Source organism: Mesorhizobium sp. P2_C5_2 (assembly GCF_056404535.1).
The window spans coordinates 1,350,319-1,404,075 of the sequence record NZ_JBFUDV010000001.1; the positions used below are offsets into that span (position 1 = coordinate 1,350,319).

60 protein-coding genes, 1 other RNA gene and 1 pseudogene (2 of these 62 cut by a window edge) are annotated in these 53,757 nt (G+C 62.6%); 35 read left to right on the top strand and 27 right to left on the bottom strand.

Features of this window, described 5'->3' with window-relative positions; all coding sequences use genetic code 11:
- The 7 genes and pseudogenes from AC1D1B_RS06460 to AC1D1B_RS06490 all read left to right on the top strand — a co-directional run.
- A pseudogene (locus tag AC1D1B_RS06460) lies at positions 1-710 on the top strand (ABC transporter ATP-binding protein); its annotated part reaches 370 nt to the left of the window's first position; the annotation flags it as partial.
- A 17-nt stretch (positions 711-727) separates the two neighbouring features.
- Positions 728-1,456, top strand: coding sequence for an ABC transporter ATP-binding protein (locus AC1D1B_RS06465; RefSeq protein WP_142869801.1), 729 nt, complete (start codon positions 728-730; stop codon positions 1,454-1,456).
- 112 nt (positions 1,457-1,568) lie between these two features.
- Entirely contained in the window at positions 1,569-1,916 is a 348-nt protein-coding gene (locus tag AC1D1B_RS06470) for a DUF6867 family protein (RefSeq protein WP_477330368.1), read from the top strand.
- Between the two features lie 137 nt (positions 1,917-2,053).
- Positions 2,054-3,175, top strand: coding sequence for a branched-chain amino acid ABC transporter substrate-binding protein (locus AC1D1B_RS06475; protein WP_181057728.1), 1,122 nt, complete (start codon positions 2,054-2,056; stop codon positions 3,173-3,175).
- A gap of 300 nt (positions 3,176-3,475) precedes the next feature.
- Entirely contained in the window at positions 3,476-6,934 is a 3,459-nt protein-coding gene (gene pyc, locus AC1D1B_RS06480; protein ID WP_477330371.1) for a pyruvate carboxylase, read from the top strand.
- Between the two features lie 152 nt (positions 6,935-7,086).
- The gene (locus AC1D1B_RS06485; RefSeq protein WP_112393546.1) at positions 7,087-7,347 is read left to right on the top strand and encodes a DUF2312 domain-containing protein; all 261 of its coding nucleotides are present in this window, start codon (positions 7,087-7,089) and stop codon (positions 7,345-7,347) included.
- A gap of 93 nt (positions 7,348-7,440) precedes the next feature.
- Entirely contained in the window at positions 7,441-7,893 is a 453-nt protein-coding gene (locus AC1D1B_RS06490) for a hypothetical protein (protein ID WP_477330372.1), read from the top strand.
- 10 nt (positions 7,894-7,903) lie between these two features.
- On the opposite strand, the gene AC1D1B_RS06495 is transcribed toward AC1D1B_RS06490, so the two are convergent.
- Positions 7,904-8,413 (bottom strand): arsenate reductase ArsC, encoded by a 510-nt coding sequence (locus tag AC1D1B_RS06495; RefSeq protein ID WP_477330374.1) that lies wholly within the window; start codon positions 8,411-8,413, stop codon positions 7,904-7,906.
- Positions 8,414-8,623: 210 nt separating this feature from the next.
- On the opposite strand from AC1D1B_RS06495, the gene AC1D1B_RS06500 reads away from it, so the two are divergent.
- On the top strand, positions 8,624-8,962 hold the full coding sequence (locus AC1D1B_RS06500; protein WP_477330376.1) for a hypothetical protein: 339 nt from the start codon (positions 8,624-8,626) through the stop codon (positions 8,960-8,962).
- Between the two features lie 69 nt (positions 8,963-9,031).
- Here the strand turns inward: AC1D1B_RS06500 and msrB are convergent, their stop codons facing one another.
- The 6 genes from msrB to AC1D1B_RS06530 form a co-directional block, all read right to left on the bottom strand.
- A complete protein-coding gene (gene msrB, locus AC1D1B_RS06505) occupies positions 9,032-9,436 on the bottom strand; it encodes a peptide-methionine (R)-S-oxide reductase MsrB (RefSeq protein WP_023832607.1) in 405 nt (134 codons plus the stop codon).
- A gap of 103 nt (positions 9,437-9,539) precedes the next feature.
- A complete protein-coding gene (locus AC1D1B_RS06510; RefSeq protein WP_477330378.1) occupies positions 9,540-10,730 on the bottom strand; it encodes a vWA domain-containing protein in 1,191 nt (396 codons plus the stop codon).
- 3 nt (positions 10,731-10,733) lie between these two features.
- Entirely contained in the window at positions 10,734-11,138 is a 405-nt protein-coding gene (locus AC1D1B_RS06515; protein ID WP_477330380.1) for a type II toxin-antitoxin system HicB family antitoxin, read from the bottom strand.
- Between the two features lie 11 nt (positions 11,139-11,149).
- Positions 11,150-11,344 carry a type II toxin-antitoxin system HicA family toxin gene (locus tag AC1D1B_RS06520; RefSeq protein WP_477330382.1) on the bottom strand — a complete coding sequence of 65 codons (195 nt, stop codon included), beginning with the start codon at positions 11,342-11,344 and terminating at the stop codon, positions 11,150-11,152.
- A gap of 60 nt (positions 11,345-11,404) precedes the next feature.
- On the bottom strand, positions 11,405-11,851 hold the full coding sequence (locus AC1D1B_RS06525) for an N-acetyltransferase family protein (protein ID WP_477330384.1): 447 nt from the start codon (positions 11,849-11,851) through the stop codon (positions 11,405-11,407).
- 52 nt (positions 11,852-11,903) lie between these two features.
- Complete coding sequence (locus tag AC1D1B_RS06530) at positions 11,904-12,767, bottom strand: LysR family transcriptional regulator (RefSeq protein ID WP_477330386.1); 864 nt, start codon at positions 12,765-12,767, stop codon at positions 11,904-11,906.
- Between the two features lie 146 nt (positions 12,768-12,913).
- Here AC1D1B_RS06530 and AC1D1B_RS06535 point away from each other — a divergent pair, with 146 nt between their 5' ends.
- Positions 12,914-14,458, top strand: a complete 1,545-nt coding sequence (locus AC1D1B_RS06535) for an MFS transporter (RefSeq protein WP_477330388.1) — start codon at positions 12,914-12,916, stop codon at positions 14,456-14,458.
- A gap of 44 nt (positions 14,459-14,502) precedes the next feature.
- On the opposite strand, the gene AC1D1B_RS06540 is transcribed toward AC1D1B_RS06535, so the two are convergent.
- Complete coding sequence (locus AC1D1B_RS06540; protein WP_477330390.1) at positions 14,503-15,342, bottom strand: AAA family ATPase; 840 nt, start codon at positions 15,340-15,342, stop codon at positions 14,503-14,505.
- A gap of 147 nt (positions 15,343-15,489) precedes the next feature.
- Here AC1D1B_RS06540 and AC1D1B_RS06545 point away from each other — a divergent pair, with 147 nt between their 5' ends.
- The 10 genes from AC1D1B_RS06545 to AC1D1B_RS06590 all read left to right on the top strand — a co-directional run bounded on the left by AC1D1B_RS06545 (position 15,490) and on the right by AC1D1B_RS06590 (position 21,025).
- Positions 15,490-15,915, top strand: coding sequence for a DUF4345 domain-containing protein (locus AC1D1B_RS06545; protein WP_477330392.1), 426 nt, complete (start codon positions 15,490-15,492; stop codon positions 15,913-15,915).
- 25 nt (positions 15,916-15,940) lie between these two features.
- Positions 15,941-16,096: non-coding RNA, 6S RNA (gene ssrS, locus AC1D1B_RS06550), on the top strand.
- Positions 16,097-16,190: 94 nt separating this feature from the next.
- Positions 16,191-16,775: a 5-formyltetrahydrofolate cyclo-ligase gene (locus AC1D1B_RS06555; protein WP_477330394.1), complete on the top strand. Its 585-nt coding sequence runs from the start codon at positions 16,191-16,193 to the stop codon at positions 16,773-16,775.
- A gap of 69 nt (positions 16,776-16,844) precedes the next feature.
- Complete coding sequence (locus AC1D1B_RS06560; protein WP_477330396.1) at positions 16,845-17,372, top strand: hypothetical protein; 528 nt, start codon at positions 16,845-16,847, stop codon at positions 17,370-17,372.
- Between the two features lie 56 nt (positions 17,373-17,428).
- A complete protein-coding gene (locus tag AC1D1B_RS06565; RefSeq protein WP_181057751.1) occupies positions 17,429-18,253 on the top strand; it encodes a TIGR00282 family metallophosphoesterase in 825 nt (274 codons plus the stop codon).
- A gap of 73 nt (positions 18,254-18,326) precedes the next feature.
- A complete protein-coding gene (locus AC1D1B_RS06570) occupies positions 18,327-19,088 on the top strand; it encodes a TerC family protein (protein ID WP_477330398.1) in 762 nt (253 codons plus the stop codon).
- 83 nt (positions 19,089-19,171) lie between these two features.
- Positions 19,172-19,459 (top strand): BrnT family toxin, encoded by a 288-nt coding sequence (locus tag AC1D1B_RS06575; RefSeq protein WP_477330400.1) that lies wholly within the window; start codon positions 19,172-19,174, stop codon positions 19,457-19,459.
- Positions 19,440-19,727 carry a BrnA antitoxin family protein gene (locus AC1D1B_RS06580; protein WP_477330401.1) on the top strand — a complete coding sequence of 96 codons (288 nt, stop codon included), beginning with the start codon at positions 19,440-19,442 and terminating at the stop codon, positions 19,725-19,727. Before AC1D1B_RS06575 ends, AC1D1B_RS06580 begins: the two co-directional genes overlap by 20 nt.
- A gap of 229 nt (positions 19,728-19,956) precedes the next feature.
- Positions 19,957-20,706: a YebC/PmpR family DNA-binding transcriptional regulator gene (locus tag AC1D1B_RS06585; protein ID WP_023668740.1), complete on the top strand. Its 750-nt coding sequence runs from the start codon at positions 19,957-19,959 to the stop codon at positions 20,704-20,706.
- A gap of 13 nt (positions 20,707-20,719) precedes the next feature.
- Positions 20,720-21,025, top strand: a complete 306-nt coding sequence (locus AC1D1B_RS06590) for an Rdx family protein (protein ID WP_477330403.1) — start codon at positions 20,720-20,722, stop codon at positions 21,023-21,025.
- Positions 21,026-21,057: 32 nt separating this feature from the next.
- On the opposite strand, the gene AC1D1B_RS06595 is transcribed toward AC1D1B_RS06590, so the two are convergent.
- Positions 21,058-21,534 carry an anthrone oxygenase family protein gene (locus AC1D1B_RS06595; RefSeq protein WP_112559690.1) on the bottom strand — a complete coding sequence of 159 codons (477 nt, stop codon included), beginning with the start codon at positions 21,532-21,534 and terminating at the stop codon, positions 21,058-21,060.
- 1 nt (position 21,535) lies between these two features.
- The gene (locus AC1D1B_RS06600) at positions 21,536-22,369 is read right to left on the bottom strand and encodes an NAD(P)H-binding protein (RefSeq protein WP_477330405.1); all 834 of its coding nucleotides are present in this window, start codon (positions 22,367-22,369) and stop codon (positions 21,536-21,538) included.
- 111 nt (positions 22,370-22,480) lie between these two features.
- Between AC1D1B_RS06600 and AC1D1B_RS06605 the strand changes: the two genes are divergently transcribed.
- Complete coding sequence (locus AC1D1B_RS06605; protein ID WP_477330407.1) at positions 22,481-23,116, top strand: TetR/AcrR family transcriptional regulator; 636 nt, start codon at positions 22,481-22,483, stop codon at positions 23,114-23,116.
- 324 nt (positions 23,117-23,440) lie between these two features.
- On the opposite strand, the gene rpmE is transcribed toward AC1D1B_RS06605, so the two are convergent.
- Positions 23,441-23,662 carry a 50S ribosomal protein L31 gene (rpmE, locus tag AC1D1B_RS06610; protein ID WP_023668748.1) on the bottom strand — a complete coding sequence of 74 codons (222 nt, stop codon included), beginning with the start codon at positions 23,660-23,662 and terminating at the stop codon, positions 23,441-23,443.
- A gap of 206 nt (positions 23,663-23,868) precedes the next feature.
- Here rpmE and AC1D1B_RS06615 point away from each other — a divergent pair, with 206 nt between their 5' ends.
- On the top strand, positions 23,869-25,671 hold the full coding sequence (locus AC1D1B_RS06615; protein WP_477330409.1) for an ABC transporter transmembrane domain-containing protein: 1,803 nt from the start codon (positions 23,869-23,871) through the stop codon (positions 25,669-25,671).
- A gap of 21 nt (positions 25,672-25,692) precedes the next feature.
- Here AC1D1B_RS06615 and AC1D1B_RS06620 read toward each other — a convergent pair whose 3' ends face one another.
- Together AC1D1B_RS06620 and AC1D1B_RS06625 are read right to left on the bottom strand one after the other, a co-directional pair.
- The gene (locus AC1D1B_RS06620) at positions 25,693-27,735 is read right to left on the bottom strand and encodes a DUF3857 domain-containing transglutaminase family protein (protein WP_477330410.1); all 2,043 of its coding nucleotides are present in this window, start codon (positions 27,733-27,735) and stop codon (positions 25,693-25,695) included.
- A gap of 236 nt (positions 27,736-27,971) precedes the next feature.
- Entirely contained in the window at positions 27,972-29,459 is a 1,488-nt protein-coding gene (locus tag AC1D1B_RS06625) for a carboxypeptidase M32 (RefSeq protein ID WP_477330412.1), read from the bottom strand.
- A gap of 152 nt (positions 29,460-29,611) precedes the next feature.
- Between AC1D1B_RS06625 and AC1D1B_RS06630 the strand changes: the two genes are divergently transcribed.
- Positions 29,612-29,965 carry a DUF1304 domain-containing protein gene (locus tag AC1D1B_RS06630; protein ID WP_477330414.1) on the top strand — a complete coding sequence of 118 codons (354 nt, stop codon included), beginning with the start codon at positions 29,612-29,614 and terminating at the stop codon, positions 29,963-29,965.
- A 72-nt stretch (positions 29,966-30,037) separates the two neighbouring features.
- On the opposite strand, the gene AC1D1B_RS06635 is transcribed toward AC1D1B_RS06630, so the two are convergent.
- The 7 genes from AC1D1B_RS06635 to AC1D1B_RS06665 form a co-directional block, all read right to left on the bottom strand.
- Positions 30,038-30,463, bottom strand: coding sequence for a hypothetical protein (locus AC1D1B_RS06635; protein WP_477330416.1), 426 nt, complete (start codon positions 30,461-30,463; stop codon positions 30,038-30,040).
- 238 nt (positions 30,464-30,701) lie between these two features.
- Positions 30,702-31,730: a peptidoglycan -binding protein gene (locus tag AC1D1B_RS06640; protein ID WP_477330418.1), complete on the bottom strand. Its 1,029-nt coding sequence runs from the start codon at positions 31,728-31,730 to the stop codon at positions 30,702-30,704.
- 1 nt (position 31,731) lies between these two features.
- Entirely contained in the window at positions 31,732-32,757 is a 1,026-nt protein-coding gene (locus tag AC1D1B_RS06645) for a MotA/TolQ/ExbB proton channel family protein (RefSeq protein ID WP_181062209.1), read from the bottom strand.
- Between the two features lie 183 nt (positions 32,758-32,940).
- Entirely contained in the window at positions 32,941-33,636 is a 696-nt protein-coding gene (gene trhA / locus AC1D1B_RS06650; RefSeq protein WP_477330420.1) for a PAQR family membrane homeostasis protein TrhA, read from the bottom strand.
- A gap of 111 nt (positions 33,637-33,747) precedes the next feature.
- Positions 33,748-34,548: an inositol monophosphatase family protein gene (locus tag AC1D1B_RS06655; RefSeq protein ID WP_477330422.1), complete on the bottom strand. Its 801-nt coding sequence runs from the start codon at positions 34,546-34,548 to the stop codon at positions 33,748-33,750.
- 80 nt (positions 34,549-34,628) lie between these two features.
- Positions 34,629-35,195, bottom strand: coding sequence for an elongation factor P (efp, locus tag AC1D1B_RS06660; protein WP_477330424.1), 567 nt, complete (start codon positions 35,193-35,195; stop codon positions 34,629-34,631).
- Positions 35,196-35,357: 162 nt separating this feature from the next.
- On the bottom strand, positions 35,358-36,218 hold the full coding sequence (locus tag AC1D1B_RS06665) for a LysR family transcriptional regulator (protein WP_477330426.1): 861 nt from the start codon (positions 36,216-36,218) through the stop codon (positions 35,358-35,360).
- Between the two features lie 101 nt (positions 36,219-36,319).
- Here AC1D1B_RS06665 and AC1D1B_RS06670 point away from each other — a divergent pair, with 101 nt between their 5' ends.
- Positions 36,320-37,336, top strand: a complete 1,017-nt coding sequence (locus tag AC1D1B_RS06670) for a zinc-dependent alcohol dehydrogenase family protein (RefSeq protein WP_477330428.1) — start codon at positions 36,320-36,322, stop codon at positions 37,334-37,336.
- Positions 37,337-37,344: 8 nt separating this feature from the next.
- Here the strand turns inward: AC1D1B_RS06670 and AC1D1B_RS06675 are convergent, their stop codons facing one another.
- From AC1D1B_RS06675 to AC1D1B_RS06690, 4 genes are all read right to left on the bottom strand, one after another.
- Positions 37,345-38,394, bottom strand: coding sequence for a tetratricopeptide repeat protein (locus AC1D1B_RS06675; RefSeq protein ID WP_477330430.1), 1,050 nt, complete (start codon positions 38,392-38,394; stop codon positions 37,345-37,347).
- Between the two features lie 46 nt (positions 38,395-38,440).
- Positions 38,441-39,088: a thiamine phosphate synthase gene (locus tag AC1D1B_RS06680; protein ID WP_477330432.1), complete on the bottom strand. Its 648-nt coding sequence runs from the start codon at positions 39,086-39,088 to the stop codon at positions 38,441-38,443.
- Between the two features lie 84 nt (positions 39,089-39,172).
- Complete coding sequence (locus AC1D1B_RS06685) at positions 39,173-39,718, bottom strand: PH domain-containing protein (protein ID WP_477330433.1); 546 nt, start codon at positions 39,716-39,718, stop codon at positions 39,173-39,175.
- A gap of 103 nt (positions 39,719-39,821) precedes the next feature.
- Positions 39,822-40,724, bottom strand: a complete 903-nt coding sequence (locus AC1D1B_RS06690; protein ID WP_477330435.1) for a DMT family transporter — start codon at positions 40,722-40,724, stop codon at positions 39,822-39,824.
- Positions 40,725-40,857: 133 nt separating this feature from the next.
- Between AC1D1B_RS06690 and AC1D1B_RS06695 the strand changes: the two genes are divergently transcribed.
- Complete coding sequence (locus tag AC1D1B_RS06695) at positions 40,858-41,295, top strand: Lrp/AsnC family transcriptional regulator (RefSeq protein WP_477330437.1); 438 nt, start codon at positions 40,858-40,860, stop codon at positions 41,293-41,295.
- Positions 41,296-41,307: 12 nt separating this feature from the next.
- Here the strand turns inward: AC1D1B_RS06695 and AC1D1B_RS06700 are convergent, their stop codons facing one another.
- Positions 41,308-41,766, bottom strand: coding sequence for an N-acetyltransferase family protein (locus AC1D1B_RS06700; RefSeq protein WP_477330439.1), 459 nt, complete (start codon positions 41,764-41,766; stop codon positions 41,308-41,310).
- 198 nt (positions 41,767-41,964) lie between these two features.
- Between AC1D1B_RS06700 and AC1D1B_RS06705 the strand changes: the two genes are divergently transcribed.
- On the top strand, positions 41,965-42,735 hold the full coding sequence (locus tag AC1D1B_RS06705) for a sulfite exporter TauE/SafE family protein (RefSeq protein WP_181062220.1): 771 nt from the start codon (positions 41,965-41,967) through the stop codon (positions 42,733-42,735).
- Between the two features lie 37 nt (positions 42,736-42,772).
- Here AC1D1B_RS06705 and AC1D1B_RS06710 read toward each other — a convergent pair whose 3' ends face one another.
- Positions 42,773-43,324: a DUF2269 family protein gene (locus tag AC1D1B_RS06710; protein WP_477330441.1), complete on the bottom strand. Its 552-nt coding sequence runs from the start codon at positions 43,322-43,324 to the stop codon at positions 42,773-42,775.
- 781 nt (positions 43,325-44,105) lie between these two features.
- On the opposite strand from AC1D1B_RS06710, the gene rcdA reads away from it, so the two are divergent.
- The 5 genes from rcdA to AC1D1B_RS06735 all read left to right on the top strand — a co-directional run bounded on the left by rcdA (position 44,106) and on the right by AC1D1B_RS06735 (position 48,116).
- The gene (gene rcdA / locus AC1D1B_RS06715; protein WP_181062223.1) at positions 44,106-44,636 is read left to right on the top strand and encodes a protease adaptor protein RcdA; all 531 of its coding nucleotides are present in this window, start codon (positions 44,106-44,108) and stop codon (positions 44,634-44,636) included.
- A gap of 207 nt (positions 44,637-44,843) precedes the next feature.
- Positions 44,844-45,356: a crossover junction endodeoxyribonuclease RuvC gene (ruvC, locus tag AC1D1B_RS06720; RefSeq protein WP_181057761.1), complete on the top strand. Its 513-nt coding sequence runs from the start codon at positions 44,844-44,846 to the stop codon at positions 45,354-45,356.
- 13 nt (positions 45,357-45,369) lie between these two features.
- Entirely contained in the window at positions 45,370-45,990 is a 621-nt protein-coding gene (gene ruvA, locus AC1D1B_RS06725) for a Holliday junction branch migration protein RuvA (RefSeq protein ID WP_203280180.1), read from the top strand.
- 43 nt (positions 45,991-46,033) lie between these two features.
- Entirely contained in the window at positions 46,034-47,071 is a 1,038-nt protein-coding gene (ruvB, locus tag AC1D1B_RS06730) for a Holliday junction branch migration DNA helicase RuvB (RefSeq protein ID WP_477330443.1), read from the top strand.
- A gap of 136 nt (positions 47,072-47,207) precedes the next feature.
- Positions 47,208-48,116 (top strand): metallophosphoesterase, encoded by a 909-nt coding sequence (locus tag AC1D1B_RS06735; RefSeq protein WP_477330444.1) that lies wholly within the window; start codon positions 47,208-47,210, stop codon positions 48,114-48,116.
- A gap of 9 nt (positions 48,117-48,125) precedes the next feature.
- Here AC1D1B_RS06735 and AC1D1B_RS06740 read toward each other — a convergent pair whose 3' ends face one another.
- Positions 48,126-49,376: a glycoside hydrolase family 5 protein gene (locus AC1D1B_RS06740; protein ID WP_477330446.1), complete on the bottom strand. Its 1,251-nt coding sequence runs from the start codon at positions 49,374-49,376 to the stop codon at positions 48,126-48,128.
- A 65-nt stretch (positions 49,377-49,441) separates the two neighbouring features.
- Here AC1D1B_RS06740 and ybgC point away from each other — a divergent pair, with 65 nt between their 5' ends.
- From ybgC to tolB, 5 genes are all read left to right on the top strand, one after another.
- Positions 49,442-49,912: a tol-pal system-associated acyl-CoA thioesterase gene (gene ybgC / locus AC1D1B_RS06745; RefSeq protein ID WP_477330448.1), complete on the top strand. Its 471-nt coding sequence runs from the start codon at positions 49,442-49,444 to the stop codon at positions 49,910-49,912.
- 311 nt (positions 49,913-50,223) lie between these two features.
- Positions 50,224-50,934, top strand: coding sequence for a protein TolQ (gene tolQ, locus AC1D1B_RS06750; protein ID WP_477330450.1), 711 nt, complete (start codon positions 50,224-50,226; stop codon positions 50,932-50,934).
- Between the two features lie 11 nt (positions 50,935-50,945).
- The gene (gene tolR, locus AC1D1B_RS06755; RefSeq protein WP_181057782.1) at positions 50,946-51,398 is read left to right on the top strand and encodes a protein TolR; all 453 of its coding nucleotides are present in this window, start codon (positions 50,946-50,948) and stop codon (positions 51,396-51,398) included.
- Positions 51,399-51,405: 7 nt separating this feature from the next.
- Positions 51,406-52,563 (top strand): energy transducer TonB family protein, encoded by a 1,158-nt coding sequence (locus AC1D1B_RS06760; protein ID WP_477330452.1) that lies wholly within the window; start codon positions 51,406-51,408, stop codon positions 52,561-52,563.
- 40 nt (positions 52,564-52,603) lie between these two features.
- Positions 52,604-53,757, top strand: the 5' portion of a protein-coding gene (gene tolB / locus AC1D1B_RS06765; protein WP_477330454.1) for a Tol-Pal system beta propeller repeat protein TolB. The gene runs 151 nt beyond the window's last position; only the first 1,154 of its 1,305 coding nucleotides appear in the window; the start codon lies at positions 52,604-52,606; its stop codon lies beyond the right edge, outside the window.

Here is a 53,757-nt window from a genome sequence, read left to right on the forward strand (position 1 = left end):
CGGGCTATACGATCCTCGGCCTGTTCGGGATCGGTGGCTACCGCCGGGCCTCGGCCGAATCGGTTGAGCTTGCCAAGCACTGGCTGGAGAAGGCGGATCTTGTCGACCGCGCCGACGATCCGGCCGGCGACCTGCCCTATGGCGCGCAGCGACGGCTCGAGATCGCGCGCGCCATGTGCACGGGGCCCGAGCTCCTGTGCCTCGACGAGCCTGCGGCCGGTCTCAATCCGAAGGAATCGGCAGCGCTCAATTCGTTGCTGATGGACATCAAGAGCAGCACGTCGATCCTTTTGATCGAGCATGACATGTCGGTGGTCATGCAGATTTCCGACCATGTCGTGGTGCTCGAATATGGCCGCAAGATTTCCGATGGTAGCCCGCAATCGGTGCGCACCGACCCGCGCGTCATCGCCGCCTATCTCGGCGTCGACGACGAGGAGGTCGAGACGGTGCTGACCGAGGTCGGCGATGAAGACGTCATCGAACAGTTGGACATCGGGCCGGACTCGGCACACGGGCCAGGCACGTCGTCGTCTTATCTCGCCGGCCCGGTGAGCGACACGATCGGCCATAGCGAGGGCGAGCGGGTCACGGTATCGAAGGGCGCCTCGAAGGCAGCCCAATTCGATGCAAGGACCAACGTCGCGCCGAGAAAACCGACCGAGCGGGCCACGGCCAAGCCCGCCGGGAAATCCCCGACATCCAAGCCGCGCGGAGGGCGTAAATGATGGCCGAGACAACGCTGCTCGACATCAAGGGCGTCGAGACCTACTACGGCAACATCAAGGCGCTGAACGGCGTCGATGTCCACGTCAACCAGGGCGAGATCGTCGCGCTGATCGGCGCCAACGGCGCCGGCAAGTCGACGCTGATGATGACCATCTTCGGTGCGCCGCGGGCCCGTTCCGGTACCATCACTTTCGCCGGCACCGACATCACCCAGATGCCGACGCACGAGATCGCGCGCATGCGCATCGCACAGTCGCCCGAAGGCAGGCGTATTTTCCCGCGCATGACGGTAATGGAAAACCTGCAGATGGGCGCCGGTCTCGACAACCTCAAGCACTATGACGAGGATGCCGAGAAGGTGTTCACGCTGTTCCCGCGCCTCAAGGAGCGCATCGCCCAGCGCGGCGGCACGCTGTCGGGCGGCGAGCAGCAGATGCTGTCGATCGGACGCGCGCTGATGGCGCGGCCGAAGCTGCTTCTGCTCGACGAGCCGTCGCTGGGCCTGGCGCCGCTGATCGTCAAGCAGATTTTCGACGCCATCCGCGAGCTGAACCGCACGCAAGGGCTGACCGTGTTCCTGGTCGAGCAGAACGCCTTTGGCGCGCTCAAGCTCGCCACGCGCGGCTATGTCATGGTCAACGGCAACGTGACCATGAGCGGCACGGGCAAGGAATTGCTCGCCAATCCCGAAGTGCGCGCGGCCTATCTCGAAGGCGGCCATCACTGAGTTTGGAGCGAAATGTATGCATACGGTATTCCGCTCCAAGTTGTTTGTTTGTCGCATGACCTTTGTCCGAAAAGTCTGCAACTTTTCGGGGTCATGCTAGGGAGTCTTCACCATGCAAGGCATTCTCTACGAAGAACCTTCCATCTGGCAGTTCTTCTTCGTCACCTGTCTGCTCGGCGGCTGGGCGGCATGGATGACCGGCAAGGCCAGCGCCCAGACATGGCGCAGCCTGCCGGCGCTGTTCGCCTATCTGCTGGGGCTCGGCATCGGCATCAGGTTCATCCATCATGCCCTGTTCGGCGGCACGATGTTTTCGCTGCAATACTATGTCGTGGACACAATCGTGCTCATGATATTGGGGTTTGTCGGCTATCAATACACGCGCACCAACCAGATGGTGACGCAGTATAATTGGCTTTACGAACGGGCTTCGATCTTAAGCTGGAAGCCGAAAGCTTGACGTTCACCATTAACGCCGTTTCGGGGATGAATCGGCGTGACAAGGGCCTGAAAATCGGCAAAGTACGCTTTCTGCGATAAGGGTGGGCATCGCATGAAAGTATCATCCACGCCCACCTCGTAAATGGGAGCGTTTCAATGAAGAAATCACTTTTGTCCGCCGTTGCGCTGACCGCGCTTGTCGCGTTCGGCGGTAACGCATGGGCTGATGTCCTCGTCGGCGTCGCCGGTCCGATCACCGGGCCGAATGCGGCCTTCGGTGCGCAGCTGCAGAAGGGTGCGGAAGCGGCTGTTGCCGACATCAACGCAGCAGGCGGCATGAATGGCGAGCAGATCAAGCTTGAAGTCGGTGACGACGTCTCCGATCCGAAGCAAGGCATCTCGGTCGCCAACAAGTTCGTCGGCGATGGCGTCAAGTTCGTGGTCGGCCACTTCAACTCGGGCGTCTCGATTCCGGTGTCGCAGGAAGTCTATGTCGACAACAATATCGTCGAAGTGACCCCGGCGGCGACCAACCCGAAATTCACCGAGCGCGGCCTGTGGAACGTGTTCCGCACCTGCGGACGCGACGACCAGCAGGGCGGCATTGCCGGCGCCTATATTGCGGCCAACTTCAAAGACGCCAAGGTTGCCGTCATCCACGACAAGACCCCCTACGGTCAGGGCCTTGCCGATGAAACCAAGAAGGCGATGAACGCAGCCGGCCTGACGGAAGTCATGTACGAAGGCGTCAATGTCGGCGACAAGGACTTCTCGGCGCTGATCGCCAAGATGAAGGACGCCGGCGTCACCCTGATCTATTGGGGCGGCCTGCACACGGAAGCTGGCCTGATCATCCGCCAGTCGGCTGACCAGGGCCTCAAGGCTACCCTGATGTCGGGCGATGGCATCGTCACTGACGAGCTGGCTGCGATCGCCGGCGACGCGGTTATCGGTACGCTCAACACCTTCGGTCCGGATCCGCGCCTGATCCCCGAGAACAAGGCACTGGTCGAGAAGTTCCGCGCCCAGGGCTTTGAGCCGGAAGCCTACACGCTCTACGCCTATGCCGCCATGCAGGTCATCGCCGAAGCCGCTGCCGTGGCCAAGACGAACGACCCGGTGGAAGTGGCCAAGGCCTTGCATGAGAAGGGTCCGTTCAAGACCGTTCTGGGCGACCTCGCCTATGACGAGAAGGGCGATCCGAAGCTCCCGGGCTACATCATGTACGAGTGGAAGAAGGGTCCGGACGGCAAGATCACCTGGCTGCCGAAGTCCTGATCGGATAACGCAATCCCTACGAAATGCCCGGCGCTTGCGCCGGGCATTTTTCTTTGACCCGTCGCCTGGGTCCGAGCAGGGGCGGTGACGTTGGCTAAAAAGAACCTTTAGCCGGAGCTGGATTGTGCGCGGGATGACAATTCGCGTCACTCCGCGACGCCATTCGCACGCAGTCTTTCGCTTTGCAGTGCTAGAATCCATTTAAATCGGTTTAATCGCCTCCCGATTTTGGTTGCACTGCAGCATTTTCGCGTTAATCATTGCTGAACCCCCATCCCTCCCTGTCCGGAGCCTTCTTCCTTGGCCATCACGAAGATCCTCGTCGCCAACCGGTCCGAAATTGCCATTCGCGTTTTTCGCGCGGCCAACGAGCTCGGCCTCAAAACCGTGGCGATCTGGGCCGAGGAGGACAAATATTCGCTGCATCGCTTCAAGGCCGATGAAAGCTACCAGGTCGGGCGCGGGCAGCATCTGCTTAGGGATATGGGGCCGATCGAAAGCTATCTGTCGATCGAGGAAGTGATCCGCGTCGCCAGGCTTTCAGGCGCCGACGCCATCCACCCGGGCTACGGCCTTTTGTCGGAGAGCCCCGAATTCGCCGATGCCTGCGCTGAGGCCGGCATCACGTTTATTGGCCCGAAGCCGGACACGATGCGCCGGCTCGGCAACAAGGTTGCCGCGCGCAATCTCGCCATTGAGGTCGGCGTGCCGGTGATCCCCGCCACAGACCCGTTGCCGGACGATATGGAGACGGTCAAGAAACTGGCCAAGGAGATCGGCTATCCGGTGATGCTGAAGGCCTCGTGGGGCGGTGGTGGGCGCGGCATGCGCGCCATCCGCGCCGAGACCGATCTTGCCCGTGAAGTCACGGAAGGCAAGCGCGAGGCGAAAGCCGCCTTCGGCAAGGACGAGGTCTATCTCGAAAAGCTGATCGAGCGCGCGCGCCATGTCGAGGTCCAGGTGCTTGGCGACACGCATGGCAACGCAGTGCATCTGTTCGAGCGCGACTGCTCGATCCAGCGCCGCAACCAGAAGGTCGTCGAACGGGCGCCGGCGCCATACCTTGAAATGTCGCAGCGCGAGGAGCTTTGCGGCTACGCGTTGAGGATCGCTCGCGAGACAAGCTATATCGGCGCCGGCACGGTGGAATTCCTGCAGGACGCCGACACCGGCAAATTCTACTTCATCGAGGTCAATCCGCGCATCCAGGTCGAGCACACCGTCACCGAGCAGGTGACCGGCATCGACATCGTCAAGGCGCAGATCCACATCCTGGACGGCTTCGCCATCGGCACGCCGGAATCGGGCGTACCGGCGCAGAAGGACATCAGGCTCAACGGCCACGCGCTGCAGTGCCGCATCACCACCGAAGATCCCGAGCACAATTTCATTCCGGATTACGGCCGCATCACCGCCTATCGCGGCGCCACCGGCTTCGGCATCCGGCTCGACGGCGGCACCGCCTATTCGGGCGCGGTCATCACCCGCTTCTACGATCCGCTGCTGGAGAAGGTGACGGCGTGGGCGCCGACACCGGCCGAGACGATCGCCCGCATGAACCGGGCGCTGCGCGAGTTCCGCATTCGTGGCGTCGCCACCAACCTCACCTTCCTCGAAGCGATCATCAACCACCCTAGCTTCGCCGACAATTCCTATACGACCAAGTTCATCGACACGACGCCGGAATTGTTCCAGCAGGTCAAGCGCCAGGACCGCGCCACCAAGCTGCTCAACTACCTGGCCGATGTCAGCGTCAACGGTCATCCGGAAACCCGCGGTCGGCCCATGCCGAAAGCCGATGCGGCCGCGCCCGTCGTGCCCTATCTCAACGGCAATGTGCCGGGCGGCAGCAAGCAGAAACTGGACGTGCTCGGCCCGCAGAAATTCGCTGCCTGGATGCGCGAGCAAAAAGAGGTGCTGGTCACCGACACGACGATGCGCGACGGCCATCAGTCGCTGCTCGCCACCCGCATGCGCACGCATGACATCGCCAATATCGCCGGCACATACGCTCGGGCCTTGCCGCAACTCCTGTCGCTTGAATGCTGGGGCGGCGCCACCTTCGACGTCGCCATGCGCTTCCTAACCGAGGATCCGTGGGAGAGGCTGTCGCTGGTGCGCGAAGCAGCCCCCAACCTTCTGCTGCAGATGCTTCTGCGCGGCGCCAACGGCGTCGGCTACACCAACTACCCCGACAATGTCGTGCAGCATTTCGTCAAACAGGCAGCAAGCGGCGGCGTCGATCTGTTCCGTGTTTTCGACTGCCTGAACTGGGTCGATAACATGCGCGTCGCCATGGACGCGGTCGGCGCCGAGGGCAAGCTGGTCGAAGCGGCGATCTGCTACACCGGCGACATCCTCGATCCGGCGCGCGCCAAATACGACCTCAAATATTATGTCGGGCTGGCGAAGGAATTGCAGGCCGCCGGCGCCCACATCATCGCCGTCAAGGACATGGCCGGCCTGCTGAAGCCGGCCGCCGCACGCGTGCTGTTCAAGGCGTTGCGCGAGGCAACCGACCTGCCGATCCACTTCCACACCCACGACACGTCGGGCCTGTCGGCGGCGACGGTGCTGGCGGCGGTGGAGAGCGGCGTCGACGCCATCGACGCGGCGATGGACTCTCTCTCCGGCAACACCTCGCAGCCGTGCCTGGGCTCGATCGTCGAGGCGCTTAAGGGCACCGAGCGCGACCCGGGCCTCGACCCGCAATGGATCCGCCACATCTCGTTCTATTGGGAGGCGGTGCGCAACCAGTACGCCGCTTTCGAAAGCGACCTGAAAGGGCCAGCGTCGGAGGTCTATCTGCACGAGATGCCGGGCGGCCAGTTCACCAACCTCAAGGAGCAGGCGCGTTCGCTCGGGCTGGAAACGCGCTGGCACGAGGTGGCGCAGACCTATCACGACGTCAACCTGATGTTCGGCGACATCGTCAAGGTGACGCCGTCGTCCAAGGTCGTCGGCGACATGGCGCTGATGATGGTCAGCCAGGACCTGACTGTCACCGATGTCGAGAACCCCAACAAGGACATCGCCTTCCCGGACTCGGTGGTGTCGATGCTGCGCGGCGATCTCGGCCAGTCACCGGGCGGTTGGCCGGAAGCCTTGCAGAAGAAGGTGCTGAAAGGCGACAAGCCGATCACGGTGCGGCCGGGCTCGCTGTTGAAGCCCGCCGATCTCAAGGCCAACCGCAAGGAGATCGAGCAGAAGCTGGAGCGCAAGCTTAGCGAGTACGAATTCGCCTCGTGGCTGATGTATCCAAAGGTGTTTTCCGACTTCGCCGCGGCGCAGGAGACCTATGGCCCGGTCAGCGTGCTGCCGACGCCGACCTATTTCTACGGCATGAAGTCGGAAGACGAGATCTTCGTCGACATCGAAAAAGGCAAGACCCTGGTGGTACGCTGCCTTGCGATCGGCGATGTCGACGAGAAGGGCATGGTCACGGTGTTCTTCGAGCTCAACGGCCAGCCGCGAAGGGTGAAGGTTCCCGACCGCGCGCATGGCGCGTCCGCCGCCAAGGCGCGGCGCAAGGCTGAGCCCGGCAACGAGGCGCATGTCGGCGCTCCGATGCCCGGGGTCGTCTCGGCGCTTGCGGTTGCCGCCGGCCAGGCGGTCAAAGCCGGCGACGTGCTGTTGTCGATCGAAGCCATGAAGATGGAGACGGCGCTGCATGCCGAGCGCGACGGAACGATCGTCGAAGTGCTCGTCAAAGCGGGCGACCAGATCGACGCCAAGGATTTGTTGATCGCTTTTGGGTGACGCGCTGATCGATCGCCTTGGGGACGGCTGGCAGCAGCCTTCCACGAAGCATCGATAATGGCTTGACCCGCCGCGCCCGCTCGGGCATCGAACCCGCTCCAATTTTGCCGCGCCAGAATCGCGGTGCTTAAAAAAAGAAGCGGAGAAAAAACATGGCCGACGACATCACAGATACCAGCCAGACTGTTGCCGCCGGCCAGTTGCGCGCCTTCATCGAGCGCATCGAGCGGCTCGAGGAAGAAAAGAAGACCATCGCCGACGACATCAAGGAAGTGTTCGCCGAGGCCAAGGGCACCGGTTTCGACACCAAGGCGATGCGGTCGATCATCCGGCTGCGCAAGAAGGATCAGGCCGAGCGGCAGGAAGAAGACGCCATCCTCGATCTGTATATGGCGGCCCTCGGCATGGTGTAAGAGACTGTATGGAAATTCTACCCGGCTGATATTGCCGGAGCGGATTTCGAAACAAGTCTCGGCCGGGCATGATGCTGGAGCGGGCATCGAACCATGAGCGAATTCGACTTTGGCGCCCGCCGCGCCTCAGAATTCCGCCAGCGCAGCTTCTGGGCGCTGTTCGCCGAACGGCATCCGGAGGAACGCGCATCCATGGCGCGGCGCGGGCCGTGGTTCTGGCAGCGCGGGCTGCCCGATTTCGCCCTGGTCCTGTCCATGTATGTCGCGCCGGCGCAAAACCATGTCGGCGTCTTCTTCGGCCGCAACGAGAAGTTCGGCGCCACTGAAGCCTGGTCGCGGCTGAAGCCGTTCCAGCCGGCGATCGAAGACAGGTTGAAACTCAGGCCGGAACAGAGCTGCGAGGGGCTCGGCATCAACTCGATGTGGCGGGTGAATTGCTATGCCGAGGACAATTGGCCGGCCATGGCCGACTGGCTGGTGACGGAATGCTCACGCTTCGAGCGCGCCGTCACCGAGGTGCTGGGACAGGTCGAAGGCGGTTCGTGAACCCGGCCGCCTAGTTCGGTTTCGGCGCGTCGCGGCCGATCTCGTCCAGATGCTGCTGCAGCGCCATGTGATCGAGCGCGTCCATCGGCAGGTTGCTGAACAGCGAGATGCGGTTGTTGAGCATGCGATAGGCATCGGCGAAGGCAAGATGCATCTCGGCGTCGGTGCCTTGTGCCTTGGCCGGGTCCGGTATCGCCCACAGCGCGGTCATCGGATGACCGGGCCAGACCGGGCAGGATTCGTTGGCGGTGCTGTCGCAGACGGTGAAGACGAAATCCATTTCAGGGGCGTCAGGTTCGGCAAACTCATCCCAGCCTTTCGAGCGGGCGAAGCCGGTGTCGTAGTTGAGGCTCTCGAGCAGCTGCAGCGCGTAGGGATTGACGGTGCCCTTCGGCTCGGACCCGGCGGAGAAGGCCTTGAATTTCTCGGCGCCGATCCGATTGAGGATGGCCTCGCCCATGATCGAGCGCGCCGAATTGGCGTTGCACAAGAACAGCACATTGTAGCTTTTGTCGCTCATCAAAGACCTCCCTGGCAGGCGACCGGGATGAAGGAACGGCACGGTCTGCAAATTAGCTTTGCGGCGGATGCCGGCAAGGGGCGGGCTCGAAAAGATTTCACGATTGTTTGGCGATCGGCAAGACATATGCTTCAACGCGCCTGATCATTATGCGGCATTGACAGACCTGCCGCTCTCGGGATCGTTGCGGGTTCCGGATGGGATAGTTTGATGCAGGGACCAGCGGGCAGTGAAGACGGCAAGACGGGCGGAGCCGCCGGCTTCTTCCGCTCACGCTGGCACGGTGCCGTGTCGCTAGATCGTCTGTTCTGGCGCGACATGATCGTTGTCGGCACCGCGATCAACGTCGCGTCGTCGGTGGTTGCACTCATCCTGCTCGGGCTGAAGCTGCCGCTGGCAGTGGTGCTGGCCGTGCATTTCGCGCCGGTGCCCTACAACATCTTCCTGACCCTGGCTGTCTGGCGCATTGCGGAAAAGGCCGGCGGCGGCAAGGCCTCGCTGATGATGCTCGGTTCCGCGCTATGGTTGATCCTGGTGGTCGTTGTCTGAGACGCCGGCTGGGCACGAAAAAGGGCGGCCGGAGCCGCCCTTTGCAGGAGATGATGACCGGGTTGCGGTTTAAGCCGCCGGCTCGAATTTCAGCGCCACGCCGTTGATGCAATAGCGCAGGCCGGTTGGCGGCGGGCCGTCGTCGAAGACATGGCCGAGATGGCTGCCGCAGCGGGCGCAGTGGCATTCGGTGCGGACCATGCCGTAGCTGCGGTCGACAGTGTTTTCGACCGAACCAGGCACCGGGTCGTTGAAGCTCGGCCAGCCGGTGCCGCTCTCGAACTTCAGCTTGGATTCGAACAGCGGCTGGTCGCAGCCGACGCAGGAAAAGGTGCCAGCGCGCTTCTCGTAGAGCAGGGCGCAGCTTCCGGGACGTTCGGTGCCGTGGCCGCGCATGACGGCATATTGCTCCGGCGTCAGCCGGGCACGCCATTCAGCGTCGGTGCGGGTAACGGGATAGGTGTGGGTGTCCATTCGATCTCCTCAGCCTTGGCGGCTTGTTGTTGGTTGCAAGCTATATTCGCTCCAAGATAGGGGTTTGTTACAGGTTCGGCCAGCGCCGCGATGTGCCTGAGCCTCAATGCTTGCGTGAAAGCTGCTTCGTCGCGGCTTCGAGCCCGGCCAGCGTCAGTGGGAACATGCGGCCGCCGAAGAGGTCGCGGATCATCGCGATCGAATGGGTGAAGCCCCAATTCTTCTGGTTTTCCGGGTTCAGCCAGACCGCGTTGGGCCATTGCTGCAGCAGCCGGCCGAGCCAGACGCTGCCGGCTTCCGGGTTCCAGTGTTCGACCGAGCCGCCGGGATGGGCAATCTCGTAAGGGCTCATCGAGGCGTCGCCGACGACGATCACCTTGTAGTCTGGGCCGTATTTGTGGAGGAGGTCGAAGGTCGGGATGGTCTCGGCATGCCGGCGGCGATTGTCCTTCCACACGCCCTCATAAAGGCAGTTGTGGAAGTAGAAATATTCGAGCTGGCGGAATTCGGCGCGAGCGGCCGAAAACAGCTCCTCGACGCTTTTGATGTGGTCGTCCATCGAGCCGCCGACATCGAAGAACATCAAAAGCTTCACTGCGTTGCGCCGTTCGGGGCGCGTCTGCACATCGAGATAGCCGTGCTCGGCGGTGGCGTGGATGGTGCCTGGCAGGTCGAACTCTTCCTCCGCACCTTCGCGCACCCAGCGGCGCAGGCGCTTCAGCGCCACCTTGATGTTGCGGGTGCCGAGCTCGATGGCGTCGTCGAAATTCCTGAATTCGCGCTTGTCCCAGACTTTGACCGCGCGACGGTTGCGGCTTTCATGCTGGCCGATGCGCACGCCTTCGGGATTGTAGCCATAGGCGCCGAAGGGCGAGGTGCCGCCGGTGCCGATCCATTTCGAGCCGCCCTGGTGGCGGCCTTTCTGTTCCTCGAGCCGCTGCTTCAGCGTCTCCATCAGCTTTTCGAAGCCACCGAGCGCCTCGACCAGTTTTTTCTCTTCCTCGGTCAGGTGCTTTTCGGCGAGCCGGCGCAGCCATTCCTCAGGGATGTTGGCGACATCAATGGCGTCCGGTCCGGTGAGAGCCTCGACGCCTTTGAAGATATGCGCAAACACCTGATCGAAGCGGTCGATATGGCGTTCGTCCTTCACCAAAGCGGCGCGGGCGAGGTAGTAAAAACCCTCGACGTCATAGTCGACCAGCCCGGCTTCCAGTCCCTCCAGCAGCGACAGATATTCCCTGAGCGAGACGGGAACCCGCGCGGCCTTCAGTTCGAGGAAGAAGGGGAGGAACATGGCCTATCGATGTCCTTCGATCTTCTCTCGTGCTGCACTAGCGATGAAAGCGGAACGCGTGAGGCCGCGCCGACCGGCTTCTTCGTCGATCGCAGCCAAGAGGCCAGCGTCGAGCGACAGATTGGCTCGAACCGGCCGGCCGGAATCGATCAATACGGGGATCATGACGGCAGACTCACCCACCGTGCTGTCAATTTCACCTTGTCCGAGCAGCTCGGCAACGGTATTCGGTCCCGGCAAGGGCAAGTGTTTCGCCAAGTGCGCTTCGACCCATTCACGTACGGCCGACGTCACATCTGCGATGGCCTCTTCAGGGCTTGCGCCGCCGCCATGGCAACCCGGAAGGTCAGGGACTCGGACACCCCAGACATCGTCCGCTCCATCGAGAATTCCGACATAGTGCGCCATGTGCTTGGTCCTCAAATCCATCCTGCCAGCCGAGCGATCGACCGGGCAACGCCAGGAGATTGCTCACGGTGCCGAGGTACGATGAGTATCACCTCAGGCTTGTCCGGATGCTCATACTTGTCGTGCTTGCCGCCGCCGACACCTACCCAACCCTCGCGCAAAAGCCTCGCGATGATCTTGCGCGTATTGGTCTCGATCAGCGGCATCGCTCACCCACTTATGCGCAATATATTGCGCAATAGCTGTTACTTCAACTGGGTGTCTATCTACAGCAGATCGTACTCGATGAAACCCGTCCGCCGCGCGACATGGTCGTAGAGCTTGCGGGCGGTGGCGTTGGTTTCGTGGGTCATCCAGTAGACGTTCTTGACGCCGATCTTGCCGGCTTCCTGCTTGACCGCTTCGATCAGGGCCGCACCGATGCCCTTGCCGCGCACATCAGGGTCGGCGAACAGGTCCTGCAGGTAGCAGTTGTTTTTCTCCGACCAGCCGGAGCGGTGGTAGAGATAGTGGGTCAGGCCCACCGCTTTGCCGTCGAGGGTGGCGATAAATCCCTTCGGCTCGAATTCGCCTTCCGTGAACAGCCGCTTCCAGGTGATGTCGTAGACCTCGTCCGGCAGCTTGGTCTCGTAGAAGGTGAGGTAGGCAGTCCATAGCCGACGCCAGTCGGCATGGTCGGACTGCGCCAGCGGGCGGACGGTGATCTCGGTCATTTCGGTTCCTCCAAAGCTTGATCCGTTCCGGCGGAATCAGATCAGGTACAGCCTATACCACCGCCGAATTGTACTCGCGAAATGCGGTCGCCAGCACATGCAGCGCCTCGCGGGCTCGTGGCGCCAGTGTGTGCGAATGCAGCACCACTTCGGAAGCCTCAAGAGGCGGCAGGTCAAGCTTGCGGCCAACGTCGATCAGGCCGGGCGGAGCGACGCGGTGGGCCAGCGCCGAAACGGCGAACCCCGCCGATACCGCAATGTTGACGGCCGCGCCGCCGCCGCCGACGAAGGCCTCCTCCCAGGCGATGCCTGCTTTGTCCAGCGCTTCGACCGCTCGCACACGGTCCGGACAACTGCATATGGTGCTTAGAAGCGCGAGGCGCAGCGGCGTTCCGCGCTGCCACTCGAATGAGGGCGCTGCGAACCAGCCATAATGGTTGCGCGACAAGGTCCGGCCCGGGCGGCTGTCGCCTTCGCGGTGCACGATGACTGCATCAAGCTCGCCGTGATCGAATGCTTCCTTCAGGACGGTGCTGGTGTCGATCCTCAAACTGAGCGTGAGCGACGGATCGTGCGCATGCAGCTGGGCAATCAGGACGGAAAGCTCGGCGCCTGCGGCATGATCGACAAAGCCGAGCGCAAGCCGGCACGGTGCTGACGCAAACTCCGCCATGGCGCGCTCATGCGCGGCAAGGAAGTCGCGCGCGGCGGGGAGGAAAACGGCGCCTCGTGCCGACAGGCTCACGCGGCGCGGCGTTCTTTCGATCAATCGCGCGCCGAGCTTTTCCTCGAGACGGCGCAGCTTGACGCTGATCGTCGCCTGGGTGCTGCCGAGCGCTGCGGCGGCACGGGTGAAGCTCTGCAGGTCGGCTACCATCACGAAGGTGCGAACGGCATCGACATCAAGGCTGGTCATTTACGAGCTTCCCTTGGGCAGCATGCCAATTTGTTATTTCTGATATAGCCAATCATAGCCTTTTTTCATGATCAAGTCTCCTCTATTTCAACCTGATCGCGGTTTGAAGCGCGCCGCCGTCCCTGTTCCGATGGAGAGAGATCGATATGCCGTTGCCCATTCAACGAAACACCATTGCGCTTACCGGCGTCTGCCTGGCGTCGCTGCTGTTCGGGCTCGAGATCTCCAGCGTGCCGGTGATCCTGCCGAAACTGGAAAGCGTGCTCGCCGCCGATTTCAGGGATCTGCAGTGGATCATGAATGCCTACACCATTGCTTGCACGACGGTGCTGATGGCCACGGGGACATTGGCCGACCGCTTCGGCCGCAAGAGCGTGATGGTGATCACCACCGTCGCCTTCGGCCTCGCTTCGCTGCTGTGCGGCCTCGCCCCCAGCGCGCCGCTGCTGATCGCCGCCCGCTTCCTGCAAGGCCTTGCCGGCGGCGCGATGCTGACCTGCAGCGTGGCGGTGCTGTCGCACCAGTTCCAGGACGGAAAGGCGCGCGGCAAGGCTTTTGTCGCCTGGAGCGTCGTCGCGGGCATCGGGCTTGGGTTCGGTCCCGCCATCGGCGGTCTGATCGTGGCGCTGTCGAACTGGCAGTGGGTCTTCCTCATCCACGTGCCGCTGGCGATCCTAGCGCTCGCCTTCATCGGCGCCGGTGTTACGCAATCGCGCGATCACAACGCCCAGAGGCTCGACTGGGCTGGCATGCTGACGCTGTCAGCCGCTGTCTTCGGCTTCTCCTATCTGATCACCCAAGGCGCGGATCTCGGAGCCAGTGCCCGCATCGGCGTGATTGCGGCGGCGGTGGCGGCCTTCATCGCTTTCCTTGTCGCCGAGTGGGTCAATCCCTATCCGATGTTCGATTTTTCGGTGTTTCGCATCCGCCAGTTTTCGGGCGCGATCATGGGCGCGATCGGCATGAATTTCAGCTACTGGCCGTTCATCATCTATCTGCCGATCTATTACTCCGGCGTGCTTGGCTACGACAGCACGACGACCGGCCTGCTGCTGCTCGTCTACACGCTGCCCTTCATGGTGATGCCGCCTATCGCCGAGCGCATTCGCGCCCGCTATCAGGCACGGATTGCCATCCCGCTCGGCCTGCTGACATTGGGGATCGGTTTCATCGCCATGTGGATCGGCTCCGGGCTTGAAGGGGCGACCTGGCTGACCATGCTGCCTGGCACGCTGATCGCCGGCATCGGCATCGGCCTCACCAACTCGCCGACCACCAACACCACGACCGGCGCGGTGTCGCCGGATCGCGCCGGCATGGCGTCCGGCATCGATATCAGCGCACGCCTGATCACACTCGCCATCAACATAGCGGTGCTCGGCCTGTTGCTGACGCAGGGCATCGTCTCTTATCTCAGCAGTGCATTTGGCGTGGCCTTGAGCTCAGGCGAAGTGCGCGCGCTGGCGGAAAGGGTCGCCACCGGGAATCTCCATGGCCTCGCACAGGAGATGCCTGAACTCGCAACCCTCGACCCCTCCGGCGCTATCGTGCACGCCGCTCTGGTCAACGGCTTCGGCTGGGTCATGCTCTATTGTGGGATCGGCGTTCTTGCCCTGTCGGTCATCGGTTTCGCCATCTTCGGACCAAAGCGCGTCACGCCGCAGGAGAGAGGGTTTGCTCCCGCCGAGTAAGCGGCGGAAGCCCGCTCACAGCTGTCAGCTCGGCCGACCGATCCTCATCCCTGCCGCCTGGCCATGAAGGCCAGGCGTTCGAACAGATGCACGTCCTGCTCGTTCTTCAACAGCGCGCCATGCAGTTTGGGCAGCGCGTTCTTCGGGTCGGTGCGGAGATCCTCCGGCGCGATATCGTCGGCGACCAACAGCCGGATCCAGTCGAGCGCTTCCGATGTCGAGGGCTTCTTCTTTAGGCCGGGCACGTCGCGGATCTCGTAGAACTGGGTGAGTGCCGCGCGCACCAAATTCTGCTTGATGCCGGGATAGTGCACGTCGACGATCTTGTGCAGCGTCTCGACATCGGGAAAGCGGATGTAGTGGAAGAAGCAGCGGCGCAGGAAGGCGTCGGGCAGTTCCTTCTCATTGTTGGAGGTGATGATGACAATCGGGCGCACAGCGGCGCGGATCGTCTCGCCGGTCTCGTAGACGAAGAACTCCATCCGATCGAGCTCCTGCAGCAGATCGTTGGGGAACTCGATATCGGCCTTGTCGATCTCGTCGATCAACAGCACGACCTTCTTGCCGGCCGCGAAGGCCTCCCAAAGCTTACCGCGCTTGATGTAGTTCCTGATGTCATTGAAGCGCTCGTCGCCGAGCTGGCTGTCGCGCAGCCGCGAGACCGCGTCATACTCATAGAGCCCCTGCTGCGCCCGCGTCGTCGACTTGACGTGCCATTCGATCAGGTCGAGGCCAAGCGCCGATGCCACCTGGCGGGCAAGTTCGGTCTTGCCGGTGCCGGGCTCGCCCTTGACCAGCAAGGGCCGCTCCAGCGCGATCGCCGCGTTGACCGCCACCATCAGATCCTTGTCGGCGACATAGTCCGCCGTGCCTTCAAAACGCATTCTTGCTCCTCGATTGGTCATCGCGACCGTAAGGACGCCGCCCGGCCTGTGCAAGGGCGAGCCGACTGTGACGAATGGGCTTGAAACCCTTGAAGAAAACATCCGTTGCTATCGCAAGGCCGCGCGGTGGGCTGAAGGGGTGGTGGCGTGACCGAAACGATATCAGGCAAGACAGCACTGCAAATCGTCGTCGCCGTGCTGGCGGCGACGCCGGTGCTGGTCGGCCTGGAAGGCGTGTTGTCGGGGCAGGACTTCCTTGATGTCGTCGCACCCTGGCCGATCGATCTCGACAGCCATTTCCGCTTCCTGTCCGGGTTCTTTCTGGCCATCGGCATCGCCTGGTACAGTTGCATTCCCGACATCGAGACAAAGACCGAGCGGTTTCGGCTGCTTGCCGCCTGCACTTTCGCCGGCGGGCTGGCGCGGCTTGTCTCGCTGTTCGCGGCCGGTTTGCCGTCACGCGGGCACATCGCCGGACTGACGATCGAACTGCTCGCGGTGCCTGCGCTGGTCTGGTGGCAAAGCCGCGTTGCGAATAAAGCCGCCGAGAATGCCCAACTCTCTGGCGCTTAGGTGGTGAGCCGCCTATATTGGGCTTGGCGATCTGCGCTTCCCGGCAGGAGAACATTTTCCCCGGGGCCTTAACGATCCTTAGGGAGCTGTCCCTGGGAAGACCCGTGGGTTTTCTCATACGGCGCCCACCTACTTTGTAGGTTCCCGGGATCGCTCTCTCCACCGGTTGTGTGGATCGTCATTTCTTGCCTGCATCCACGCATTTGGTGGGTGATGCGGTAGAAAACGTCGCTCTTAAAACTCCGCCCTGCCGTGACCCTTTCTACCTTGGCCACATGACATCTCCCAAAGACCTGAAAAAACAGCTGCGCCGCGAAGCCCTCGGCCGCCGCGATGCGCTCGATCCGATGTGGCGGGTGGAGATCGCACTTGAGATGGCCGAGACGGCGCGCGATCACCTCGCTATCGAGCCTGGCCAGATCGTTTCAGCTTTCTGGCCGATGCGATCGGAAGTCGACGTCAGGCCGCTGATGTTTGCCTTGCGCGAGAAGGGAGCCAGGCTTTGCCTGCCGGCCATCCTCGACAAGAGCACAATCGTCTTTCGCGAACTGGTGCGCGGCGCGCCGATGGTCGAGATGGGTTTTGGCACGGTCGGTCCGCATGAGGAAGCCGAGGAGCTCGACCCCTCGGTGATGCTGGTGCCGCTAGCCGCCTTCGACGCGCGCGGCCATCGCATCGGCTACGGCGCCGGCTACTACGACCGCGCCATCGCCAGGCTGATCGACAAGGGCCAGCCGCCACGGCTGATCGGCATCGCCTTCGATTGCCAGGAGGTGGCGCAAGTGCCGGACGAGAACCATGACGTGGTCATCCCGGAAATACTCACTGAGAGCGGGTTGCGCCGCTTCGATATCGCTTAAAAAATCGTGATCCGTTTAACGCGTTTCCAAGACATGCCGGATAGTATTCCTGCAATACAGTCCGAGCCGATGGCGGCCATCATGTTTGTCCTAGCACGCTTCCTGCTGATGCCGTTCGTCCTCGTTGCGGTGACGCTGTTCGCGATGGGCTTGCACATCGTCGGAACCGCCCTGCATCACCAGTTCGCCTGGCATCAGACGGTTGCCACTGTGACGGATGTCAGTCCCTACGGCGAAATGCAGAGGAATGGCCTGACCACCGAAGGCATCAATGTTGCCGTCACCTATGTCGCCAACGATGCACCGATGACCTGGTCCGGCAAGGGGAAGATCATCGGTCTCGACACGGCGTCCAAAGGCGATCAGGTGGAATTTTACTACGACCCTGCCGATCCATCGTCCCTCGATACCGCCGCAATGAAGGGCTGGCGCGGCGGGTTGCTGCTCCTTGCCGTTACCGGCGGGTTCACCGCGTTCTACATCTGGTTCTTCTGGCTGCGCGGACGCAACGCGCCGCCGATGATGCCTCCGCCTGTTCGCGTTGCAGGCGCGGACGCCAAGCCGCCTCAGCAGCGTGATACTTTCGGCCGGCGTTAGCGCCAATCGCCCCGGTAGCGCTTGCCTAGCGTCCGTGCCTCTGGATAGAAGTGGGCATGAGACTTCTCTTCCTCGGCGACATGGTGGGCAAATCGGGACGTACGGCAGTGTGGGAACAACTGCCGGGCCTGATCTCCGATTTCAAACTCGATTTCGTCATCGTCAACGGTGAGAACGCCGCCGGCGGCTTCGGCATCACCGAAGATATTTTTCGCGACACCATCGCCGCCGGTGCCGATGTCGTCACCACCGGCAACCATGTCTGGGACCAGCGAGACGCGCTGATCTTTGCGCCGCGCGAGGAGCGCTTCCTGCGCCCCTCCAATTTCCCCAAGGGCACGCCGGGGCGCGGCTCCGGCGTCTATATCGCCAAAAACGGCGCGCGCGTGCTGGTCGCCAACATTATGGGCCGGGTGTTCATGCATCCCGAGCTCGACGATCCGTTCCAGGCCGGTGAGCGCGAGCTGGCGGCCTGTCCGCTGGGCGAGCAGGCCGACGCCGTGGTCATCGATTTCCACGCCGAGGCGACTTCGGAGAAAATGTGCTTCGCGCATTTCGTCGACGGCCGCGCCAGCCTGGTCATCGGCACCCATACGCACCAGCCGACCGCCGACCACCAGATTCTCAATGGCGGCACCGGCTACATGTCCGACGCCGGCATGTGCGGCGATTATGATTCCTCGCTCGGCATGGACAAGGAAGAGCCGCTCAACCGGTTCCTGTCGAAAGTGCCGAAAGGCCGGTTCGAGGCGGCGACCGGACCGGCGACATTGTGTGGCATCGGCGTCGATATTTCCGACCGCACCGGCCTGACCGAGAAGATCGCGCCGTTTCGTCGCGGGCCGCGGCTCGAAGAAACCGCGCCATCCTTCTGGTCGTGACATTGATATAGTCGAGTACAGTACCTAACTGGCGACGAAACTGCTCTAGATCGTTAAAGAGGGGACGACCTCCATGCAGCTGATCGAATTCTTTGCGCCGCATTTTCAATTTGTTTCCGACCCCACCGCCTGGGTCGCGTTGCTGACGCTGATAGTGCTCGAGGTCGTGCTCGGCATCGACAATCTGATCTTCATCTCGATCCTGACCAACAAATTGCCGGAAGCGCAGCGCGCCCGCGCCCGCCGTCTCGGCATCTCGGCGGCGCTGATCATGCGGCTGGTGCTGCTCGCCACCATTTCCATCATCGTGCAGCTGACGACGCCGGTGTTCACCGCCTTCGGCCATGGTTTTTCCTGGCGCGACCTGATCCTGATCGCCGGTGGCCTGTTCCTGGTGTGGAAGGCGACCAAGGAAATCCATCACACGGTCGATCCGGAGGATCACAAGGACACGATGATGGGCGAAACGCTGCAGATCTCGCTTGCTGGCGCCATCTTCCAGATCCTGCTGCTCGACCTCGTCTTCTCGATCGATTCCATCATCACCGCCGTCGGCATGACCGACGAGATCGCCATCATGTACATCGCCGTCATCGTGGCGGTGAGCGCGATGATGCTGGCGGCCGGGCCACTCGCCAATTTCATCGCCAAGAACCCGAGCATCGTCATGCTGGCGCTGGGCTTCCTGCTGATGATCGGCATGACGCTGATCGCCGACGGCATGGGCTACCATGTGCCGAAGGGCTACATCTACGCCGCCATGGGCTTTTCCGCCTTGGTCGAAGGGCTCAACATGCTGGCGCGACGACGCAGGAAATCCGGCGGCGGGCACTGAGGCTGGGCGGTCGGGGCGCGGAGATTTTGGGTTGACTCTTACAAAATTGTACGTACATTATTGTAACTAGCAATGGTGCTGCTTTGCGGTTCGAGTGGGATCCTGAAAAAGCCAGGCGCAATCTCGCCAAGCACGGTATCGCATTCGATCTCGCCCAGAAGGTATTTGATGATCCGCTTCATCTAATCGTGCCTGACCGGTTTGAGGATGGTGAGCAACGATGGCACGCGATCGGGATGATCGGAACCGTAGTGGTGCTGTTGGTTGTCCACACTTATCCCGATAGCGAAGATGAAGAGCGGGTTCGGATTGTTGGTGCCCGAAAGGCGACGCCGCATGAAAGGAAGCGCTATGAGCAAGAAGGACCTTAGCCAAGATCAGCGCAGCCAACTCGCCAAGCTGGCCGAGTTGCCTGACAGCGAAATCGATACGTCGGATATTCCGGAGGCTCCGGCCGAAAGCTGGCTTCATGCCCGCCGCGGGCATCTCTATCGACCGCTCAAGCAGCCGGTGACCATTCGTCTCGATGCTGACGTGCTATCATGGTTCAAGGAACATGTCCGGGGTGGCGGCTACCAAACCGAAATCAATCGTGTGCTCCGCCATCATGTTGTCGAACAGGAAAAGCGCCGAAGCTGACGGTGCACTGGCTATAGGAGATCGTCCGTGGCCGCTGCAGCATCCGCCCTACGCCGTGTCTGGACGAATTGAGCCGATTTATCTATAAGCCGGCCATTCCGAGAAAGAGCGCCGTATGCCTTCGCAGGCATGCGAGAGACGTTCTGAGATTTAAATTCGAGCATTTGCGGGAAGGCTGGGCATCGTCGCCTCGCTTCGCAATGCTCTAGCCGAAGACGACAGGGGTGCCATGGCTGGCCATTCACAGTTCAAGAACATCATGCACCGCAAGGGCCGCCAGGACGCGGTGCGGTCGAAAATGTTTTCCAAGCTGGCGCGCGAAATCACCGTCGCCGCCAAGAGCGGGACGCCCGATCCATCGATGAACCCGCGCCTGCGCCTGGCGATCCAGAACGCCAAGGCTGTGTCGATGCCCAAGGACAACATCCAGCGCGCCATCAACAAGGCGTCGATGGGCGATGCCGAGAATTACGAAGCGGTGCGCTATGAAGGCTACGGCCCGGGCGGCGTGGCGCTGATCGTTGAGGCGCTGACCGACAACCGCAACCGTTCGGCTTCGAACGTGCGCGCCGCCTTCACCAAGGCCGGCGGGGCACTCGGCGAAACCGGCTCGGTGTCGTTCATGTGGAACCGCGCCGGCGAGATCTACTATCCGGCTTCCGCCGGGAGCGCCGACAAGGTGATGGACGCGGCGATCGAGGCCGGTGCCGATGACGTCGAGTCCGACGAGGAAGGCCACACCATCTACTGTGCCTTCGAGAGCATGGGCGAAGTGTCGAAGGCGCTGGAAGCCTCGCTCGGCGAGGCCGAATCGGTGAAGCCGATCTGGCAGCCGCAGAACAATGTCCCGGTCGACGAGGAGCGCGCACAGTCGCTGATGAAGCTGGTCGCAACGCTCGAGGATGACGACGACGTGCAGAGCGTCTACGCCAATTTCGAGGTCGACGACGAGACCATGGCCAAGCTCAGCGCGGCGTGATCGAAACTCGAACATGAGCGAGCTACCCACCATCCGCATCACCTATTGCACGCAATGCCAGTGGCTGCTGCGCGCCGGCTGGATGGCGCAGGAACTGCTCTCCACTTTCGGCACGGATCTCGGCGAAGTGACGCTGGTGCCCGGCACGGGCGGCATCTTCACCATTTCCTCCAACGATCGGCTCATCTGGGACCGTAAGCGCGACGGCGGCTTTCCCGACGCCGCCAAGCTCAAGCAGCTGGTGCGCGACGTCATCGATCCCGAGCGCGATCTAGGCCATTCCGACCGCAAAGGTCACACGCAAAAAGACCCTGCCTAAGGCGAGGTCTTTTGCATTTGCGACGTACCGTTTCACAGCAATGCGAAGATGAAGCAGGCCATCGACACGATGGCGGTGATGGTGCGGACGTGGTTCCACATCACCCATTGGTTCAGATGGTTCGCCCACACGGCGGCGCCATTGGCGCTGGCCGGATCGACAGCGGCGAGCGCATCGTTGAGCGGCACATTGAAGACCATGGTCACGATCGGGTTGCCGATCAGGTAGATCACCGCGCCGGCAAGCAGCCAGTAGGAGCCCGACTGGCTCCAGCCCATGATGACGGCGGCGATAAGCACCAGACAGAGCAGGCCGGTGCCGAACAGCGCCGTCATGAAGGTCGGGGTGATCACCGTGATGTTGATCGAATTCATCGCCGCAATGCCTTGAGGGACGGGCAGTCGGGCAAGCGCCGCCATGACGAAGTTGGAAAAGGCGAAGAACACGCCGCCGACGACGCCCGAGCCGATTGCGGCAATGATGGTGAGGGTGGGAAGAAGCTTGATCATCTCAGTTGCTCCAGATGCCGGTTGCGGCGGTTTCATTTGCGTAGGCGGAAAAGTCTTTCGGCGCACGGCCAAGTACACGCTGGACGCCGTCAGTCAGCGTCTCGTTGCGGCCGTCAAGCACTTCGGTGAACAGCTCGTTGAGCAGCCAGGAGATTTCGGGCGGCAGTTCATATGCGGCCATCGCGACGGTGAATTCGTCATGCGAGACCTTGATATAGCGGATGTCGCGGCCGGCCGCCTTGGCGATCTCGGCGACCGCCTCGGCGAAGCTTAGCAGCCGCGGCCCGGTCAGCTCATAGAGCTGGCCCAAATGGCCTGGCTCGGTCAGCGCAACGAAGGCCGCGTCGGCAATGTCGTCGGCATCGATAAAGGGCTCACCCACATTGCCGACTGGCAAGGCTACTTCGCCTTGCAGCAGGGACTCGACGAGAAAGCCTTCGCTGAAGTTCTGCGAAAACCAGGCGCAGCGCAGGATCGTCCAGTCGGCGCCCGAGGCTTTGACCATCTCTTCGGCGCGCTGGGCCTCGGTCTCGCCGCGCCCGGAGAGCAGCACCAGGCGGGTGACGCCATTGGCCACTGCAAGCCTGGCGAAGGCGCCGACAGTCTCGGCGGCACCCGGCACGGCGATGTCGGGATAGTAACTGATGTAGATGGCGCTGACGCCTTGCATGGCCGGACCCCAGGTCGCCGGAACTTCCCAGTCGAAGCGTGGGCTGCCCGAGCGCGAGCCGATACGCACGGGAACGTCCTTTGCGGTCAGGCGCTCGGCGAGGCGACGGCCGGTCTTGCCGGTGCCGCCGAGGATCAGGATTGGTTTTGAAGTCGTGTCAGTCATTTTTGGTTTCCTCTCTGTTTCAAACATGAGTAATCCTCATATTTGCAAAACGTGATAAACCCTCGTATTCTTCAAGTCAAGCGCGTTCGCTGAAAAATTCTTGGAGGGACCATGGAAGGCAGGACCGTTGAGCAGGATGGGCAGGTCGGATCACCGCGGCGGGCACCCAGCCAGCAACGCAGCCGCGAGCGGGTCGAGCGGATGCTGGCCGCCGCCTCGGCGCTGATTGCCGAGCAAGGCAGCGACGCCATGCGCATGGGGGAGGTGGCGGAACGGGCAGAGGTGTCGATCGGTTCGCTCTACCAGTTCTTTCCCGACAAGCGGGCGATCGTCTGGGCGCTGGCCGAGCGCTACACCGCCGAGAGCCAGGCCTGCATCTCCTCGGCACTAAAGGATGTCGGCGACGCCGAAGGCCTGCGGCAGGCGTTTTCGGAGCTGGTCGATATCTACTACCGGCTGTTCCTGGCCGAGCCGGTGATGCGCGACATATGGTCGGGCACCCAGGCCGACAAGGCGCTGCGCCAGCTCGAGCTCGCCGACAGCCGCACCAATGCGGAATTCCTGACCGCCGTGCTGAAGCGCCTGCAACCCGGTGCCGATCCGGTGGCGCTTGAGACGGCAGCGTTTCTGGTCTGGCAAATGGGCGAAGCCGCTGTGCGGCTGGCGATCTCGGTCGATCGGGAGGAAGGCGACAGACTGGTCGCCGCCTACAAGCGTATGGCGCTGAGGGAGTTGTTGGAAGGGTAGAGACCACCCGTGCTTGGGGCTTGTACGGCAGCGCTGGCGATTAGCGAAGCCATTGGCGAGAGCGCCCCTCTCCCCGTCACTATACGGGGAGAGGATGCCGGCAGGCAGGTGAGGGGCAGCACTGGCCTATGACATTTGACGTCGCGAACCACCACCGAATTCTCAAGCGGGCTATCTGCTGATGGCTAATTTGCCGACGCTGGCGCTGCCCCTCATCCGCCTGCCGGCACCTTCTCCCCGTAGAGAGACGGGGAGAAGGGAGCTGTGGCCAACAAAAAACCCGCCACAAGGGCGGGTTTTTGATCTGTGAGGAGCCGATAAGGCTTAGAGGCCGAAGCCTTCGAAGCGCTTCTTGAACTTCGACAGGCGGCCGCCGCGGTCGAGCAGGGTCTGCTGGCCGCCGGTCCAGGCCGGGTGCGTGGTCGGGTCGATATCGAGGTTCATCGTATCGCCTTCCTTGCCCCAGGTCGAACGGGTCGAGTATTCGGTGCCATCGGTCATGACGACCTTGATGGTGTGGTAGTCGGGATGGATGTCGGCCTTCATTGTCGTGCTTCCTGGCTTATGGCACCTGCCGACGGGCCCGTGGCCTGCGTCGATGCGCCCCTTTTTAAAACTCGAAGCCGCAGCTATTGAAAAGCCACGGCTTCTAAAACGGTCGGCGAGCCTATACATCAGCCGGAATTGAATCACAAGGCCGCGGCGGGCGCATATTGAAAGCGCTCACCTGGAAGCGGCCAGAGGAAACGGTCATGGCGGATATCAGCGGCGAGCAAGACGAGCGCAGACGCTCGCTCGGGCCGCTCAGGCGCCTTTCTCCCTACATTGCCCGCTACCGCAAACTGGTCATCGGCGCCGTCATTTCGCTGGCCATCGCGGCGGCCACGACGCTGACGCTGCCGCTCGCCGTGCGGCGTATGATCGACCACGGTTTCAGCGCTTCCAGCACCACTTTCATCGCCGAATATTTCGCCGCTTTGGTGGCGATGGCTGCCCTTCTGGCGGCGGCATCGGCCGGCCGCTACTATTTCGTCATCACGCTCGGCGAGCGGGTCGTTGCCGACATCCGCAGCGATGTGTTTTCGCATGTCACGACGCTGTCGCCTTCCTTTTTCGACACCGCCCAGTCAGGCGAGATCGTCTCGCGGCTTGCCGCCGACACGACGCAGGTCAAATCCGCCGTCGGCGCTACTGCCTCGGTGGCGTTGCGCAACGTCATCCTCGGCCTCGGCGCGGTGGCGATGATGGTCGTCACCAGTCCGAAACTGTGCAGCCTGGTGATCGCGGCCATTCCGCTGATCGTGCTGCCGCTGGTCGCCTTCGGCCGTTCGGTCCGGCGCCGGTCGCGGCAGGCGCAGGACACTTTGGCGCAGGCGACCGCCTATGCCAGCGAGCAGATCGGCGCGGTGCGCACGCTGCAGGCTTTCACCAACGAGACGCTGGTCACCGGGCGGTTTTCGGCTGCGGTGGAAGCCGCCTTCCAGGCGGCGCGCTCATCGATCTTCTCCCGCTCGCTGCTCACCTTCTTTGCCATTTTCATGATCTTTTCCTCCGTCGTGGCGGTGCTGTGGTTCGGCTCGCGCGATGTGCTTGCCGGCACGATGTCGCCCGGCACGCTCGGCCAGTTCCTGCTCTATTCGGTGTTTGCCGCCGGAGCGCTCGGCGCGTTGTCGGAAGTCTGGGGCGAGCTTGCCCAGGCGGCGGGTGCTGCCGAACGGCTGACCGAGATCCTCGACGAGACGCCAGCGATTCAGTCGCCCGCCAATCCGCTGCCGCTGCCGGCCAAGGCGAAAGGCGCGATCAGCTTCGACGACGTTTCCTTCTCCTATCCGGCAAGGCCCGACCGCGCCGCCGTCCATGGCTTGAGTTTCCAGGTCAAGCCGGGCGAGACGGTGGCGATCGTCGGTCCCTCGGGCGCGGGGAAAAGCACGGTGTTTTCGCTGATCCTGCGCTTTTACGATCCCGAGACCGGCCGTATCGCCATTGACGGCGTCGACGTGCGCGAGGCCGATCCGGCCGATGTCCGCGAGCGCATCGCCATCGTGCCGCAGGATGTCACCATTTTTGCGGCGAGCGCGCGCGACAATATCGGCTTTGGCCGGCCGGGCGCCTCGAATGCCGAGATCGAGGCAGCCGCCAGGGATGCGCTGGCCGACGAGTTCATCCTGAGGCTCGACAAGGGCTATGACAGCCAGGTCGGCGAGCGCGGCGTGACCTTGTCCGGTGGCCAGCGCCAGCGCGTGGCGATCGCCCGCGCCATCCTGCGCGATGCGCCGATCCTGTTGCTCGACGAAGCGACCTCGGCGCTCGACGCCGAAAGCGAAACGCTGGTGCAGACGGCGCTGGAGCGGCTGATGCAGGGCCGCACCACCATCGTCATCGCGCACCGGCTGGCAACGGTGTTGAAGGCCGACCGCATCCTGGTCATGGATGGCGGCCGCATCGTCGAGGAAGGCACACATCAGAGCCTGGTCGCCAAGGGCGGCATCTATGCGCGGCTGGCCAAGCTGCAGTTCGAAACCGGCGCCAGCGCCTTCAGAGGTGCGGCGGAGTAATCGTTGCTACGCAGATAGAGTTCAGCTGCGGGCAGGCTGGCGCCGCCCGCGCCGGACAGCGATGAATACCGGCACACCGACGAACAAGGTCAAAAGGAACATGCTGGCGATGATCTGTCGCTGTTGCGTGTCCGGATCGCTGACCTTCACTTCGGCGGTCGGCGGATCGATGTAGGTGAAGTCATACTCCCACTGAACGTCCTTTGAGATGTCCTCGACGGATTTCAGATAATCCGCAATGGCCGTGGCAGGAACTTCCCTCGCCAGCGTCTGCAAATTCCATTCCACCCGGAATTCGGTTGGTGTGTTGCTCCACGACGTCTTCAGCGACACATAGGGTGTCACGATGTTTTTTATTTCATCGCCGGAGAACCTCGCCTTGAGGTTGCGCACGGTCACACTGTGGCGACGGTAATACGGAGAGCCGAGGAATATGGGGCCGCGGCGGCCGACGATGGTCGGGGCCGGGAGATAATTGCCGAGATCCGCCGCCTGGATGGGGAAATTCTTGGCAAGATCGTTGGCCGCCAGCGCCTGCGTCGGCAGTGAGTAGCTTTCTTTCACGCTGACGACGTTGCCGTCGCGTCGATCCAGGATTTCCAGCTTTGCGACGCTTTGAATGCCCGAATACTGCTTGCTGTAATATTTAAGGTAGTTGTCCGACAGTTCGGTCAGCGACTGGCCAGCCAGCCTGTTGCGCACCGAATCGGCGTCGGCGCCTTCGTACATGGAAAAGACCGTCAGCGACAAAGGATCGCCCGGCTTCTCCGGAAAGTCGAATTCTTCGGCGACCTGGATCGATGGGCTGGTCAGTTCCGGGGTTGGCATCTTCTCCAATCCGCCGGTGCTGGAAAGCGGCAGCGCGAACCCATAATCGGCCTGCGCAAGATTGTATGCCTTGCCGCCCTGAAGATCGTTGGTGGCATCCAGCCAGTATGTCTGGGTTCCGATCTTCGCCTTGACGATGGCATGGTCGAAATCGCGCAGCGCCGGCAGGTGCTGGTCCAAGGCCCGCCCATGATCGAGATCGGCCAGGGCGACCTCGGCAGAAATGCCAAGTCGAACAAGCGACGAGGCAAGCAGCAATGCCTTGTCCTTGCAGTCGCCAAACCCGCTTTGCAGGACAGTCGCTGGATCGCGCGGAACGTAGGATCCCGCACCGATCGACAGGCTGACATAACGGATCTGGTCCTGCACCAGCCGCGTCGCCTGGATCAACCGGTCTTCGGCCACGGGATGCTTGACGGCGATGTCGTCTAGCTTGGCTGCGAAGTCGGCGGGAAAATCGGTCACCGGCCTGTAGTGGGACGCAATGGCGTCGACGACGCTTTGCCAGTTCGCGGTCGAGGCCACGTCGACGGAGCCCCAGGCCGGATACTGCGCCGGCAGGTTGTCCTCGACCTTCACCGGCTTCGGATTGCGGATCTCCCACAAGTAGACAGTGTCCGATTCCGACGACGAGATCGCCGGCTTGAGTTCCGTTCCCCTTGCCTTGATTTGAAGCGGCTGACTGGCAGGCCAGACGATGTTTGCACGGATGAGCGCCACCGGCTCTTCCCACTCCGTCGCAAAGCTGAAGAAGAAAAGATCCTTGCCGACAAGCGGCGTGACTTCGTAGGTCGTCGCATAGTCGACAATGTCGCCGACACGCACGTCTTCGACGTTGACATGGGCCGTCAGCCAGCCGTCGTACAGGCCTTTCTCGGCGTCCTTTTCCTGCCTGAAAATATCGAATTTCGTGCTTGCCAGCCGGTCGATCACGGCGCCATCGCGGATGATGCGCAGATGGTTCAAGGTGACTCTGTGCCGCGACGGATCGAACTGCAGGTTGATTCCGGCGCCCTGCTCGAGGCCTGGCCGGTCGACGATCTTGTAGACCGTGCGCGAGTATTGGTCGTAACCGCCGGTGCGGTGGACGATCTGGTCGTCCGAGAGCAGCCACGAGATGCCGTTCCTGATCTGGTCGGATCGGGTGGCGTCGGCCGAGGGAACATCGATCAGCCTGGTCCAGGACGGCGCTGGTCCGATAAGAACCACCTCGTCGGACAGGGCCGGAGAACTCAAGCTGATCAGAAAGAGGGCGAAGCCGATGAGCCGCCAGCAAGACTTGATCACACGAAAACCAATACAGGCCGACATCCAGCTTCGCCAACTCTAGACCGGTTCATCGTTTCACGGAAAACGCTGAACCGCTCCGCCCCTTTGTTTTGACGCAATTCCAAAAACAACTCTTTTTCAGAGGCTTTCCAGCAGAAGTAAAGCTCATCGGCCGATGTTTTTGGAGCCTGCGGCGGCCGGAACTAGTCGGCCCCGTAGCGCTGTTTCAGGTGACGGGTGAAATGCGCGGCGTTGAGCTTCTCGCCGGTGGCGCGTTCGAGCAGGTCGGGCGTCGACCAGCGCGAGCCCTGCGACCAGATCTTGCCGCGACGCCAGCCGTTGATGGCGGCGAAATTGCCCTTGGCCAGGTCGCCATCGGCGGAAGGATGCTCGCGTGTCAGCGCTGCCCATTGTTGCGCCGCCATCATCGCGCCCAGCGTATAGGACGGGAAATAGCCGAAGGCGGCACCTGGCCAATGCACGTCCTGCATCGGTCCGTCGGCCGGGTTGTCGATGGTCGACAGGCCAAGATACTCCCGCATCTTGGCGTCCCATGCCTCGGGCAGGTCGGCCGCCTGCAGCCGTCCCGAGACAAGCTCCTGCTCCAGCTCGTAGCGCAGGATGACATGCAGCGGATAGGTGACCTCGTCGGCGTCGACGCGGATCAGGCCGCGTTCGACCCGGTGCACATGCGGCAGGATGTCGTCGAGCGACCAGGCCTCGCCGAGATGCTTTTCGACCACCGGCAGCGCCCAACGCCAGAATTCGGGGTTGCGGCCGATCTGCTTTTCGACGAACAGGCTCTGGCTTTCATGCACCGCCATGCCGCGCGCCTTGCCGAGCGGCCAGTGCGCCCAGGCCTTCGGCAGGTTCTGCTCGTAGAGCGCGTGGCCGGTTTCGTGCAGCACGCCCATCAGCGCCGACAGGAAATCGGAGGTCTTGTAGCGCGTGGTGATGCGCACGTCGCTCGGCACGCCGCCGCAGAAAGGGTGATGCGACACCGACAGCGAGCCGTGGGTAAGGTCGAAGCCGACTGCCGCCATCATGGCAAGACCAAGCTCGCGCTGTTTATCGATCGCATAGCTGCCGGAAAGCGGCTTCAGCGGGTGCTTGGCCAGCCGTTCCTCCTGCACGGCCAGCGCTTGCGGCACGAAGCCTTTCAGAAACGTCTTCAGCTCAGTGAAGACCGGCGTGATGTCGGCCGCGCGGTTGCCGGGGTCGTACTGTTCCATCAGCGCGTCGTAGGGGGCGAGGCCGAGCGCGTCGGCGCGCAGCGCTGCCTCCTCGCGCACCAGTGCCACGACACCTTCGAGCGCCGGCAGAAAGCCGGCCCAGTCGTTCTTGGCGCGCAGGTCACGCCAGAGCTGCTCGGAGCGCATGCGCGCCACCGTCTGGCGCTCGACGAACTCGACCGGCAGGCAGGTCAGGTTGGTGTATTGCCGGCGCAATTCGCGGACCGCCGCCTGCTGCTCCTCGTTCAACGCCTCCTGTTCAGCGGCCGCGAGCCAGTCGGCGATCTCCGGCGCGGTTGCCCGGGCATGCAACATGCCGGCCAGGGAAGACATGGCTTCGGCGCGTTTCTCGCCGCCACCGACGGCCATGTGGGTCGCCTCGTCGGCGCCGAGGATGGCGAGCGCATGTTCCAGCGCTTCGAGCTTGTGGCCGAGGTCATCGAGTTTTTGGAAGGACATGGCAGGTTCCGCGTTTTGGACGGCGGGAAAAGATACCAATGCGCCAGGCTTGGCAACCCTCAAAGGTTGCTCTCGCCGATGCAGCTTGCACAGGTAAGGGCGTGCGTGGAATGCTTGCCGGCGGCGCAACACCGCCATGAGGGGAGCGTAGGATGATCGGCAATATTCTGGTCGGGCTGGTGGCCTTGATCCACCTCTATATCGTCTACCTGGAGATGGTGTTGTGGGACACGCCGCGTGGCCACAAGGCGTTCAACCTCAAGCCGGATTTCGCGAGCGCCTCGAAGGTGCTGGCCGCCAATCAGGGGCTCTACAACGGCTTCCTTGCCGCCGGGCTGATCTGGGGCCTCTATCTCGGCGCGGCGGGATTCCAGATCAAGGTGTTCTTCCTGCTTTGCGTCGCCATCGCCGGGCTCTATGGCGCGGCGACCGCCAGCAGGAAAATCCTGTATATCCAGACCGTGCCGGCGGTGGTTGCGCTCGTCGCGCTCTGGCTCGGCTGGTGACAAAAAAAGACGCCCTTGGAGCCAAGGGCGTCAGACAGTCCCTTGCTCACTCTTGGGATATCGGAGCGGACCTCAGCCGTTCGGATAGTGGCCGCCGTCGGAGCCATCGCCCATCAGGAAGCCGCTGCCGGTATCGACCATCAGCTTCTGGTTGACGTTATCGAGGCGGCGCAGCAGGTCGTGATACTGCGTGGCCGGGATCCTGCCATGATCCGATCCGGCGACCCGTTCGGCGGCCTGGCTGATATGCGCCGCGCGCTGATGAAGCCGCTGCGCTTCTGAAGTCGAGATGGTCTTTGCCTCGCGCGCGTCGGTGATGCCCTGTTCGACGCCCTGCACCTGCTCAATGAGGCCGGTCACGCGCGGACCGGTCATGTCGGTCGGGTCGCTGGCGTCGAGGGCGCCCTTGTGATGTCCGGCGGCATAGGCGCCGGCGAGCGGAACGGCGATCAGTAGTGTGGTGAGGGCTGCAGTCCTGAGAGTCTTCAAAGTACGCATGATGTGCGTCTCCTCCTGCTGTGGAAGGGGCAAGCGCTTTCGCTCAGCCTTCCGGGGCGGGCCGTCGGGTTCCGTCGCGTCGCGATGGGAGGCATCGCCGGCGGGTCTCGGCCCTGCGCGGCAAATTAGGAGCCCGGAAACGCGAAGTGTAATTAAAAAAAGATAATGTTTTCAGGCCTTGCCGAGGCTGCCTTGCGCCCTAGAGTTGAGCCGGCGAACAAATTCGCGTGACTAAAAATCACCGTTCGGTGAGCTTCAGTTCAATGCGGCGATTCTTGTTGCGGGCGTCTTCGGTGTCGGCGGGGTCGAGCGGCTGGAATTCGCCGAAGCCGGCGGCGACCAGCCGGTTGGCGGGCACGCCGTTTTCAATCAGGAACTTGACCACCGAGGTCGAACGCGCCGTCGACAGTTCCCAATTGTCGCGGTAGCGGCCGGTGCCGGACAGCGGCTTGTTGTCGGTGTGGCCGTCGACGCGCAGCACCCAGTTGATCTCCGGGGGGATTTCCTTCTGCAGTTCGATGATGGCGTCGGCGAGCTTCTTCATCTCGACCTTGCCGGCATCGTTGATCACTTCGGAACCGGTCGGGAACAGCACTTCCGACTGGAAGACGAAACGGTCGCCGACGATGCGGATGTTCTCGCGGTCGGCGAGTATTTCGCGCAGGCGGCCGAAAAAGTCGGAACGGTAGCGATTTAGTTCCTGCACGCGCTGCGCCAGCGCGACGTTCAGCCGACGGCCGAGATCGGCGATCTTGGTGTTGGAATCGCGGTCGCGGGTTTCAGACACATTAAGGGCATCCTCGAGCGAACCGATCTGCTTGCGAAGTGCTGCGATCTGCTGGTTGAGGATCTCGACCTGGCTCAGCGCCTGCTGGCTGATCTGGCGCTGGTTGTCGAGTTCGCCGCCCAGTTGAGCCGCACGCTGATTGGCGGCGTCGCCGGCGCCTGCACCTTGCGCCAGCAATTGTTCCAGCCGGCTCTTTTCTGCTTCCGCCGCCGACAGCGACGCCTGCAGATTGGCCAGCGAATCATCCTTGTCCTGCGTGCTTGAACGCTCCAGCGCCAGAAGCTGGGTCAGTTCGTTGATCTGCGAGTTGAGGCGTGTGAGCGCGGTATCCTTGCCCGAGAGTTCGCGGCCGAGCAGGAATTGCGCCAGCACGAAGACGGTGAGCAGAAACATGATGGCGAGCAGCAGTGTCGACAGCGCGTCGACGAAGCCCGGCCAATAGTCGATGCGGCGGTCGGTGCGCCGCTTGGCGAGCGCCATGTTAATGGACCCCGGGCTTCTTCAGGGCGTCGGCGATCTTTTCCAGCGTGTTGCGCATCGCCTTCTGCTCGTCCGACTGGGCTTCGACCCAGTCGCGCATGATCTGCTGCTCGGAGCGCATGTTCTTGACCAGGCCGGAAATGCCGTCGGCGAGATTGGCCATGGCGGTGGCGACGCGCGGATTGGAGCCGCCGCCGTTTTCCTGCATGCTGCGCAGCCGTTCCGACAAAAGGCGGATCTCGTCGGAAGGTTCGCTCTTGGCCGGATCGGCAACGACGATGTCGGAGGAGAGATCGGTGACCGAAGACAGCCAGTTTTCAAGCTCGGTGTAGAAACGGGTCTGGGCGCGGCCGGCCTGCAGGTCGAGGAAGCCGAGCACCAGCGAACCGGACAGGCCGAAGAGCGAGGACGAGAAGGCGGTGCCCATGCCGGCCAACGGTGCCGACAGCCCCTGTTTCAGCGAATCGAGCACGGCGGCGGCGTCACCGGTGCCGGGATCGAGCGATTCGATGGTCTCGCGGATCGAACCGATGGTGTTCAACAGGCCCCAGAAGGTGCCGAGCAGGCCGAGGAACACCAGCAGGCCGACGAGGTAGCGCGAGGTGTCGCGGCTTTCGTCAAGGCGGGTGGCGATCGAATCCAGCATGGTGCGCATCGAGGAGGTCGAGAAGGCCACTGTCGAGGAACGGCCGATCATCGCCTTCATCGGCGCCAGCAGCACCGGTTCGGTGGTTTCGGAACCGGCGCGGAAGGAATTGACCCAGCGCACCTCGCGAAACAGCCGTCCGACCTGGGTGAAGGCAAGCAGGATGCCGACCACCAGCACGCCGACGATCAGGCCGTTAAGACCAGGATTGCTGCCGAAAGCGGTGGAAATCTGGCGGGTGAGGATGGCGGCGATGAAGGCGACGATGACCAGGAAGATGACCATGGTCAGGAGGAAAACCTGCGGGCTCGACAGTTTGTGCGGATCGTACATCAGGACATCAGAGCGTCTGCCCACGCCGAAGGATCTGAGAAAAGCCATCCGTGCCCCGTTTCCGATGCTCTTTATTTGCCTTGACGCAATTCCGAACGGGAAACCGCTCACACTTTCCCTGGAACTGCTCCAGTGCCGCCGATCACGTAATTCGCGACTCTAAACGGAATTGTGACCAAATTGAATGGCGCTTGGCAATATTGCCCGACAGATCGGGCGGCGCTCCGCCGTTTAGAGGCGGTTGATGACCAGGCAGTCGACCATGGCGGCAAGATGCAGCCCGGCGCCGGTGATGACAAAGCCGTGCCAGACGGCATTGTGGAAGCGCAGCCCCTTCCACGCGAAGAAAATGACGCCGCAGGAATAGACGATGCCGCCGGCGACGATCAGCGCGATCGACGTCGTCGGCAATGTCGCGACCAGCGGCTTGACCAGAACGATGCCGCTCCACCCGATGGCGAGATAGAAGACGATGGCCAGGCGGTCGAAGCGGCCAGGCAGAAATACTTTTATGGCGATGCCGGTCACGGCCGCGGTCCAGACAAGGACAATCATCGGCAGCGCCAGCGGCGAGCCGTCGAGCTGGGCCAGAAAGGGCGTGTAGGTCGCCGCGATCAGGAGATAGATCGCCGCATGGTCGAAGCGCCGCAAGATCCATTTCGCCGGCGATGTCACCGGCCACAGATTGTAGGTGAGCGAAACCGACAGCACGGTCAGCAGCGACACCACAAAGAAGACAGCGGCGACGTATTCGCCGGGACCTGCATGGAAAGCGGCCAGTGCCAGCAAGGCCGAGCCCGCCGCTATCGCCAGCACGATGCCGACCGCGTGCACAATGCCGTCGGCGATCATCTCCGCGCGCGAATAGTGCCAGCGCCCGACAAAGGGGATTTCAATTGGCGATTCAGGCGGGGAAAGCGGTGTCATCGAAAATCCTGCATCAGCCCATATCTGGGCGGTCGTCACGCAGTATTTCAAGCTTTGGTTGCGGTTTTACGACTGCGGCGCTTCAGCGCGCTGCCCCAGCATGCACAGTGATCAGCGTGCAGAAAGCGGCTTCTTCACAGCCTTGAGCAGCGCGCGCTGAATGACTTCGTTGCCGGCAACGACCGAGCCTGCCTCCAGCATGTCCTGGCCGCCATCCACGTCGGAGACGAAGCCGCCGGCTTCGCGGATCAGGAGCAGGCCGGCGGCGATATCCCAGGCCGACAGGCCGGTTTCCCAGAAGCCATCCATGCGCCCGGCGGCGACATAGGCGAGATCGAGTGCGGCCGAACCCAGGCGGCGCACGCCCGAGACTTCGGCCATCACATTGCGCAATTCGACCAGGAAATTGCCGTGCTGGCCGCGTCCGAGATGCGGCACGCCGCAGCCGATGACGCAGTCGGTGAGCTTGCTGCGGCCGGCAACGCGCAGCCGGCGGTCGTTCATGAAGGCGCCGCCGCCGCGCTCGGCGGTGTAGAGCTCATCCATTGCCGGATTGTAGATCACGGCGGCGACGAGCTGGCCCTGGCGCTCGAGCGCGATCGAGATGGAAAAGATCGGGATGCCGTGCAGGAAATTGGTGGTGCCGTCGAGCGGGTCGACGATCCAGCGGTGCTGGTCGTCATCGCCCTCGACCACGCCGCGCTCCTCCATCAGGAAAGCATAGCCCGGCCGCGCCTTCGATAGTTCGGCAAACAGGATGTCCTCGGCCTTGCGGTCGGCTTGGCTGACATAGTCGCCCGGCCCCTTCATCGACACCTGCAGGTTCTGCACCTCGCCGAAGTCGCGCGACAGCGAGCGGCCGGCCTTCATGGCGGCCTGGACCATGACATTGAGAAGTGCGGAGCGTGCCATCGTATCTGTTCCTGCCTACGTACATTAGTCTTGATGCATGTCGGTGACCCAAAACCGGGGCCACTTTTGGGCGACATGCATCAGTCTGCGCGGCGCATGTAGGTGAGTTCGTTGGTGTCGACGACGATGCGTTCGCCGGCGCCGATGAATGGCGGTACCAGCACGCGGATGCCGTTTTCCAGCACCGCCGGCTTGTAGGAAGACGCGGCCGTCTGGCCCTTCACCACCGGGTCAGCTTCGGTGATGGTCAGCGTCACCTGGTCGGGCAGCGAAATGCCGATCGGCCTGTCCTCATAGAGCTGGACGGTCACCATCATGCCGTCCTGCAGGAAGGCGGCGCGGTCGCCGACAAAATCCTTCGCCAGTTCGAGCTGCTCGTAACTCTGCGTGTCCATGAACACCAGCGCGTCGTCTTGTGCGTAGAGGAAGGAAAAATCCTTCAGATCGAGCCTGATCTGCTCGACAGTCTCGGCCGAACGGAAGCGCTCGTTGAGCTTGGTGCCGCTGATCAGGTTCTTCAGTTCGACCTGGTTGTAAGCGCCGCCCTTGCCGGGCTTGACGGTGTTGGTCTTGACCGCCACCCAGAGGCCGCCATCGTGCTCGATGACATAGCCGGGACGGATTTCGTTGCCATTGATCTTGGCCATGATGATGTTGATCCGGGAATGAGATGGTCGCTGGACAAGCGATTTTGGGCTCCCAAGACCACAAATCACCCGAAGAGGCAAGGGAGCGGGCAGGTTGGCGCCGGTCGGAAGGCATCGATACGCGCAAGTCGGGCACCGGATGCGGCGCCGACGCAGGCTCGATCAGCCGTGCTGATTGACAACTGAGCCGACCGCCTCGGCGATGGCCTCGGCGACCTTCGTCAGCCGATGGATGTGCGGCGATCGCAGGACGACGACCTGCATGGAGAGGTCAAGTGTCTCCGTTTCGACAAGTGTCACGCCCTGCGGCAGCTGTCTGCCGAAAAGGCGCATTGGCATCAGGCCAACACCAAGGCCGCGGCGCACCCATTCCAGCTGCATGGCCGGGTCCTGGATTTCGGCGGCAATGGATAGTCTGCGGCGGTCATCGCCAAGAGCGACAAGCAAAAGCTGGCGCGCATCGCATGGCGCCGGGCTCAAAATCCAGGCTGCATTTTTGAGGTCGGATATCTGCCCCGCCTGCTCGCTAGTCACGACGCCGAGACGTTCGATGCCGATACAGGCATCGCCGTGCTCGCTGCCGCCCGCGCGCAGCACGATGGCGAGGTCGATCTGCCCGCGGTCGAACTGATCGACCAGCTCGGCGCTCCAGCCGGTCTTGAGCCGCAGCGACACTTTCGGGAACATCGCCGTAGCGTTGGCGATGGCCTCCGCCACGTCCCGGTCGGAGAGGCCATGGGCGAGGCCAAGGCGAAGCAGGCCTTCCGGCTCGGCCTTTCGGGCAAAGGATTTCAGCGCCTCCACTGAAGCGAGAATATCGCGGCCGCGCGCCAGAACTTCCAACCCAGCAGGGGTCAGTTGAGGCGGCTTTTGCCGGCGGTCGAGCAGCGTGACGGCCAGCATGTCCTCCAGCCGCTGGATCTGCCTTGTGACGGCGGGCTGCGTCAGCGGCAGGCGCCGGGCGACTTTCTGGATCGAGCCCTCCTCGGCAAACAAGGCAAGCGTGCGCAGTTCCTCAAGCATCACCGTGTCCATGTCTTGTAGGCATAATCATTCTAAATATTATGAATTTGAAATCCGCCGCCTGGCAAGCGATTTTCCTTTCAAACGAAAGGACGACGAAAATGAAGGCAATCGAACTCCAGGGTCCGGGCGGCATCGACAGTCTCAAGATGGTCGAGCGGCCAATGCCGGAACCGGGCCGCCAGGAGATGATCATCAGGGTCAAGGCCACGGCGCTCAATTACCGCGATGTCGAGATCGCGCGCGGCAGCTATCACACCACATTCCCGTTGCCGCTGGTGCCGCTTTCCGACGGCGTCGGCGAAGTCGTTGCCGTTGGCTCCGAGGTCAGCCGCTTCAAGATCGGCGACCGGGTCTGCGGCACGTTCTGGCAACGTTGGGCCGGCGGCAGCTTCGCCATGGCCGAACCCTCATATCAACGCGGCGGTCCGATCGATGGCTTGCTCAGCGAGTTCGCCCGGCTGGACGAACAGGCGGCTGTCATTGTCCCGGCACATCTCAGCGATGTCGAGGCGGCGACATTGCCTTGCGCCGCCGTCACCGCCTGGCATGCGTTGTTCACGGAAGGCAACCTCAAGCCAGGCGAAACCGTGCTCAGCCTCGGCACTGGCGGTGTGTCGTTGTTTGCCGTGCAATTCGCAAAGGCAGGCGGCGCACGCGTCATCGTGACGTCGAGCAGCGATGAGAAACTTGCCCGGGCGAAAGAGCTCGGCGCGCATGACGGCGTCAACTACCGCGACACTCCGGACTGGTCATCGGCCGTGCTGGCGCTGACCGATGGCCGCGGCGCCGATCACATCATCGAAGTCGGTGGTCCACAAAGTTTCGCGCAGTCACTCAAGGCGTCGGCGCGCGGCGCCCAGATCAATGTCATCGGCTATCTCGGCGGCAGCGAAGGGGCGATCAATCCGCTCGACATCTTCCGCCGCCAGGTGAAAGCACGCGGCATTCCGGTCGGCTCGCGCGAATCCTTCGAGGCCATGAACCGGGCACTTGCCGTCAACCGGCTGCGGCCGGTGATCGACCGGGTCTTTCCCTGGGCAGAGGCAGCAAAGGCCTTTCGCCATCTCGAACATGGCTCACCTTTCGGCAAGGTCGTGCTCGATCATGTCAGGTGAATTCGCGGTCAGGGCAAGCGGTTGGCCTTCTGCAAGGCCTGCTTGGTCTGATCGTCGGTCAGCCCTTGCAGGAAATCGTCCATCTGCGGATCGATGAGGCCGGCGCGGCGGGCGACCACATACCAGGCTCCGGCCAGGATCAGATCTGGATCGGTGCCGATGCCGCCCATATAGAGCTTTGCCAGCCGGTTCTGGGCGGCGACGTTGCCGCCTTCGGCAGCCTGCTTCATCCAGTTGAAGCCGGATTTCAGGTCGCGAACACCGCCGCGGCCCTCGATCATCCAGGCGGCAAGATCGATCTGCGCGGTGTCGTAGTTCTGCCTGGCGGCTTGCGCCAGCAGGCTGCGCGCGAGGGCATCGTCGCGCGTCTTGCCGCCGACGCCATTGGCATAGACCTGCGCCATCGCATACTGGGCGTCGGCAAGCCCGGTCGCCGCGGCGCGCTCATAATAGGGCACCGCCCTGGCGATGCCGGCATCGCCAGGATCCTGCTGCACCAGCAGCTGCGCGAAGTTGAACTGCGCCAGGCGGTTGCCGGCCTCGGCGGCTGCCTGCATCAGGGCGTAGGCGCCCTTCTCGTCCTTCTTGACGTAGCGGCCATCGAGCAGCATCAGCGCATACTGGAACTGCGATTCAGGTATCCCCTGTTCGGCGGCCTGCGCGTACCATTTGGCGGCCTCGGCAGGGTTGAGCGGTACGCCCAGCCCGCGCGACAGGATCTCGGCGACCAGCGTTTGCGCCGCCGGGTCGCCATTCTTGGCCCGCACCAGCGCCAGATTGTAGGCGGTCTTGTAGAGGCCGCGCTGGAAAGCGCCATAGGCGGGGTCCGCCGGCTTGGCGCCGAAACGCTCGGGGTTGATGGCGTCGGCCGACGGCAGCGGCGCGGTCGTCGCGGGCTGCGGCAGCGGAGTCTCGATCGGCTTGTCGACATGAACGCCGGAATCCGTGGTGCCGGCCTTTGGGGCGCCCGGATCCGGCGCGCTGATGGCGGGTGCGCTGGTGTCGGGCCTCGGCTGCGGCAGCGGCACGGTCTCCGCCGCCATCGCTGCCCCGCTCATCAATGCCGCAACGAGAACCGCGAGAGGAAGTCCGGGACGGCGCACGTCAGTCCTCGAAGCGCGGCGCGGTTTGATCGAGCAGTGCATTGGCGGCAACAATCGCCGCTGCGGGATCGGTGCCATCGGCGAAGACGGCGCTGGACATCGCCACGAATTCGGCGCCGGTGTCTGCTACCGCCTCGATAGAGGCGAGGTCCGATCCGGCCATGACGATGCAAGGGATCTGGATCATGTCGGCCCACCAGCGGCCGAGCGACAGGTTGCGTGGATGCGGCTCCGGCTTGTTGTCGTAGCCGAAGCGGCCGAAGAAGATGTAATCGGGCCTGGTTTCGCCGAGTTCCAGCGCGTCGTCGCGGGTCTTGGCGCCGCCGGCGCCGACCATCATCTTGCCTTGGAAGTGCTCGATGGTCTCGGCGAGTGCGTCCTTGGAAACCTCGACATGGATGCCGTCGGCCTGGACGCGGCCGGCAATGCGGGTGTCGCCGGCGATGATGACGGCGATGCCGGCCGCCTGCGCCGCCGGCACGATCTGTTCGGCGAAGGCCTGGAAAGCAGCCTCGTCCATGCCGTTCTCAGGCAGGATCAGCGAAGCGACGTCACCGCCCTCGAAGGCCGCGGCAATGCGTTCGGCCGGCGCGTCCTTGGGCGCGATCAGCACGATGCGGCAGCGGTTGGGGGGTGTTGCGTCGTTCATTGGCTTTCGATCTCGGATTTCGCCTATGCCGGGCGAAGATGGTTGGATTGCGGCATAGAGCAAAGCGCCAGGATTGAACAGGCGCTAGCTGTCAGGCGACAATCGCTGTTCGGAACGAAGAGCGTTGCTGGCTTTCATGATGAGGTCAAACACCTTCGAAGGCGCTTCGATGCCAAGAAATTGCGGGACGGGGTCAAAAGCTGGAGACCAGGCGCCCGTCCTTGAATTTCCGAAGAAAGATGCTGCGGGTCCGAAACGCAAATTGCCACGCCTTGCTTCCGCGCCCGTCATTTGGATATCGGGAAGACGCTCAAGATCGATCGATATGAAGTTGGAGAAAGGGGCGGTTCGCATGATGAGAATGCGCTTGTCGGTGACTGCGTAAGCGATGCGTCGTCTCACCCATGCGTCGACGGCAAACCTGCCAAAGACGAAGAAGAGACCAATGCAGACGAACATGCCTCCCCACGCATAGAAGAAAACCGGGGTGCCTTGGCTTGCCGCCATGTAGGTCCAGAAAATTGCAAACCCGCACCACAGCAGGCTGAACGGTATGAGAAACATATCGCTGCTGGTGAACAATATGCCCTGCGCGGGAAGGCCGCTCCACAAGATGCGTTCGTGGGGCAACAGCCGTCTCTGAAAGATTCCGACGTCCACGCCACCACCCATCGCATGCGCCTAGGCTTTCATCGCATGACTTCTGCTGGCGGTGCAAATCCCCGGCGCATTATCAGCTGACGTGGGCGTTTTGCGCCGGCGTTTTTGACTTCCACAGCGCCCAGCCGAGGTTCATGCCGGCGGCGGCAATCAAGATGGCGGCGGCGCCGACAAGCTGGGCCGGATGCAGCCGGTGGCCGAAGGCAACGACATCGACCAGGATCGCCACGACAGGGTAGATGAAGGACAGCGACCCCTGCAGATGCGTCGGCAGTTTCTGGATGGCGCCATACATCAATATGTAGACCAGCCCGGTGTGGACGACGCCAAGGGTGACCAGCATGGCCCAGCTCCAGCTGTCGGCTGGCAAATGGGCGAGGTTGGCAAAGGGCGCCAGCATGACGACGCCGACGCAGACCTGGATCAGCGCGATCAGATGCGGCGGGGTGCCTTTCAGCTTCTTGGCGACGATTGCCGCGACAGCCCAGAAGAAGGCCGCGCCAAGTGCCATGCCGATGCCGGTGACATAATCGGTGCCGGTGATGCCCGCGTCAGGCCCTGTCTGCACGATCAGCAGCATGCCGGCGAAGGCGATGCCGAGCCAGGTCAGCTTGGTCAGGGTCAGCCGCTCGCCGAAGAACAGCGCGCCGAAGCCGACCAGCATGAAGGGCTGGGTGTTGTAGACCGCTGTGGCGATCGAGATCGAGGCGCGGGAAAACGCGCTGAACAGCAACAGCCAGTTGATCACGATGGCCGCGCCGCCGAGAGCGGCAATGGCAACAATGCGAAGCGTCAGCCTGCCGCGCAGCAGCCCGAGGGCTGCACAGGTGACCAGCAGCGCCACAGCGCCGAAGGCGCAGCGCCAGAACACCACGTCCATGACGGGCTGGCCCGACATGACGACGAACCAGCCGATCGTGCCGATGATCGTCATCGCCGCCGTCATCTCGATCGTGCCGCGCACCGTGCTGTCCATGACAATACCTCTGATATCCGTTGAGGTATGATAATCTCATGCGGTCCTGAGGGTTTATATGCCTTATGAAAGGTGATATACGGTGATAGCCTAATTTAATAAGGCTAACTCTGCCTTTTGTGAGGGAATGAAAATGCTGGACGAGTTGGACAGAAAGCTTCTCGACATCCTGATCCGGGATTCCAGAACCTCGTTGAAGGATCTGGCGCAACAGGTCGGGTTGTCGTCGCCGAGCGTCTCCGAGCGGCTGCGGCGGCTGGAGGAACGCGGTGTCATTCGCGCCTTCACCGTCGAGATCGATCCGGAGGCGTTGGGCTATCCGCTGCAGGCGATCGTGCGGGTGCGGCCGCTGCCGGGCAAGCTGCATATCGTGCAGAAGCTGATCGAGGAAATCCCGGAATTCGGCGAGTGCGACAAGGTCACCGGCGACGACTGTTTCGTGGCCCGGCTTTATGTGCGTTCGATGGGCGAGCTCGACAAGCTTCTCGACCGCATCGCCGACAAGGCGGAAACCAGCACCGCCATTATCAAGGCGCAGCCGATCCGGCGCCGCCCGCCTCCACTTGGGTAAGCGTCGTTTTAGCTAAAGCTCCAGCTTGTAACCGATGTGGCTGGCCTTGAAGCCGAGCCGGTCATAGAAGCGGTGCGCGTCGTGGCGGCTCTTGTTGGTGGTCAGCTGGACAATTTTGCAGCCGCGTTCGCGGCACTGTTCGACCGCCCATGCCAGCAGGCGTTGCCCCAGCCTTTCGCCGCGCCGGTCAGCAGCGACGCGGACAGCCTCGATCTGGCCGCGCAAGGCGCCTTGCAGCGATAGGCCGGCAAGGTAAGTGATCTGCAGCGTGCCGATCACCGTACCGTCGTCCGTCATGACGGCAAGAAACTGTTTTGGGTCCGCGTCGATGGCGGCAAAGGCGTCGCGATAGGCCTTGGCGAGTGGCTCGGTGGCGTCCTCGCGGCTGCTGCCGAGCGGATCGTCGGCGAGCATGGCGACAATGGCAGGCAGGTCGGCTGCGTCGGCGCGGCGGATGTGGAGTTCGCTCATTGTCAAAAACCTGGGGTCAAAACCTGATGCATCGGGATGGCGCCCTTATGCATCGCCGGCAATCTTGCCGCAAATCCCGAACGGTCAGGTTACAGACAGTTGATGACCGACATCGTCCTGCCGGAATTTTCGCTGTCGCGGCGCACGGATTTCTGGGTTATTGCAGGTCACCATCTTCCCTCCAGCCTCATTCTCCTCATGTCAGGTCTGCTCGCCGATCCGTGGTTCTATGCCGCCGCCATTCCGGCGGTTATTCTCGTCGGCCTGTCGAAAGGCGGCTTCGGCGGCGCTGTCGGCTTTGTCGGCGTGCCGCTGATGGCGCTGGCCATGCCGCCGGTGCAGGCGGCGGCCATCCTGCTGCCGATCCTGTGCCTGATGGACATCGTTTCGGTGTGGACGTGGTGGGGCGTCTATGACCGCAAGATGCTGGTCGACATGATGCCGGGCGCGGTGATCGGCATTGGCCTGGGCTGGCTGACGGCGGCGCTCGTGACTGAAGAGATGGTGCGGCTGATCGTCGGCGCGGTCGCGCTGATCTTCGTGCTGCGGTGGCTTTACCTGCAATTCCGCCACGGTTCCGACCATGCGGCGGCGCCCAACCGCATCGCCGCCGCCTTCTGGGGCACGGTCGCCGGCTTCACCAGCTTCGTTGCTCATGTCGGCGGCCCACCCTTCCAGGTCTATGCGCTGCCGATCAGGCTCGATCCGAAGGTGCTGTCGGGGACATCGGCGATCTTTTTTGCCGCCACCAATGCGCTGAAGCTGATCCCCTATTTCGCCCTCGGCCAGTTCGACACCGCCAATCTGACGGCGTCCGCCGTGCTGATGCCGCTGGCGCCGCTGGCCACCATTGCCGGCGCCTGGCTGGTGCGGCGCATGCGGCCGGAGATCTTCTATCCCTTCACCTATGCGACCGTGGCCGTGGTCGCGGTCAAGCTGCTGTGGGACGGGATCGCCGGCCTGATGTAGATGCGCGCGAGGCGACCGTACCGCCGCCGCCTCGGTCTTAGACGGCGCTCGGCACGAGGCGGCGACTGCCGTCAAAGGCCAGTGCGGCGCCGGCGATGACAACCAAAATCATGCCGGCGAGAATACCGATGTCGTGCTCAGTCGGCTTGAGCACCATGTCCGCGATGACGACCAGCATCACTGCATAGTCGAAGCGTGCCACGCTCGTCATACGCTGGCCCATGGCAAGGACAGCAGGTGACATGCCCTCCTTGGCGATTACGGCGCCCATGCGCTCGCCGATCGGTTTGAAGACGAACATGCCGATCGAAAAGGTCGTGGCGTAGCCGACGAGGCCGATGACAATCCACAGATCGGTGAACCCCACCCAGAAGCTGCACATGATGACGCCGAAGATCAGGGTCAGCATCGACATCGGTGCGAAAAATTTGCCGCCCAGCTGTCCGCTGGCACGTATCGTCTGCAACTTTTCCTCGATGTTGCCGGCACGCTCGGCAAGCATGCCGAGCAGGAACAGCACGAACCCACCTCCGACCCACAAGGTGGCCGTAACGATGTGGAAGAATTTGACGATCGAATACCAGTCCATGGTTTGCTCCTAGGTGTTCCGATGATCTGCGGCCGAGCGGTTTGCGCCGACCGTTTCAGAGGAGCGGGCGTTTAGCGCAACGCATGTTTCGGAACGATGTCGCGTCGACGCTCCAGCCTGTTACCGCCGTGTCGTCGGGCAAAAGACCATTGCTGTCGTCCATTTCTGGCTGACGGCAATCAGCGGCATCGCGCTAGGCTTTTGTGCGGGAATGCTGCTGTTCGCCTTCATTTCCCTGCGGGCGGCCTGGAAGAAGGCTTGAGCAAGCTGACGATCAGGTCCCGCGGGCCGTTGTGCTGATACGGCACAGAAGGGCAGCGGTCGATCAAGAAATATCCGCGCCGTTAAGGGTTCATTAAGCTTTACAGGTGTTTACTATGTCCATCCAGTTATCTGGATTCTTACCGAGTGGTTGGAGCCACTTCGTTTGACGCCTCCCTGTTAAACTCCTGAGAGCCGCCTTATCCGCGGCTCTTTTTTTGTCCGCATTTTGGGCCGTTAGAGCATGATGCCGAAAAGTGTGAAGCGGTTTTCTCGGACAAACGAGAACCGTTTGTCCAGGCATTATGCTCTGCGTTTTGACTTAGAGGCGGATTCAGATTTCAGGTGGATCCGACCTGAAATCATCCGGCTCTAGCGCCCATCCGCCGGCGTTAACCGTTTGTTAAACATGTGCTTGCCTTCACCGGCGGCGAAGCGCATTTTCAAGCCTCAGTCATCTAGGGTGCCGGCGTGACGGCGAAGAGCCGAATCAGCCGACGGGGCAGTGCAGGGGCGTACGATGAACGAGCCTTCGAAGGGCATCGCGAAAACCATCAAACTGGCGGAACGCCGGGTTTTCTCCCAATCCTTCAAACCGCTTTACCAGGAGGGCATGGGCCTGGTCGAGCAGGCAGCCGAATATCTCGACGGCAAGGGCCGGGCCGAGGCGAAAAAGCTGTCCAGGCTGGCAGCGACGCTCTATGCGGCCGAATCGATGCGGCTGACCACAAGGCTGATGCAGGTTGCCTCCTGGCTGCTTTTGCAGCGAGCGGCAAACTCCGGCGAGATGACCCGCGACCAGGTCGCTTCGGAGAAATCCAAGGTGCGCCTCGACACCGCGTCGGCGCATGACGAGGCGGTCGGTTGGAACGAACTGCCGAAGGATTTCCTCGACCTCGTCACCCGTTCGCTGCGCCTGCAGGCACTGGTGCGCCGCATGGACGAGGAGATCTATGGCGGCGCGTTTACCGAGACGCCGTCCGCCGTCCGCCGCGTCAATCCGGTTTCCGACCAGATCACGCTGCTGAACACGGCTTTCGCCCGGGGCTAACAGACTGCTTGATAATTCTACTCCGACGGGCATCTGAAGCGGTTTTCTGCGCTTCCGGTGCTCACGTACTCAAGTACGCTCCGCTCCGGTTCTCGAAAACCACCCCAGCTGTCTCGTCAGAGCGAATTCTCAAACAGCCTGTAGCTCCCGTTTCCGGTTTGTTCACATTTCGCTGGCATCGCTGTCCGCCGGAGGTAGACTTGGCGGATGGGGGAAGCGATTCGCATCATCGGTATCGACCCGGGGCTGAGGCGCACCGGCTGGGGCATCGTCGAAAGCCTAGGCAACTCGCTTCGCTTCGTAGCGTCGGGCACCGTGCGCTCCGACGACAAGGCGGCGCTGGCGACACGGCTCTGCCAATTGCATGACGGGCTGGCCGAGATCCTGCACGCGGCCATGCCGCACGAAGCGGCCGTCGAGCAAACCTTCGTCAACAAGGATGCGGTGGCGACGCTGAAGCTCGGCCAGGCGCGCGGCATAGCCATGCTGGTGCCGGCGCGCGCCGGCCTTGTCGTCGCCGAATATGCCCCCAATGCCGTCAAAAAGGCGGTGATCGGCGTCGGCCATGGCGACAAGAAGCAGATCCACATGATGGTCAAGGTGCTGTTGCCGAAAGCCACTTTCGACACCGAACATGCCGCCGACGCACTGGCCATCGCCATCTGCCACGCGCATCACCGGCAAAGCGTCGCCTACCGGATGGCGGCGTTGGCATCATGAAAGGCTATTGAGCATGATAGGCAAGCTCAAGGGCACACTCGACGAGATCGACGAGGATTTCTGCCTCGTCGACGTACATGGCGTCGGCTATGTCGCCTACTGTTCGGCGCGCACGCTGGCGTCGCTGCCGTCGCCGGGCGAAGCGGTGGTGCTGTTTATCGAAACCTATGTACGCGAGGACATGATCCGGCTTTACGGCTTTCAATCGGTGCTGGAGCGCGAATGGTTCCGACTGTTGATGACCAATGTGCAGGGCGTCGGCGCCAAGGTGGCGTTGGCGATCCTGTCGACATTGGCGCCGGCCGACCTCGCCAATGCGATCGCGCTGCGCGACATCGCCATGGTCAGCCGCGCGCCCGGCGTCGGCAAGAAGGTGGCCGAGCGCATCGTCACCGAACTGAAGAACAAGGCGCCGGCCTATGCCGGAACTGCCTCCGGCACCATCGGTCTCAAGCAAGAGCTCGGCGAAGGGGTCGCGCCGGCGCCGATCACCGACGCCGTTTCGGCGCTGGTCAATCTCGGCTATTCGCGTGACACGGCAGCCAATGCGGTGGCGGCGGCTCTGAAGACTGCCGGCGAGGACGCGGATGCCTCGAAGCTCATTCGTTTCGGGCTGAAGGAACTGGCGCGGTGAGCGGTTGCTTGTCCCGTCCTTTGCCCCGTGCGAGGAAGGCGGCATGAGCCTTTCTCCCCGCCTCATTACCCCGGAAAAGCACGGCGAGGATGCCGAGCAGACCTTGCGGCCGCAGACGCTCGCCGATTTCATCGGTCAGGCGGCGGTGCGGGCCAATCTCAAGGTCTTCATCGAGGCCGCCAAGGGCCGCAGCGAGGCGCTCGACCATGTGCTGTTCGTCGGGCCGCCGGGGCTTGGCAAGACGACGCTGGCGCAGATCATGGCGCGCGAGCTCGGCGTCAATTTCCGCTCGACCTCGGGCCCGGTGATCGCCAAGGCCGGCGATCTGGCGGCACTGCTCACCAATCTCGAGGACCGCGACGTGCTGTTCATCGACGAGATCCACCGACTCAATCCGGCGGTCGAGGAAATCCTCTATCCGGCGATGGAGGATTTTCAACTCGACCTGATCATCGGCGAGGGGCCGGCGGCGCGCTCGGTCAAGATCGACCTCGCCCGCTTCACATTGGTCGCCGCCACCACCCGGCTCGGCCTTTTGACCAATCCGCTGCGTGACCGTTTCGGCATTCCGGTGCGGCTCAATTTCTATTCGGTCGAGGAGTTGGAACAGATCGTGCGCCGCGGTGCCCGCATCCTGCAAATGCCGCTCGGCGACGATGGCGCACTGGAGATCGCGCGCCGCGCCCGCGGCACGCCGCGCATCGCCGGCCGGCTGCTGCGCCGGGTGCGCGATTTCGCCTCCGTTGCCGGGGACGGTCACGTCGACAAGCAGATTGCCGACGAAGCTTTGACGCGGCTGGAGGTCGACGGGCTCGGCCTCGACGCGCTCGACCGCCGCTATCTCTCGATGATCGCCCGCAATTTCGGCGGCGGTCCCGTCGGCATCGAGACCATCGCCGCCGGCCTGTCCGAGCCGCGCGACGCTATCGAGGACATTATCGAGCCCTATCTGATCCAGCAGGGTTTCATCCAGCGTACGCCGCGCGGCCGCGTGCTGACCGCCAATGCCTGGCGTCATCTCGGCCTCGACGCGCCGAAGGATCTGGCGCAGCAGCAGATCAACCTGTTCCAGGAAGAGTAACGGAGATTTGTCCTCCGGAACGGGTTGTCTGCGCAGAATCTCCTCAAGCCTGCCAGCGTGAAGGCGCATTCCTGGATTTTATCGAGCGTCGTAGTGTCGGCGCGGACTGCTCCGATCAAGTATCGGAGCGAAGAAAGTGATCACCAGACGCGGGTTCCTGAAATTCGTCGGGGGTTCGTTCCTCTCGCTGGCTTCGCTCAGTGCCTATGCGGTTGGCATCGAGCCGATGCTGTTGACGCATGTGAAGCGCTATCAACTGACGCCGCCGCATTGGCCGGCGGGTCTGAAGCTGCGGGTTGCGGTGCTTTCCGACATCCATGCCTGCCACCCCTGGATGACACCTGAGCGGATCGCTTCGCTCGCTGCTGAGGCGAATGCGCTCCGGCCCGATGTGATCCTCATGCTTGGAGACTTTCCTGCCGGCACGCGCATGGTGACGGGTTGGGTGGATGCGTCGGAATGGGCGCCGGCGCTGTCCGGCCTCAAGGCGCCGCTCGGCGTCTGGTCGGTCCTCGGCAACCATGACTGGTGGGAGGACCGTACCGCGCAAAGGGCTGGCGCCGGCCCGACGATTTCGCGCAAGGCGCTGGAGGCCGTCGGCATTCCGGTGCTGGAAAACGATGTCGTGCGCCTGGAAAAGGACGGCCACGGCTTCTGGCTTGCCGGCCTCGCGGATCAATTGGCGTTGCTCCCCGGCCGGGCCTGGGGCCGCAGTCACCCCAAGGGGCTGGACGATCTCGACGGCACGCTGGCCAAGATCAGCGACCAGGCGCCTATCATCCTGCTCGCCCACGAGCCCGACATTTTTCCGAAAGTGCCGGGGCGGGTTTCGCTGACGCTGTCGGGCCACACCCATGGCGGGCAGGTCCGGCTGTTCGGCTATTCACCTGTGGTGCCGTCCCGCTTCGGCAATCGTTTCGCCTATGGCCATGTCGTCGAGAATGACCGCAATTTGATTGTCTCAGGCGGGCTCGGCTTCAGCATCGCGCCGGTGCGGTTCGGTATGCGGCCGGAGATACTACAGATTGATCTGGGCTCAGCCTAGGGCTTGCCCTCAGTGAAGCGACCGGATCGCATCCATTACAGCAGGTTCGGCCTTGTCGCCGTTGAAAGCGTCGACGATGCCGAAGGCGCCGCCAAAACTCCACACCGACCATGAGAAGCCATGCGCCTCGGCACGCGCGATCATGTCCTTGACATAGGCGGCGCGGTATTGCGGCGGCATCACATAGGGGTTGCCGTATTCCTGGCGGATCATGCCGAATTCACCGAGCGTGATGTTTTCCGGCTTGATGCCGTTGGTCTTGGCCCAGGCGTCGACCTTTTCGAACGGCGCATCCATGACGCCGAGCAGCTTCTCGTCCGTGTCCATGCTGGCCACCTGCTCATCGAGATAGGAGAGCAAACCGTTCCGTCTGGTCCACGGCGCCTCGGCCTTCATCTTGGCGCGGATCGCATCCAGCTTCGCATCGAGTTCGGCACGCGGCACCGCGGTCAGCGGGTAGGGCAGGCCGGTGACATAAGGAATGAAATCGCCGGCCCAGGTCGCGCCCTGATGGGTGAGCAGGAACGGGTCGTAAGAGTGGAAGGTCCAGATGATGTTGTCGTCGGGGATTGTCTTCGGATCGATCCTGACCAGCGAGGCCGCATTGGAATAGCAGGCGCCGGTCAGGATAAGCGTCAGCCTGGTGGCCGAGGCGCGCGCGGCCGCGAACAGCTTCTGCTGTCGCTCCGGCCAAAGGTTGGTGCCGTCGCTGTCGCAGTCGACGATCGGCTCGTTCATCGGCTCGAAAGCGACCTGCGTCGGGTCCTCCGTGGCAAGCGTACGCGCCATTTTGCGGATGACCTCGACATAGGCGTCGAAGGTGGCGGGATCGTCCATCACCTGGCCCATCCCGGGCTCGCGGCCGCCACCGGCCGGGATGAGGTGCATGTCGACGATCACTTTCAGCCCGGCCCGGTTGATCATGCGGGCCGAGTCCCGCACGCTGGCATAAAGGTCGTCGCGCAGCGCCAGCGTCTGGTCGGAAAGGAACGGTGAGGGATCGACGGGCATGCGCAGGAAGTCGAAACCGGCGGCCTTCAATGCCTTGAGATCATCCTCGTTGAGGAACTTGCGCCATTCCGGATAGGGCAGGATGGCTTTGGGATCGTTCCACTTGTCTTCTCCGACCCAGGTCGTCCATTGGTCGAGGTTGAGGCCGCGCTTCATCGAAAAACTCGCGGCATGGCCGGGCAGCGCAGACGCCGCCAGCACCAGTAACGCCGCCATCAAGGTCTTGATCATCGCCGTCAACAGTGCCATCCGGTTTGCTGCGCTGGTGATATTGGCAGGACAGGTGCCCCGCCGGGGGCAAAAAGGAAAGCGCGATGGACGATCATGGTGAATCGGCGGCACTCGCTGCCGGGCTTTCCGGTGAGCTGACGGAGTTCGGCCATCGGCTGATGGCGCGGGTCTACTATGCCGACACCGACTTCTCCGGCGTCGTCTACCATGCGCGTTATCTCGAATTCTTCGAGCGCGGCCGCTCAGACTATCTCAGGCTCGCCGGCGTCCACCACACCGAACTTCACGAAGGCAAGCATGGCGAACGCATTGTCTGGGTGGTGCGGCGCATGGAGATCGTTTTTCGTTCGCCCGCCCGCATGGACGATATCCTGACCATCGACACTCGCACCGAAGACATTTCCGGCGCCCGGATCGTCATGGCGCAGCAATTGAAGCGCGGCGACGAGGTGCTGGTCGAGGCAAAGGTCGAGGCGGCGATCATCGGCGAGAACGGCCGGCCGAAGCGCTTTCCAAAAGAATGGATCGCTGCTTTCATACCAAGGGCAAGCTGATATCCGGGCCTGCGGCCTGCAACGAGCTGCTGATCGGCAGCGTGTTCGATTGCAATGGACAGCCTGCCGGCGTGCCGAGGCGCGGCAATGCGCCGCGCCTTATTTCCTAACCCATCCTTAACCATAACGGTTCATGAAGAGATCGGTGAAGATTGGAAGAATCCGCGCGCCTTCCTTTCACCAATATTTGCCCTGAAAAGGCCGCTAACGGTGCATTTTGGGGTTAATCCGCAAGCCTAGCGCGAACGGACCACGAGGATGCCCATGGGCCAGCCGCCAGCGATGCCCGGAAAATCTTAAGGACTTGAACGATGGAAAATATCGCACTCGCCGACCCGGCAGCGCATTTGTCGATTTGGGCGCTGTTCATGCAGGCCGGCTGGGTGGTCAAGCTGGTGATGATCGGGCTGCTCTGCGCTTCGATCTGGACCTGGGCAATCATCGTCGACAAGCTGGTCAGCTATGCCCGCATGCGGTTGGCGCTCAACCGCTTCGAGCAGGTGTTCTGGTCGGGACAGTCGCTGGAGGAGCTCTACCGGACGCTGGCCGACCGCAAGACATCAGGCATGGGCGCGATCTTCGTTGCCGCCATGCGCGAATGGAAGAAGAGCTTCGAGAAGGGTGCAAAATCGCCGCTCGGCCTGCAGACCCGCATCGACAAGGCCATGGACCTGGCGCTGACACGCGAGATGGAGCGGCTGGAAGGGCGGCTCGGCTTCCTCGCCACCACCGGTTCGGCGGCACCATTCATCGGGCTGTTCGGCACCGTCATCGGTATCATGACCTCGTTCCAGGCCATCGCCGCTTCCAAGAACACCAGCCTTTCGGTGGTTGCCCCCGGCATCGCCGAGGCGCTGCTGGCAACGGCCATCGGCCTGCTCGCCGCCATCCCGGCTGTTATCGCCTACAACAAGCTGTCATCGGACGCGAACAAGATAGCGGTGCGGATGGAAGGGTTCTCGGACGAGTTCTCCGCCATACTCTCGCGCCAAATCGATGAAAAAGTAGCGCCGAAGGCCTGAGGAGCAGCAAGATGGGTATGTCCGTAGGCATCTCGGGACGCGGCGGGCGCGGCCACAGGCGGCGCGGCCGCCATCACGCGCTGATATCCGAAATCAACGTCACGCCGATGGTCGACGTGATGCTGGTGCTGTTGATCATCTTCATGGTCGCCGCACCCTTGTTGACGGTCGGCGTGCCGATCGACCTGCCGGATACGCAGGCCAAGGCGATGAATGCCGACACGCAGCCGATCACCGTCTCGATCAATGCCGCCGGCCAGATCTACCTGCAGGAAACCGAAATCCCGATCGAGGAACTGGTGGCCAAGCTGCAGGCGATTTCCAAGACCGGCTATGAGGAACGCATCTTCATCCGCGGCGACAAGTCGACCGACTATGGCACCGCCATGAAGGTGATGGCCCGCATTTCGGCCGCTGGTTACAAGAATATCGGCCTGGTTTCATTGCAGGAACAGGAACAGTAGCACCAAGATGCGGACCGGCCTCACCACATCGGTGATCTTGCACACGGTAGCGTTAGCCTTCGGGCTGTTCACGCTGTCGTCGCCGCCTGCCATGCCCGCGTCCGATGCTGAATCGGTCTCGGTCGCTATCGTGCCGATAGAGGCCGTCGCGCAGACGCTGCAGGGCGACAAGAAAGCAGTGATGCACGAAAAGCCGGCGCCGACCCCGACCAAGCGCCCCGATATCGTGCCCGAAGCACAGAAAATTGGTGAGAACAGCGCCGACACCGACAAGCCGGTGACGGACGAGGCCAAGCCGAAGCCGGTCGAGCTGGCGTCGGCCCCGGCCCCGGCGCCGACACCGAAGGAGAAGCCTAAGACCGAGGACGCGCCGAAGCCGAAGGAAGAGCCGAAGCCGACACCGGCAACGGAAGTGGCGCCGGTGCCGCAGCCGAAGGAAGAGGTCAAGCCCGAGCCGGTCAAGCAGACGGAGCCAAAACCCACCCCGGCGAAGGAGCCGGCGCCAGCGTCACAACCGGACACGACCGCCGCCATCGAGCCGAAGCCAGAGGTCAAGCCCGACGCGGTCGCCGAGGCCATATCGGAACAACAGCCTCCGGAGGAGGCGCAGCTCCCGAATTCAGCTCCCGCGCCCGAAGCGCGGCCGAAGCCGCAGCCGGCGCCGGCTGAAATGGCCAAGGCACCGGACCGCAAGGACGCCGACAAGCCGGTCAAGGAAGCTTCGTCCAAGCCAAAGTCCGACGACAACCAGTTCGATGAAGGTAAGATCAAGGCTCTGCTCGACAAGCAGAAGCCTTCTGGCGGCGGTGCCAAGCGCTCGACCCAGCAGGTCTCGCTCGGCGCCGACAAGACCCAGGGCCAGAAACTGTCGCAGGCCGAAATGGGCGCCTTGTCGGATCAGCTTGGCAATGCTTGGACCCTTCCGGCAGGGCTCGAGGGCTCGGAAAACTTCGTCGCCGTAATCGTGTTCAATCTCGATGCCTCCGGCAAGCTCGACGGCCGTCCGACCGTCGAAAAATCGAGCGGAAACCAACAGTTCGACGAGAGCGCGGTGCGTGCCGTCCAGAAAGCAAACATGGCTGGTCTGCAAGTTCCTGCCGGCAAGCAGGATATCTGGGCCCAGGTTCGGGTCACTTTCGATCCCAGAGAGATGCTTGGGCTTTAAGCTTGGCGTCGACAAAATCAGTTAAGAGAAGCGAGAAGACATGAAATCCATCCTCAAGCCGCTCCTGACGATTGCAGCCATGGCGCTGGGCATGACTGCCGTTGCCACCTTGCCGGCGCGAGCACTCGTCGAGATCAACGTCAACAAGGGCAATGTCGAGCCGTTGCCGATCGCGATCACCGATTTTCAAGGTGAGCTTGGCGCCCAGATATCCGATATCGTCAGCGCGGATCTGAAACGCTCCGGCCTGTTTGCACCGATAGACAAGAGCGCCTTCATCGAAAAGATCGCCAATCCGGATGCGCAGCCGCGCTTCGACGACTGGAAGGTAATCAACGCGCAGGCGCTGGTCACCGGCAGCGTCGGCAAGGAAGCAGACGGGCGTATCCGCGCGCAGTACCGGCTGTGGGACACCTTTGCCGGCCAGCAGATGGCTGGCGAACAGTTCTTCGCCAATGATGCCAATCAGCGCCGCGTCGCCCACATCATCGCCGACGCCATCTATGAGCGGCTGACGGGCGAGAAAGGCTATTTCGACACCCGCGTCGTCTTCATCGACGAATCCGGCGCCAAGAATGCGCGCAAGAAGCGGCTCGCCATCATGGACCAGGACGGCGCCAACGTCCGCTATCTCTCGGACGGCAAGTCGATCGTGCTGACGCCGCGTTTCTCGCCAAACCGGCAGGAAATCACTTACATGTCGTATGAGAGCGGCCAGCCGCGGGTGTATCTGCTGCAGATCGAGACCGGGCAGCGCGAACTGGTCGGCAATTTTCCCGGCATGACCTTTGCTCCGCGTTTCTCGCCGGACGGCCAGAAGGTAATCATGAGCCTGCTGCGCGACGACGGTAATTCCAACATCTTCGCCATGGATCTGAGGAGCCGCTCGACGACCAGGCTCACCAACTCGACGGCCATCGATACCTCGCCCTCCTATTCGCCTGACGGCAGCAAGGTGGTGTTCACCTCCGACCGCGGCGGTCGCGCGCAGATCTATGTGATGGGCGCCGACGGTTCGGGCCAGACCCGCATTTCCTTCGGCGACGGCGTCTATTCGACGCCGGTGTGGTCGCCGCGCGGCGACCTGGTCGCCTTCACCAAGCAGACCGGCGGCGAATTCCAGATCGGCGTCATGAAGACCGACGGTTCGGGCGAGCGCATCCTGTCTTCAGGCTTCCAGCAGGAGGGACCGAC

What these genes read in the sequence shown, in the direction of transcription:
- AC1D1B_RS06465 (WP_142869801.1), top strand. Translation starts at nt 728, where the DNA reads ATGGCCGAGACAACGCTGCTCGACATCAAGGGCGTCGAGACCTACTAC.
- AC1D1B_RS06470 (WP_477330368.1), top strand. Translation starts at nt 1,569, where the DNA reads ATGCAAGGCATTCTCTACGAAGAACCTTCCATCTGGCAGTTCTTCTTC.
- AC1D1B_RS06475 (WP_181057728.1), top strand. Translation starts at nt 2,054, where the DNA reads ATGAAGAAATCACTTTTGTCCGCCGTTGCGCTGACCGCGCTTGTCGCG.
- AC1D1B_RS06485 (WP_112393546.1), top strand. Translation starts at nt 7,087, where the DNA reads ATGGCCGACGACATCACAGATACCAGCCAGACTGTTGCCGCCGGCCAG.
- AC1D1B_RS06490 (WP_477330372.1), top strand. Translation starts at nt 7,441, where the DNA reads ATGAGCGAATTCGACTTTGGCGCCCGCCGCGCCTCAGAATTCCGCCAG.
- AC1D1B_RS06495 (WP_477330374.1), bottom strand. Translation starts at nt 8,413, where the DNA reads ATGAGCGACAAAAGCTACAATGTGCTGTTCTTGTGCAACGCCAATTCG.
- AC1D1B_RS06500 (WP_477330376.1), top strand. Translation starts at nt 8,624, where the DNA reads ATGCAGGGACCAGCGGGCAGTGAAGACGGCAAGACGGGCGGAGCCGCC.
- msrB (WP_023832607.1), bottom strand. Translation starts at nt 9,436, where the DNA reads ATGGACACCCACACCTATCCCGTTACCCGCACCGACGCTGAATGGCGT.
- AC1D1B_RS06510 (WP_477330378.1), bottom strand. Translation starts at nt 10,730, where the DNA reads ATGTTCCTCCCCTTCTTCCTCGAACTGAAGGCCGCGCGGGTTCCCGTC.
- AC1D1B_RS06515 (WP_477330380.1), bottom strand. Translation starts at nt 11,138, where the DNA reads ATGGCGCACTATGTCGGAATTCTCGATGGAGCGGACGATGTCTGGGGT.
- AC1D1B_RS06520 (WP_477330382.1), bottom strand. Translation starts at nt 11,344, where the DNA reads ATGCCGCTGATCGAGACCAATACGCGCAAGATCATCGCGAGGCTTTTG.
- AC1D1B_RS06525 (WP_477330384.1), bottom strand. Translation starts at nt 11,851, where the DNA reads ATGACCGAGATCACCGTCCGCCCGCTGGCGCAGTCCGACCATGCCGAC.
- AC1D1B_RS06530 (WP_477330386.1), bottom strand. Translation starts at nt 12,767, where the DNA reads ATGACCAGCCTTGATGTCGATGCCGTTCGCACCTTCGTGATGGTAGCC.
- AC1D1B_RS06535 (WP_477330388.1), top strand. Translation starts at nt 12,914, where the DNA reads ATGCCGTTGCCCATTCAACGAAACACCATTGCGCTTACCGGCGTCTGC.
- AC1D1B_RS06540 (WP_477330390.1), bottom strand. Translation starts at nt 15,342, where the DNA reads ATGCGTTTTGAAGGCACGGCGGACTATGTCGCCGACAAGGATCTGATG.
- AC1D1B_RS06555 (WP_477330394.1), top strand. Translation starts at nt 16,191, where the DNA reads ATGACATCTCCCAAAGACCTGAAAAAACAGCTGCGCCGCGAAGCCCTC.
- AC1D1B_RS06560 (WP_477330396.1), top strand. Translation starts at nt 16,845, where the DNA reads ATGGCGGCCATCATGTTTGTCCTAGCACGCTTCCTGCTGATGCCGTTC.
- AC1D1B_RS06565 (WP_181057751.1), top strand. Translation starts at nt 17,429, where the DNA reads ATGAGACTTCTCTTCCTCGGCGACATGGTGGGCAAATCGGGACGTACG.
- AC1D1B_RS06570 (WP_477330398.1), top strand. Translation starts at nt 18,327, where the DNA reads ATGCAGCTGATCGAATTCTTTGCGCCGCATTTTCAATTTGTTTCCGAC.
- AC1D1B_RS06580 (WP_477330401.1), top strand. Translation starts at nt 19,440, where the DNA reads ATGAGCAAGAAGGACCTTAGCCAAGATCAGCGCAGCCAACTCGCCAAG.
- AC1D1B_RS06585 (WP_023668740.1), top strand. Translation starts at nt 19,957, where the DNA reads ATGGCTGGCCATTCACAGTTCAAGAACATCATGCACCGCAAGGGCCGC.
- AC1D1B_RS06590 (WP_477330403.1), top strand. Translation starts at nt 20,720, where the DNA reads ATGAGCGAGCTACCCACCATCCGCATCACCTATTGCACGCAATGCCAG.
- AC1D1B_RS06595 (WP_112559690.1), bottom strand. Translation starts at nt 21,534, where the DNA reads ATGATCAAGCTTCTTCCCACCCTCACCATCATTGCCGCAATCGGCTCG.
- AC1D1B_RS06600 (WP_477330405.1), bottom strand. Translation starts at nt 22,369, where the DNA reads ATGACTGACACGACTTCAAAACCAATCCTGATCCTCGGCGGCACCGGC.
- AC1D1B_RS06605 (WP_477330407.1), top strand. Translation starts at nt 22,481, where the DNA reads ATGGAAGGCAGGACCGTTGAGCAGGATGGGCAGGTCGGATCACCGCGG.
- rpmE (WP_023668748.1), bottom strand. Translation starts at nt 23,662, where the DNA reads ATGAAGGCCGACATCCATCCCGACTACCACACCATCAAGGTCGTCATG.
- AC1D1B_RS06615 (WP_477330409.1), top strand. Translation starts at nt 23,869, where the DNA reads ATGGCGGATATCAGCGGCGAGCAAGACGAGCGCAGACGCTCGCTCGGG.
- AC1D1B_RS06625 (WP_477330412.1), bottom strand. Translation starts at nt 29,459, where the DNA reads ATGTCCTTCCAAAAACTCGATGACCTCGGCCACAAGCTCGAAGCGCTG.
- AC1D1B_RS06630 (WP_477330414.1), top strand. Translation starts at nt 29,612, where the DNA reads ATGATCGGCAATATTCTGGTCGGGCTGGTGGCCTTGATCCACCTCTAT.
- AC1D1B_RS06635 (WP_477330416.1), bottom strand. Translation starts at nt 30,463, where the DNA reads ATGCGTACTTTGAAGACTCTCAGGACTGCAGCCCTCACCACACTACTG.
- AC1D1B_RS06640 (WP_477330418.1), bottom strand. Translation starts at nt 31,730, where the DNA reads ATGGCGCTCGCCAAGCGGCGCACCGACCGCCGCATCGACTATTGGCCG.
- AC1D1B_RS06645 (WP_181062209.1), bottom strand. Translation starts at nt 32,757, where the DNA reads ATGGCTTTTCTCAGATCCTTCGGCGTGGGCAGACGCTCTGATGTCCTG.
- trhA (WP_477330420.1), bottom strand. Translation starts at nt 33,636, where the DNA reads ATGACACCGCTTTCCCCGCCTGAATCGCCAATTGAAATCCCCTTTGTC.
- AC1D1B_RS06655 (WP_477330422.1), bottom strand. Translation starts at nt 34,548, where the DNA reads ATGGCACGCTCCGCACTTCTCAATGTCATGGTCCAGGCCGCCATGAAG.
- efp (WP_477330424.1), bottom strand. Translation starts at nt 35,195, where the DNA reads ATGGCCAAGATCAATGGCAACGAAATCCGTCCCGGCTATGTCATCGAG.
- AC1D1B_RS06665 (WP_477330426.1), bottom strand. Translation starts at nt 36,218, where the DNA reads ATGCTTGAGGAACTGCGCACGCTTGCCTTGTTTGCCGAGGAGGGCTCG.
- AC1D1B_RS06670 (WP_477330428.1), top strand. Translation starts at nt 36,320, where the DNA reads ATGAAGGCAATCGAACTCCAGGGTCCGGGCGGCATCGACAGTCTCAAG.
- AC1D1B_RS06675 (WP_477330430.1), bottom strand. Translation starts at nt 38,394, where the DNA reads ATGAGCGGGGCAGCGATGGCGGCGGAGACCGTGCCGCTGCCGCAGCCG.
- AC1D1B_RS06680 (WP_477330432.1), bottom strand. Translation starts at nt 39,088, where the DNA reads ATGAACGACGCAACACCCCCCAACCGCTGCCGCATCGTGCTGATCGCG.
- AC1D1B_RS06690 (WP_477330435.1), bottom strand. Translation starts at nt 40,724, where the DNA reads ATGGACAGCACGGTGCGCGGCACGATCGAGATGACGGCGGCGATGACG.
- AC1D1B_RS06695 (WP_477330437.1), top strand. Translation starts at nt 40,858, where the DNA reads ATGCTGGACGAGTTGGACAGAAAGCTTCTCGACATCCTGATCCGGGAT.
- AC1D1B_RS06700 (WP_477330439.1), bottom strand. Translation starts at nt 41,766, where the DNA reads ATGAGCGAACTCCACATCCGCCGCGCCGACGCAGCCGACCTGCCTGCC.
- AC1D1B_RS06705 (WP_181062220.1), top strand. Translation starts at nt 41,965, where the DNA reads ATGTCAGGTCTGCTCGCCGATCCGTGGTTCTATGCCGCCGCCATTCCG.
- AC1D1B_RS06710 (WP_477330441.1), bottom strand. Translation starts at nt 43,324, where the DNA reads ATGGACTGGTATTCGATCGTCAAATTCTTCCACATCGTTACGGCCACC.
- rcdA (WP_181062223.1), top strand. Translation starts at nt 44,106, where the DNA reads ATGAACGAGCCTTCGAAGGGCATCGCGAAAACCATCAAACTGGCGGAA.
- ruvC (WP_181057761.1), top strand. Translation starts at nt 44,844, where the DNA reads ATGGGGGAAGCGATTCGCATCATCGGTATCGACCCGGGGCTGAGGCGC.
- ruvA (WP_203280180.1), top strand. Translation starts at nt 45,370, where the DNA reads ATGATAGGCAAGCTCAAGGGCACACTCGACGAGATCGACGAGGATTTC.
- ruvB (WP_477330443.1), top strand. Translation starts at nt 46,034, where the DNA reads ATGAGCCTTTCTCCCCGCCTCATTACCCCGGAAAAGCACGGCGAGGAT.
- AC1D1B_RS06740 (WP_477330446.1), bottom strand. Translation starts at nt 49,376, where the DNA reads ATGGCACTGTTGACGGCGATGATCAAGACCTTGATGGCGGCGTTACTG.
- ybgC (WP_477330448.1), top strand. Translation starts at nt 49,442, where the DNA reads ATGGACGATCATGGTGAATCGGCGGCACTCGCTGCCGGGCTTTCCGGT.
- tolQ (WP_477330450.1), top strand. Translation starts at nt 50,224, where the DNA reads ATGGAAAATATCGCACTCGCCGACCCGGCAGCGCATTTGTCGATTTGG.
- tolR (WP_181057782.1), top strand. Translation starts at nt 50,946, where the DNA reads ATGGGTATGTCCGTAGGCATCTCGGGACGCGGCGGGCGCGGCCACAGG.
- AC1D1B_RS06760 (WP_477330452.1), top strand. Translation starts at nt 51,406, where the DNA reads ATGCGGACCGGCCTCACCACATCGGTGATCTTGCACACGGTAGCGTTA.